The organism is Streptomyces sp. NPDC047917, assembly GCF_043204345.1.
Classification (GTDB): domain Bacteria; phylum Actinomycetota; class Actinomycetes; order Streptomycetales; family Streptomycetaceae; genus Streptomyces; species Streptomyces sanglieri.
Window position 1 is genome coordinate 411,750 of the sequence record NZ_JBIDCA010000005.1, and the last position, 57,458, is coordinate 469,207.

Annotated in this window: 49 protein-coding genes and 1 riboswitch (2 of these 50 cut by a window edge); of the genes, 25 read left to right on the forward strand and 24 right to left on the reverse strand. The window is 71.0% G+C overall.

Features of this window, described 5'->3' with window-relative positions; genetic code table 11:
- Both ACGF8B_RS14660 and ACGF8B_RS14665 read right to left on the reverse strand, forming a co-directional pair.
- Positions 1-41: the start of an NYN domain-containing protein gene (locus tag ACGF8B_RS14660; RefSeq protein ID WP_392738017.1), read on the reverse strand. It extends 1,321 nt beyond the left edge of the window; 41 of the gene's 1,362 nt are visible here — the first part of the coding sequence; it begins with the start codon at positions 39-41; its stop codon lies beyond the left edge, outside the window.
- A gap of 36 nt (positions 42-77) precedes the next feature.
- The gene (locus ACGF8B_RS14665) at positions 78-320 is read right to left on the reverse strand and encodes a hypothetical protein (RefSeq protein WP_014156692.1); all 243 of its coding nucleotides are present in this window, start codon (positions 318-320) and stop codon (positions 78-80) included.
- 163 nt (positions 321-483) lie between these two features.
- Between ACGF8B_RS14665 and ACGF8B_RS14670 the strand changes: the two genes are divergently transcribed.
- Positions 484-1,236: a rhomboid family intramembrane serine protease gene (locus tag ACGF8B_RS14670; RefSeq protein ID WP_392738020.1), complete on the forward strand. Its 753-nt coding sequence runs from the start codon at positions 484-486 to the stop codon at positions 1,234-1,236.
- Positions 1,233-1,514, forward strand: coding sequence for an Lrp/AsnC family transcriptional regulator (locus tag ACGF8B_RS14675; RefSeq protein ID WP_124718123.1), 282 nt, complete (start codon positions 1,233-1,235; stop codon positions 1,512-1,514). The genes ACGF8B_RS14670 and ACGF8B_RS14675 overlap by 4 nt, the downstream gene beginning before the upstream one ends.
- Before the next feature lie 101 nt (positions 1,515-1,615).
- Here the strand turns inward: ACGF8B_RS14675 and ACGF8B_RS14680 are convergent, their stop codons facing one another.
- From ACGF8B_RS14680 to ACGF8B_RS14705, 6 genes are all read right to left on the reverse strand, one after another.
- Positions 1,616-2,995, reverse strand: a complete 1,380-nt coding sequence (locus ACGF8B_RS14680) for an aminotransferase class V-fold PLP-dependent enzyme (protein ID WP_392738023.1) — start codon at positions 2,993-2,995, stop codon at positions 1,616-1,618.
- A gap of 177 nt (positions 2,996-3,172) precedes the next feature.
- Positions 3,173-3,290: riboswitch (SAM riboswitch) on the reverse strand.
- A gap of 96 nt (positions 3,291-3,386) precedes the next feature.
- The gene (gene trpD / locus ACGF8B_RS14685; protein ID WP_342283415.1) at positions 3,387-4,451 is read right to left on the reverse strand and encodes an anthranilate phosphoribosyltransferase; all 1,065 of its coding nucleotides are present in this window, start codon (positions 4,449-4,451) and stop codon (positions 3,387-3,389) included.
- A 124-nt stretch (positions 4,452-4,575) separates the two neighbouring features.
- Positions 4,576-6,225, reverse strand: a complete 1,650-nt coding sequence (locus ACGF8B_RS14690; RefSeq protein ID WP_392738026.1) for a cytochrome bc complex cytochrome b subunit — start codon at positions 6,223-6,225, stop codon at positions 4,576-4,578.
- Positions 6,222-7,274: a Rieske 2Fe-2S domain-containing protein gene (locus tag ACGF8B_RS14695; RefSeq protein WP_392738028.1), complete on the reverse strand. Its 1,053-nt coding sequence runs from the start codon at positions 7,272-7,274 to the stop codon at positions 6,222-6,224. The genes ACGF8B_RS14690 and ACGF8B_RS14695 overlap by 4 nt, the downstream gene beginning before the upstream one ends.
- Positions 7,271-8,080 (reverse strand): c-type cytochrome, encoded by an 810-nt coding sequence (locus ACGF8B_RS14700; protein ID WP_392738031.1) that lies wholly within the window; start codon positions 8,078-8,080, stop codon positions 7,271-7,273. The genes ACGF8B_RS14695 and ACGF8B_RS14700 overlap by 4 nt, the downstream gene beginning before the upstream one ends.
- 62 nt (positions 8,081-8,142) lie before the next feature.
- The gene (locus tag ACGF8B_RS14705) at positions 8,143-8,763 is read right to left on the reverse strand and encodes a heme-copper oxidase subunit III (RefSeq protein ID WP_124718117.1); all 621 of its coding nucleotides are present in this window, start codon (positions 8,761-8,763) and stop codon (positions 8,143-8,145) included.
- A gap of 187 nt (positions 8,764-8,950) precedes the next feature.
- On the opposite strand from ACGF8B_RS14705, the gene ACGF8B_RS14710 reads away from it, so the two are divergent.
- Complete coding sequence (locus ACGF8B_RS14710) at positions 8,951-9,352, forward strand: hypothetical protein (protein ID WP_392738033.1); 402 nt, start codon at positions 8,951-8,953, stop codon at positions 9,350-9,352.
- A 58-nt stretch (positions 9,353-9,410) separates the two neighbouring features.
- Here ACGF8B_RS14710 and ACGF8B_RS14715 read toward each other — a convergent pair whose 3' ends face one another.
- From ACGF8B_RS14715 to coxB, 4 genes are all read right to left on the reverse strand, one after another.
- Positions 9,411-10,667, reverse strand: a complete 1,257-nt coding sequence (locus ACGF8B_RS14715; protein WP_392738035.1) for an Ig-like domain-containing protein — start codon at positions 10,665-10,667, stop codon at positions 9,411-9,413.
- A gap of 118 nt (positions 10,668-10,785) precedes the next feature.
- Positions 10,786-11,184 (reverse strand): cytochrome c oxidase subunit 4, encoded by a 399-nt coding sequence (locus ACGF8B_RS14720; protein ID WP_392738038.1) that lies wholly within the window; start codon positions 11,182-11,184, stop codon positions 10,786-10,788.
- Positions 11,181-12,917 carry a cytochrome c oxidase subunit I gene (gene ctaD, locus ACGF8B_RS14725; RefSeq protein ID WP_392738041.1) on the reverse strand — a complete coding sequence of 579 codons (1,737 nt, stop codon included), beginning with the start codon at positions 12,915-12,917 and terminating at the stop codon, positions 11,181-11,183. Before ctaD ends, ACGF8B_RS14720 begins: the two co-directional genes overlap by 4 nt.
- Positions 12,914-13,876, reverse strand: a complete 963-nt coding sequence (gene coxB, locus ACGF8B_RS14730) for a cytochrome c oxidase subunit II (protein ID WP_392738044.1) — start codon at positions 13,874-13,876, stop codon at positions 12,914-12,916. The genes ctaD and coxB overlap by 4 nt, the downstream gene beginning before the upstream one ends.
- Positions 13,877-14,146: 270 nt before the next feature.
- Between coxB and ACGF8B_RS14735 the strand changes: the two genes are divergently transcribed.
- Complete coding sequence (locus ACGF8B_RS14735; RefSeq protein ID WP_392738047.1) at positions 14,147-15,529, forward strand: cysteine desulfurase/sulfurtransferase TusA family protein; 1,383 nt, start codon at positions 14,147-14,149, stop codon at positions 15,527-15,529.
- On the opposite strand, the gene ACGF8B_RS14740 is transcribed toward ACGF8B_RS14735, so the two are convergent.
- Positions 15,530-16,504, reverse strand: a complete 975-nt coding sequence (locus ACGF8B_RS14740) for a carbohydrate kinase family protein (protein WP_392738050.1) — start codon at positions 16,502-16,504, stop codon at positions 15,530-15,532.
- Positions 16,505-16,664: 160 nt separating this feature from the next.
- Between ACGF8B_RS14740 and ACGF8B_RS14745 the strand changes: the two genes are divergently transcribed.
- Positions 16,665-16,862, forward strand: coding sequence for a hypothetical protein (locus ACGF8B_RS14745; protein ID WP_342283405.1), 198 nt, complete (start codon positions 16,665-16,667; stop codon positions 16,860-16,862).
- A 215-nt stretch (positions 16,863-17,077) separates the two neighbouring features.
- Complete coding sequence (locus tag ACGF8B_RS14750; RefSeq protein ID WP_392738052.1) at positions 17,078-18,568, forward strand: hypothetical protein; 1,491 nt, start codon at positions 17,078-17,080, stop codon at positions 18,566-18,568.
- Between the two features lie 113 nt (positions 18,569-18,681).
- On the opposite strand, the gene ACGF8B_RS14755 is transcribed toward ACGF8B_RS14750, so the two are convergent.
- The gene (locus ACGF8B_RS14755) at positions 18,682-19,038 is read right to left on the reverse strand and encodes an iron-sulfur cluster assembly accessory protein (RefSeq protein WP_030933606.1); all 357 of its coding nucleotides are present in this window, start codon (positions 19,036-19,038) and stop codon (positions 18,682-18,684) included.
- 246 nt (positions 19,039-19,284) lie between these two features.
- Between ACGF8B_RS14755 and nadA the strand changes: the two genes are divergently transcribed.
- The 3 genes from nadA (at position 19,285) to ACGF8B_RS14770 (ending at position 27,264) form a co-directional block, all read left to right on the forward strand.
- On the forward strand, positions 19,285-20,481 hold the full coding sequence (gene nadA, locus ACGF8B_RS14760; protein ID WP_392738055.1) for a quinolinate synthase NadA: 1,197 nt from the start codon (positions 19,285-19,287) through the stop codon (positions 20,479-20,481).
- Between the two features lie 236 nt (positions 20,482-20,717).
- Positions 20,718-22,127, forward strand: coding sequence for a hypothetical protein (locus ACGF8B_RS14765; RefSeq protein WP_392738058.1), 1,410 nt, complete (start codon positions 20,718-20,720; stop codon positions 22,125-22,127).
- Positions 22,117-27,264 (forward strand): tetratricopeptide repeat protein, encoded by a 5,148-nt coding sequence (locus ACGF8B_RS14770; RefSeq protein WP_392738060.1) that lies wholly within the window; start codon positions 22,117-22,119, stop codon positions 27,262-27,264. The genes ACGF8B_RS14765 and ACGF8B_RS14770 overlap by 11 nt, the downstream gene beginning before the upstream one ends.
- Before the next feature lie 73 nt (positions 27,265-27,337).
- Here ACGF8B_RS14770 and ACGF8B_RS14775 read toward each other — a convergent pair whose 3' ends face one another.
- From ACGF8B_RS14775 to ACGF8B_RS14795, 5 genes are all read right to left on the reverse strand, one after another.
- Positions 27,338-30,493: an efflux RND transporter permease subunit gene (locus tag ACGF8B_RS14775; protein WP_392738062.1), complete on the reverse strand. Its 3,156-nt coding sequence runs from the start codon at positions 30,491-30,493 to the stop codon at positions 27,338-27,340.
- Positions 30,494-30,657: 164 nt separating this feature from the next.
- Positions 30,658-31,353: a response regulator gene (locus ACGF8B_RS14780; RefSeq protein ID WP_392738065.1), complete on the reverse strand. Its 696-nt coding sequence runs from the start codon at positions 31,351-31,353 to the stop codon at positions 30,658-30,660.
- Entirely contained in the window at positions 31,350-32,609 is a 1,260-nt protein-coding gene (locus ACGF8B_RS14785; RefSeq protein WP_392738068.1) for a sensor histidine kinase, read from the reverse strand. The genes ACGF8B_RS14780 and ACGF8B_RS14785 overlap by 4 nt, the downstream gene beginning before the upstream one ends.
- A 140-nt stretch (positions 32,610-32,749) precedes the next feature.
- Positions 32,750-33,028: a hypothetical protein gene (locus tag ACGF8B_RS14790; protein WP_392738071.1), complete on the reverse strand. Its 279-nt coding sequence runs from the start codon at positions 33,026-33,028 to the stop codon at positions 32,750-32,752.
- A 9-nt stretch (positions 33,029-33,037) separates the two neighbouring features.
- On the reverse strand, positions 33,038-33,817 hold the full coding sequence (locus ACGF8B_RS14795) for a PspA/IM30 family protein (protein WP_392738074.1): 780 nt from the start codon (positions 33,815-33,817) through the stop codon (positions 33,038-33,040).
- Positions 33,818-34,114: 297 nt separating this feature from the next.
- Between ACGF8B_RS14795 and ACGF8B_RS14800 the strand changes: the two genes are divergently transcribed.
- The 3 genes from ACGF8B_RS14800 (at position 34,115) to ACGF8B_RS14810 (ending at position 36,736) form a co-directional block, all read left to right on the forward strand.
- Positions 34,115-34,714, forward strand: coding sequence for a DUF3043 domain-containing protein (locus tag ACGF8B_RS14800; RefSeq protein ID WP_360541036.1), 600 nt, complete (start codon positions 34,115-34,117; stop codon positions 34,712-34,714).
- A gap of 89 nt (positions 34,715-34,803) precedes the next feature.
- Positions 34,804-35,562: a bifunctional 2-polyprenyl-6-hydroxyphenol methylase/3-demethylubiquinol 3-O-methyltransferase UbiG gene (locus tag ACGF8B_RS14805; RefSeq protein WP_259930670.1), complete on the forward strand. Its 759-nt coding sequence runs from the start codon at positions 34,804-34,806 to the stop codon at positions 35,560-35,562.
- 97 nt (positions 35,563-35,659) lie between these two features.
- Positions 35,660-36,736, forward strand: a complete 1,077-nt coding sequence (locus ACGF8B_RS14810) for a S1C family serine protease (protein WP_392738077.1) — start codon at positions 35,660-35,662, stop codon at positions 36,734-36,736.
- A gap of 61 nt (positions 36,737-36,797) precedes the next feature.
- Here the strand turns inward: ACGF8B_RS14810 and ACGF8B_RS14815 are convergent, their stop codons facing one another.
- Positions 36,798-37,007, reverse strand: coding sequence for a hypothetical protein (locus ACGF8B_RS14815; protein WP_072483289.1), 210 nt, complete (start codon positions 37,005-37,007; stop codon positions 36,798-36,800).
- Positions 37,008-37,146: 139 nt separating this feature from the next.
- On the opposite strand from ACGF8B_RS14815, the gene ACGF8B_RS14820 reads away from it, so the two are divergent.
- The 4 genes from ACGF8B_RS14820 (at position 37,147) to ACGF8B_RS14835 (ending at position 42,397) form a co-directional block, all read left to right on the forward strand.
- Positions 37,147-38,349, forward strand: a complete 1,203-nt coding sequence (locus ACGF8B_RS14820) for a bifunctional adenosylcobinamide kinase/adenosylcobinamide-phosphate guanylyltransferase (RefSeq protein ID WP_392738080.1) — start codon at positions 37,147-37,149, stop codon at positions 38,347-38,349.
- Positions 38,350-38,647: 298 nt separating this feature from the next.
- A complete protein-coding gene (cobT, locus tag ACGF8B_RS14825) occupies positions 38,648-39,754 on the forward strand; it encodes a nicotinate-nucleotide--dimethylbenzimidazole phosphoribosyltransferase (protein WP_392738082.1) in 1,107 nt (368 codons plus the stop codon).
- An 88-nt stretch (positions 39,755-39,842) separates the two neighbouring features.
- On the forward strand, positions 39,843-41,645 hold the full coding sequence (locus ACGF8B_RS14830; protein ID WP_392738084.1) for a phosphatidylglycerol lysyltransferase domain-containing protein: 1,803 nt from the start codon (positions 39,843-39,845) through the stop codon (positions 41,643-41,645).
- Complete coding sequence (locus ACGF8B_RS14835; protein ID WP_392738087.1) at positions 41,642-42,397, forward strand: hypothetical protein; 756 nt, start codon at positions 41,642-41,644, stop codon at positions 42,395-42,397. The genes ACGF8B_RS14830 and ACGF8B_RS14835 overlap by 4 nt, the downstream gene beginning before the upstream one ends.
- On the opposite strand, the gene ACGF8B_RS14840 is transcribed toward ACGF8B_RS14835, so the two are convergent.
- Positions 42,304-43,065 (reverse strand): hypothetical protein, encoded by a 762-nt coding sequence (locus tag ACGF8B_RS14840; protein ID WP_392738359.1) that lies wholly within the window; start codon positions 43,063-43,065, stop codon positions 42,304-42,306. The two genes, ACGF8B_RS14835 and ACGF8B_RS14840, sit on opposite strands and share 94 nt — an antisense overlap.
- Positions 43,066-43,153: 88 nt before the next feature.
- On the opposite strand from ACGF8B_RS14840, the gene cobS reads away from it, so the two are divergent.
- Entirely contained in the window at positions 43,154-43,933 is a 780-nt protein-coding gene (gene cobS / locus ACGF8B_RS14845; protein ID WP_392738090.1) for an adenosylcobinamide-GDP ribazoletransferase, read from the forward strand.
- Positions 43,934-43,994: 61 nt separating this feature from the next.
- Here cobS and ACGF8B_RS14850 read toward each other — a convergent pair whose 3' ends face one another.
- On the reverse strand, positions 43,995-44,834 hold the full coding sequence (locus ACGF8B_RS14850; RefSeq protein ID WP_392738091.1) for an endo alpha-1,4 polygalactosaminidase: 840 nt from the start codon (positions 44,832-44,834) through the stop codon (positions 43,995-43,997).
- A 271-nt stretch (positions 44,835-45,105) separates the two neighbouring features.
- On the opposite strand from ACGF8B_RS14850, the gene ACGF8B_RS14855 reads away from it, so the two are divergent.
- From ACGF8B_RS14855 to ACGF8B_RS14885, 7 genes are all read left to right on the forward strand, one after another.
- Positions 45,106-46,662 carry a leucyl aminopeptidase gene (locus ACGF8B_RS14855; RefSeq protein WP_392738094.1) on the forward strand — a complete coding sequence of 519 codons (1,557 nt, stop codon included), beginning with the start codon at positions 45,106-45,108 and terminating at the stop codon, positions 46,660-46,662.
- A gap of 328 nt (positions 46,663-46,990) precedes the next feature.
- Positions 46,991-48,379 (forward strand): dihydrolipoyl dehydrogenase, encoded by a 1,389-nt coding sequence (gene lpdA / locus ACGF8B_RS14860; protein WP_317867822.1) that lies wholly within the window; start codon positions 46,991-46,993, stop codon positions 48,377-48,379.
- A gap of 61 nt (positions 48,380-48,440) precedes the next feature.
- Positions 48,441-50,228: a 2-oxoglutarate dehydrogenase, E2 component, dihydrolipoamide succinyltransferase gene (gene sucB / locus ACGF8B_RS14865; RefSeq protein ID WP_392738098.1), complete on the forward strand. Its 1,788-nt coding sequence runs from the start codon at positions 48,441-48,443 to the stop codon at positions 50,226-50,228.
- Between the two features lie 147 nt (positions 50,229-50,375).
- Entirely contained in the window at positions 50,376-50,999 is a 624-nt protein-coding gene (locus ACGF8B_RS14870; protein WP_392738101.1) for a GntR family transcriptional regulator, read from the forward strand.
- A 256-nt stretch (positions 51,000-51,255) separates the two neighbouring features.
- Entirely contained in the window at positions 51,256-53,925 is a 2,670-nt protein-coding gene (gene aceE, locus ACGF8B_RS14875) for a pyruvate dehydrogenase (acetyl-transferring), homodimeric type (protein WP_392738104.1), read from the forward strand.
- An 86-nt stretch (positions 53,926-54,011) separates the two neighbouring features.
- Entirely contained in the window at positions 54,012-54,983 is a 972-nt protein-coding gene (locus tag ACGF8B_RS14880; RefSeq protein ID WP_392738107.1) for a helix-turn-helix transcriptional regulator, read from the forward strand.
- 61 nt (positions 54,984-55,044) lie between these two features.
- Complete coding sequence (locus ACGF8B_RS14885) at positions 55,045-55,566, forward strand: DUF4240 domain-containing protein (RefSeq protein WP_392738362.1); 522 nt, start codon at positions 55,045-55,047, stop codon at positions 55,564-55,566.
- Positions 55,567-55,588: 22 nt separating this feature from the next.
- On the opposite strand, the gene ACGF8B_RS14890 is transcribed toward ACGF8B_RS14885, so the two are convergent.
- Positions 55,589-56,359 (reverse strand): SDR family NAD(P)-dependent oxidoreductase, encoded by a 771-nt coding sequence (locus ACGF8B_RS14890; RefSeq protein WP_392738110.1) that lies wholly within the window; start codon positions 56,357-56,359, stop codon positions 55,589-55,591.
- A gap of 157 nt (positions 56,360-56,516) precedes the next feature.
- Between ACGF8B_RS14890 and ACGF8B_RS14895 the strand changes: the two genes are divergently transcribed.
- Complete coding sequence (locus ACGF8B_RS14895; protein ID WP_392738113.1) at positions 56,517-57,152, forward strand: TetR family transcriptional regulator; 636 nt, start codon at positions 56,517-56,519, stop codon at positions 57,150-57,152.
- Positions 57,153-57,211: 59 nt separating this feature from the next.
- Here ACGF8B_RS14895 and ACGF8B_RS14900 read toward each other — a convergent pair whose 3' ends face one another.
- Positions 57,212-57,458 carry the final stretch of a GNAT family N-acetyltransferase gene (locus tag ACGF8B_RS14900; protein ID WP_392738116.1) on the reverse strand. It continues 278 nt past the right edge of the window, so the window shows 247 of its 525 coding nt (coding positions 279-525); its start codon lies off the right edge, out of view; its stop codon occupies positions 57,212-57,214.

Below are 57,458 nucleotides of genomic sequence, written 5' to 3' on the forward strand. Positions count from 1 at the left end.
GCCGCCCCGGCCGACTCGGCGCCGCTAGCGGGCTGCTCCACCATCCGTCACCCCAAATGTCTGTGGGCGCGGCTCCGTCAGGAGTCGGCACCCGGCCTGTCCACCAGTTCGATCTGGTCCACCGCGTTGCACCAACGGCAGCGCACCGACTCGATGGTCTCACTGACCACCTCACGTTCCTCGACGCTGGACTCACCGGCCAGGTCGAGATGGACGTATTCGACGACCTTCGAGGAGCGGGTGACGTCGAAGCGCGTGAGATTTCCGCAGAGCGTGCAGCGCCAGCGAGTCCCGTCGGTCGGCTGGGGAACCGTCGTCATCGTTGCGTCCTCTTTCGTCGAGCCTCGTGCTGCCTTGCTTCAAGGATCTCGCGGTGCGCCGTCGAACTGCGGATGTCCTGCCGTAACCCTACGGCCTCACCGTGTCCCCCCGACACGGCGAGGCGGTCTGTCCCGTTCCCTCCGCTTGCGTCATGCTCTGTTCATGATCGATCGGCGAGCTGTGCCCGGCAGGCTGACCGGCGGGCTGCTACGGACGGTCACCTCCGGCGGCCCACTGGTGACCCATGCCCTGATCGCGGTCTGCTCCCTGGTCTTCGTGATCAGCCCGCTGTCCGGCTTCAACCCGGTCCCCGGCACCGCCGATGCCCTGCTCGCCGCCCAGGCCGGGTACTTCGAACGCTGGGGCGTGATCCCCGGCGAGCTGTGGGACGGCTCCGCGCACGCCCTGCTCACCCCGCTCACCGCCCTGTTCGTGCACGGCAGCTGGCTGCATCTGCTCGGCAACGTGCTCTTCCTGTATGTGTTCGGGGCGATGACCGAGGAGCGCATGGGCCGCATCGGGTTCACCTTCTTCTACGTGATCTCCGGCTACCTCGCACTGGTGGCCTACGCGGCCGCGCACGCCACGTCGGACCAGACCCTGGTGGGGGCCTCGGGGGCGATCTCGGCGGTGCTCGGGGCGTTCCTGTACCTGTTCCCCAGGGCCCGGGTCACCAGCCTGTTCCCGTTCCTCTTCTTCCTGCCGCTGCGCTTCCCCGCCTGGATCGTGCTGGTCTTCTGGTTCGCCCTCCAGTGGCTGGCCGTCCAGGGCGCGGGCAGCGGGGGGCCGGGCGTGGCCTATCTGGCCCATGTGGTGGGCTTCGCCCTCGGCTTTCTCTACGCCTGGGGGCGTTACCGGCGTACGGATAGAGTGAAGGGACCAGCCACGGCCACCGAGGGAGAAAGCCAGCCGTGATCACCGCGATCGTGCTCATCAAAACCAGCGTGGACCGGATTCCCGAGATCGCCGAGGCCATCGCCGCGCTGGACAGTGTCAGCGAGGTCTTCTCGGTCACCGGTACGTACGACCTGATCGCCATGGTCCGGGTGCCCAAGCACGACGATCTCGCCGATGTCATCCCCGGCCGGATCAGCAAGATCCCCGGCGTCGAGGCCACCGACACCCATGTGGCGTTCCGTACCTACTCCCAGCACGACCTGGAGGCCGCCTTCGCCATCGGCCTCGACGCGTAGGCACGCACCTCACCACCCCCGCGGCACTTCGGCGGGGGACGGGCCGCAAGGCTGCCCGTCCCCCGCCGAAGTGCTGTGTGCCTCCGGGCCGCCCGCCGGCCTCAGAGCTGCGTCGCCGCACCCCGGTCCGGGACGCAGCGGCCGTCCTCGGTGCGGTACTTCCACCGGGCGCCCTGGCCGACCAGTTCCCTGACCGCGCGGAGGAACCGCTCGATGTGCTCGTCCGGCGTACCGGCGCCGAAGCTCACCCGGATCGCGTTCAGTGAGAGCTCCCCCGGCTCGGCCTCCGGCGCACCGCACTCGCCGGCCTCCTGCGGGTCGCTGCCCAGCAGGGTGCGGACCAGCGGGTGGGCGCAGAACAGTCCGTCGCGGACGCCGATGCCGTACTCGGCGGAGAGCGCGGCGGCGAAGTGCGAGCTGTTCCAGCCCTCCACCACGAACGAGATGACGCCGACCCGCGGGGCGTCGTCGCCGAACAGCGAGAGCACCTTCACCTCGGGGACCTCGGCCAGGCCGGCGCGGACCGCGGCGACGAGGTGCTGCTCCCGGGCGACCAGGTTGCCGAAGCCCGCCTCGGTGAGCGCCTTGCAGGCGGCGGCGATGGAGTACACGCCGATGACGTTGGGGGAACCGGCCTCGTGACGGGCGGCGGTGGAGTGCCACTCGACGTCCACCCCGCCATCGGTGCGACGGGCGACCTTGCGCGAGGCGCCACCGCCCGCGAGGTAGGGCTCGGCCTCCTGGAGCCAGTCGGCCCGGCCGGCCAGTACGCCCGAGCCGAAGGGCGCGTACAGCTTGTGCCCGGAGAAGGCGACCCAGTCCACGTCCAGCTCGGCGATGTCGACGGGGTGGTGCGGGGCGAGCTGGGCGGCGTCCAGCACGATCCGGGCGCCGTGCGCGTGCGCGGCGGCGGCCAGCTCCTTCACCGGCCACAGCTCGCCGGTGACGTTGGAGGCACCGGTGACACAGACCAGCGCGGGGCCGTAGGGGTCGCGCTCCGCGAGCGCCCGCTCCAGCGTCTCGACGGCCTGGGCCGGGGTGCGCGGGGCGTTCAGGTAGGTCACCCGGGCGTCGCGCCACGGCAGCAGCGAGGCGTGGTGCTCGGTCTCGTAGACGAAGACCTGGCAGCCGGCCGGGACCACCGCGGCCAGCAGGTTCAGCGAGTCGGTCGTCGAGCGGGTGAAGATCACCTGGTCACCGGCGCGGCAGCCGAGGAACTCCGCGACGGTGGCGCGGCTGTTCTCGAAGAGGTCCGTGGAGAGCTGCGAGAGGTACCCGGCGCCGCGGTGGACGCTGCCGTAGTACGGGGCGTACGCGGCGACGTCGTCCCAGACCCGCTGGAGGGCGGGGGCGCTGGCGGCGTAGTCGAGCGCGGCGTAGCCGACCTCACCGCCCGTGACCAGCGGAACCGTCACATCCTGGCCCAGAACCGGCAGAGGTGCACAAAGCGACTGGTCGGCGACAGCGGTGAAGACAGACATGGCGAACTCCCGTAAGAGGCAGGCGAATCGCATGCGCCGGCGGATACGCGGCAGCGCAGCGGAGAAAGTGAAAAAAAGGGGTGCGGAAGAGGGCCGACGGCCCTATCGCATTCGCATGCTCACAAGAGGCTCCCTGGGGACCAGGACCCCGGGGGTTGGCATTCACAGATGCCGAGGGGCCCGCGCTTGCCGCAGACCTCGCTGCCTACGGCCTGGTCTTCACCCGGGGCACCCCGCCACGGACGGAGGGTTGCCGGACAGCGGGCCGGGGCCGTAGTCGCTGTCACTCATGACCTGCCCAGCATCCTGCCATATGTACGAAGACGCGCAAGGCGCAGTCCAGGATCCGGACTGCGCCCTGCGCCACATCTGCGCCCGTTTCAGAGCAGGCTCAGGCGTTGCTGGCCGCCACCCAGCGCTCCAGCGCCCGCGCCGCCGCACCGGAGTCGATGGACTCGGCGGCCTTCGCGATCCCGGCCGCGAGCTGCTCGTTCAGCGTGCCGTCCGTCGGGTCGAGAGCCGTCAGCGCCGCTGCCGAGTTGAGCAGCACGGCGTCCCGGGCCGGCCCCCGCTCGCCGGCCAGCACCCGCCGGGCCACATCTGCGTTGTACGAGGCGTCCGCGCCGCGCAGGGCCTGGACGGGCACCAGCTCCAGGCCGACGTCGCGCGGGTCGAACGTCTCCTCGCGCACCGCTCCGTCCCGGACCACCCAGACCCGCGAGGTCGCGGTCGTGGTCAGCTCGTCCAGGCCGTCGTCGCCCCGGAAGACCAGCGCCGAATTGCCGCGCTCGGCAAGGACACCGGCGACGATGGGCGCCATCCTCAGGTCGGCGACACCGACGGCCTGGGAGCGCACCTGGGCCGGGTTGGTGAGCGGTCCGAGGATGTTGAACGTGGTCGGCGTGCCGAGCTCCTTGCGGGCCCTGGCGACGTACCGCAGGGCGGGGTGGAACTTCACCGCGAAGCAGAAGGTGATGCCCGCCTCCTCGGCGACCTCGGCGACCCGCTGCGCGCTGAGGTCCAGGTTGACACCCAGCTTCTCCAGCACGTCGGAGGAACCGCTCGCGGACGAGGAGGCGCGGTTGCCGTGCTTGACGACCTTGGCGCCGGTACCGGCGATGACGACCGCCGACATGGTGGAGATGTTCACCGTCTTGGCGAGGTCGCCGCCGGTGCCGACGATGTCGACCGTGCGGCCGGGCACGTGGATCGTGTTGGCGTGCTCGTACATCGCCCGTACCAGGCCGGAGACCTCGTCGATCGTCTCGCCCTTGGCGCGCAGGGCGACCGCGAATCCGGCGATCTGCACATCGCTCGCCTCACCGCGCATGATGCGGTCCATCGCCCACGCGGTGTCGTCGGCGGTGAGGTCCTCGCCGCGCAGCAGGGGGTTCAGCACGCCGGGCCAGGTACGGTCCGCCACGCTGTCGCCGCCGATCGGGGTCACAACGTTCATGGTCCGCTCCTGGGGTCCACAGCCGGTAAAAGGGATCACCCCCACCCTATCCAGCGCCGGGGACGGCAAAGAGCCCCGTCCATCGAATGGACGGGGCTCCTGCTGTGGCGATCAGTTCAGGCGATCAGTGGTGACCGTGGCCGCTGGTGATCTCCTTGTACTCCTCGACGGTGGGCTTGGCGATCTGGTTGTCCTCGCCGTAGTAGCCCTTGCTGAGCCGGGCCCGCAGCTTCTTCAGGGGCGACACCTTGCGCTCGACACCGTTCTCGTCGACCGTCGGGCCGAGCTCGACCGGCTCGTACTGCTCGTGCGCGGTGAGCGTGTGCAGCTGCTCGGGGCCGAGCGGCTCGTGGATCTCGACGAACTCACCGTGCGGCAGGCGCTTGATGATGCCGGACTCGCGTCCGTGCAGCACCTTCTCCTTGTCGCGGCGCTGGAGGCCGAGGCAGATCCGCCGGGTGGCGATGAACGCGAGGACCGGGCCGACGAAGATGAAGATCCGTACGAACCAGGAGATGGCGTTCAGCGACAGGTGGAAGTGCGTGGCCCACAGGTCGTTGCCACCGCCGATGAAGACGATGACGTACTCGGTGATCCAGGCGACGCCGAAGGCCGTCCGGGTCGGGGCGTTGCGCGGGCGGTCCAGGATGTGGTGCTCGCGCTTGTCCCCGGTGATCCAGGACTCGATGAACGGGTAGACCGCGATGATCGCGAGCACCAGTCCGAAGGCCATCAGCGGGATGAACACGCCCAGGACCAGCGTGTGACCCCAGAGGTTGATCTCCCAGCCGGGCATCACTCGGATCAGACCCTCGGCGAAGCCCATGTACCAGTCGGGCTGGGCGCCGGTGGACACCTGGTCCGGACGGTACGGACCGATGTTCCAGATCGGGTTGATCGTGGCGATGGCCGCGATGATGGCGATGATGCCGAAGACCAGGAAGAAGAACCCGCCTGCCTTCGCCATGTACACCGGCAGCAGCGGCATGCCGACGACATTCTTGTTCGTCCGGCCGGGACCCGCGAACTGCGTGTGCTTGTGGTAGAAGACCAGGATCAGGTGCGCCACCAGCAGACCGAGCATGATGCCCGGCAGCAGCAGGATGTGGATCGAGTAGAACCGGGCGACGAAGTCGTGACCGGGGAACTCTCCGCCGAACAGGAACATCGAGATGTACGTGCCGACGATCGGCATCGACAGGATCGCGCCCTGGGTGAACCGGACACCCGTACCGGACAGCAGGTCGTCCGGGAGCGAGTAGCCGGTGAAGCCGGTGAACATGCCCAGCACGAACAGCAGGAAGCCGAACAGCCAGTTGATCTCACGCGGCTTGCGGAACGCGCCCGTGAAGAAGACGCGCATCATGTGCACGAACATGCCGGCCAGGAAGATCAGCGCGGCCCAGTGGTGGATCTGGCGGACCAGGAGACCACCGCGGACGTCGAAGCTGATGTCCAGTGTCGAGGCGTACGCCTGCGACATCTTGATGCCCTGCATCGGCTCGTACGAGCCGTGGTACACGACCTCGTTCATGCTCGGGTGGAAGAACAGCGTCAGATACACACCCGTGAGGATGATGATGATGAAGCTGTAGAGGGCGATCTCACCGAGCATGAAGGACCAGTGGTCCGGGAAGATCTTGCGCATGTTGGACTTGGCCAGGGAGTAGATCCCGAGCCGGCCGTCCGCCCAGTCGGCCACCCGCTCACCGGCGGGCGCCTTGCGATTGCCCGGTGCTGCCGCACCGGGCGTGTTCGTGGTCGCAGTACTCATCCGCGCTCCCAGAATGCAGGACCGACGGGCTCTTCGAAGTCACCGAGCGCCTCGAGGTTGCCCTCGCTGTTCACGCCGATCCGCAGCTGCGGGAGGGCGTGACCGGCCGGACCGAAGATGACGCGGGCGCCGTCGGAGAGGTCGAAGGTGGACTGGTGGCACGGGCAGAGCACGTGGTGCGTCTGCTGCTCGTACAGGCTGATCGGACAGCCGACGTGGGTGCAGATCTTGGAGAAGGCCACGATTCCCTCGTGGGCCCACTCGCGCTCGCGCTTGTCCTTGATGTTGTCCGGCTCGATGCGGATGATCATCAGCGCGGCCTTGGCGATCTGGTTCTGGAAGTCCTCCGCCTCCTCCGTCAGCCCTTCGGGCATGGCGAAGGTCAGCGAACCGACGGCGACGTCCTCGGGACGCAGCGGCTCCATCGTGTTCATGTTGATGAGCTGCTTGCCCTTGGCCCACAGGGTGTTGCGGAGCTTCTTCTCCGGCAGCGGACCGAGGTCGCGCAGCAGCACGACACCGGAGAGCGGCACCAGGGCCAGCGCGCCGAACATGGTGTTGCGGATCAGCTTGCGCCGTCCGAAGCCGGACTCCTCGGCACCGGCCGCGAAGTCCGCCATGACCTTCGCCTTGACCTCCGGCGTCGCCTCGATGGCGTGCCGGTCGTCGGCGACCTCCACGTCGGACATCAGCGTGCGCGCCCAGTGGACGGCGCCGGCGCCGATCGCGAAGAGGGCGACGCCCAGAGTCAGACCCAGGGAGAAGTTGAGCGCGCTCACATGGCCGAAGGGCCAGATGTACACGATCTTGTCGACCGGGAAGATGACGTAGGAGGCGATGAAGCCGACCGTCGCCAGCATGGACAGCGTGAACATGAACGCGACGGCGCGCTCGGAGCGCTTCGCGGCACGTTCGTCGATGTCCTGGATGCGCGGCTTGTGGGCCGGCAGCCCCGGGTCGGCGAACGGGTCGTCGGCGACCTCTACCGCGCCGTGCGCGGTGCCCTGCTCAGCGGGCAGGTTCTCGTCTGGAATCTCTTGGCTACTCATGACTTCTTGGCCTTAGCGGTGTGGGCCGCGACCCAAATGGCAACTGCGATCAGTGCGCCGAGCCCGAAGATCCAGGCGAACAGACCCTCACTGACCGGCCCCAGGCCGCCCAGCTTCAGCCCGCCCGGGTTCTCCGCCTGGGCGCTGTTCACGGTCTGGATGTACGCGATGATGTCCCGCTTCTGCTGCGCGGGCATCGTCGTGTCCGGGAAGGACGGCATGCTCTGCGGGCCGGTCTGCATGGCCTCGTAGACGTGCTTCGGGTCCACGCCCTCAAGGCTGGGCGCGTACTTGCCGTTCGTCAGCGCGCCGCCCTCACCGGTGAAGTTGTGGCACTGCGCGCAGTTGGTACGGAACAGGTCGCCACCCTTGGCGATGTCCGCACCCTCGGGGTTGACGTCGTTCTTGGTCGGGACGACCGGGCCGGCGCCGAGCGACGCGACGTACGCCGCGAGCTGGTCGATCTGGGCCTGGTTGTAGATGACCTTCTTCTTCGGTACCTGGGCGCCGGGCTGCTGCGCCGGCATACGGCCCGTACCGACCTGGAAGTCAACGGCGGCGGAGCCCACGCCGACCAGGCTCGGCCCGTCGGTGGTGCCCTGACCGCCGGTTCCGTGGCAGCTGGCGCAACCGACGGAGTACAGCTTCTTGCCCTCATCGATGGCGAGGGACTGGGCGGTTTCGTCGGCCTGCGCCTTACTCGCGGGCGCAAACGCGGCGTACAGCCCCCCAGTGGCCGCCAGCGCGAGGAGTAGTACGACGACCGCCGCCAACGGATGGCGTCGTCGTGCGGAGAGCTTTTTCACGGATTACCCCGGTGTCAGGATCTTCTGCGTCGATGCTGGATGTGGTTCGGGTTCGAACCCGGTTACTTGATCATGTAGATCGTGGCGAAGAGGCCGATCCACACGACATCGACGAAGTGCCAGTAATAGGACACGACGATGGCGGCGGTCGCCTGTTCGTGGGTGAACCTCTTGGCTGCGTATGTCCTGCCCAGAACGAGCAGGAAGGCGATGAGACCGCCTGTCACATGCAGCCCGTGGAAGCCGGTGGTCAGGTAGAACACCGAGCCGTACGGGTCGGAGGACAGCGAGAGGCCGTCCTTCTTCACCAGCTCGGTGTACTCGAAGACCTGGCCTCCGATGAAGATCGCACCCATCACGAAAGTGATCACGAACCACGCACGGAGCTTCTTCACATCGCCCCGCTCCGCGGCGAAGACGCCGAGCTGGCAGGTGAGTGAGGAGAGCACCAGGATCGTGGTGTTCGTCGCCGAGAACGGGAAGTTCAGGGCCGAAGCCATTTCCTTCCAGTGCTCCGGTCCGGTCACCGATCGCAGGGTGAAGTACATCGCGAAGAGGGCCGCGAAGAACATCAGCTCGGAACTCAACCAGATGATGGTTCCGACGCTGGTGAGGTTCGGTCGATTGACCGACGGGTGCGCGTGCCCGGTTTCTACTGTCGTTGCTGTCGCCACGACCGACATTATGTCGGTCGCTTATCCCGCCCTCACCCCGGGGGGTGCCGTTCGGTGTGTCAGCCGGGTGTGTCCTCCCCGAACGGCCCATGGATCGGCGGTCCGAAGCGGTGCTGACAGGCCGTCGGGCGGAGTACGATCCGCGCATCGGTTCATGCCCGGAAAGCCCCGAAGACACAGATGTCACGGAGGAACAATGCAGCCGACCGCCACGGTCCTGGTCTACAGCGACGACGCCAACACCCGTGAGCAGGTGAGGCTGGCAGCCGGGCGCAGGCCTGCGGCCGACGTGCCACCGGTGGAATTCCTCGAATGCGCCACCCTGCCGGCCGTCCTGGAGGCGCTGGACCGCGGCGGCGTCGACGTCTGTGTGCTGGACGGCGAGACGGCGCCCGCGGGCGGCATGGGCGTCTGCCGGCAGATCAAGGACGAGGTCTTCCGGTGCCCGCCGGTGCTGCTGCTGATGGGGCGCCCGCAGGACGCCTGGCTGGCCACCTGGAGCCGTGCGGACGCCGCGGTGACCCTGCCGGTCGAACCGGTCGAGTTCGCGGACGCCCTGGCCGCCCTGCTGCGCAGCAGGGCCTGCGTGGACGCCTGAGGCCCGCCGCGGCCCCGTCCGCGGCCCCTCCGAGGGGCAGCGCACCTCCCCGGCCCGGTCAGACCACGGGGCGCAGTCGCGCCGCCTGGATCGTCTCCGTACGGTCCGGGGCGGTGTTCTTCTGCAGGGCGCTGCCCTTCAGCCATTTGGCCCAGGACAGGTTCCAGTCCCCGAAGCCGTTGTCGAACGGCGTCATCGTCTCGCCCTGGCTGCCCACGACCGTGACGATGTCGCCCGGACGCACGGTGTTGTAGAACCACTCGGCCTGGCTGGTGCTCATGCCGGTGCAGCCGTGGCTGACGTTCGCGTACCCCTGCGAGCCGGTGGACCAGGGAGCCGCGTGCACGTACTCGCCGCTCCAGGTGACCCGCGTCGCGTAGTAGACCTGTAGGTCGTACGAGTCGGACGAGCCCTCCGCGATACCGATCGTCTCCCCGCGCATACGTACGCGGTATTCCTTGCCCAGCACGACCTTGACCCCGTTTCGGGTGGAGAAGCCGGGCTTGCCGGTGGTGACCGGAATGGTGTTGATCACCTTCCCGTCGCGCTTGACCGTCATCGAGTGCGCCGCGGCGTTCGTGACGGCCTCGATGCGGTCGCCCGTGGTGAGCCGCAGCGGCTTGGTGGGGGCTCCGTAGAGGGCGTCGGTGACCTTGACGCCGGCCAGGCCGCTGGTGACGTCGATGGTCGCCCTGGCGGGCCAGTAGTCCTTGGGGCGGTAGTGCAGGGTCTTGTCGTCGACCCAGTACCAGGAGCCGGTCACGGCGGGCGTCGAGCGGACCCGCAGGGCGCGCTCGACGTTGGCCCTGGAGGCCTTGTCCTTGACCGGAGCGCTGAGTTCCGCCGTGATGGGCTGTCCGACGCCGTAGGTGCCCGCCTGAGGCCCGAAGGCGACCTTCAGGAACTTCTTGGCGGATGTGGTCCCGAAGGAGAGCGTACGGCTGCCGGGAGCGCCGTCGTCGTCCTCCACGCCGACGCTGACGGTGTACCGGGTGCCGGCGGCGAGCGGGAGCGTGGAGTGCCACCGCTTCCCGTCCGCGTCGAGTTCACCCGCGAGGTGGCGGCCGGTCGTGTCGACGGCCGACACGTCCGTGATCCGGCCGTCGTCGCCGTTGACGGTGACCTCCAGCGGTTTGCCGGGGTCGACCTTCTCGTCGCCGTCCGACGCGTTGGCGGAGACCTCGTCCGCCGCGTCGTACGGCTTCTCCGCGAGCGGGTGGCCACCGGACCCACCACAGGCGGTCACACCTGCGACCAGGGACACGACCAGCAGAGTGCAGCTCACTACGGGGCGGATGCGCGGCGTGTGGTTCATGGACCCACGCTATGAAGATTCATCCGTTTCAGCGCGCGGTGTGACTGCGAACGGGGGACCCGCACTCCTCTCGGTGGAGAAGTACGGGCCCCCCGTCAGGTGGAGCGGTGACGCGGTGTCACTGGGTGCGGTTCTCACCGCGGTAGTACTCGAAGACCCAGCCGAACAGACCGATCAGGATGATCGGGGCCGAGAAGTAGAGCAGCCACCAGCCGAAAACGATTCCCATGAAGGCGAGGGCACCGCCGACCGCCAGCGAGAGCGGCTGCCAGCTGTGCGGGGAGAAGAACCCCACCTCGCCGGCCTCGTCCGCGACATCGGCTTCCTTGTTGTCCTGCGCCATGGCGTCGACCCGCCGGGCCGTGAAGGCCAGGTAGAAGCCGATCATGACGCTCAGCCCGAAGCCGAGGACGAGCGCGGTGGTACCGGCCGGCTCCTTCGACCACACGCCGTACGTGACGGCCATGGCGAGGATGAAAACACTGAGCCAGATGAACATCTTGCCCTGGATCTTCACTTGCCGGCCTCCTTGCCACCAGCGAGGGCCTTGTCATCCTCGGAGTGGTGCTCCAGCTGTTCGAGCGCCGAGATCTCCGGGTGATGCAGGTCGAACGCCGGGGATTCGGAACGGATCCGCGGCAGGGTGAGGAAGTTGTGCCGCGGCGGCGGGCAGGAGGTCGCCCACTCCAGCGAACGGCCGTAGCCCCACGGGTCGTCGACCTCGACCTTCTTGCCGTACTTGGCGGTCTTCCACACGTTGTAGAAGAACGGCAGCATCGACAGGCCGAGCAGGAACGAGGAGATCGTCGAGATCGTGTTCAGCGCGGTGAAGCCGTCGGCCGCGAGGTAGTCCGCGTAACGACGCGGCATGCCCTCGGCGCCCAGCCAGTGCTGCACCAGGAACGTGCCGTGGAAGCCCACGAACAGCGTCCAGAACGTGATCTTGCCGAGCCGCTCGTCCAGCATCTTGCCGGTGAACTTCGGCCACCAGAAGTGGAATCCGGAGAACATCGCGAAGACCACGGTGCCGAAGACGACGTAGTGGAAGTGCGCGACGACGAAGTACGAGTCCGAGACGTGGAAGTCCATCGGGGGCGAGGCCAGGATCACGCCGGTCAGACCACCGAAGGTGAAGGTGATCAGGAAGCCGACGGCCCAGAGCATCGGTGTCTCGAAGGACAACGATCCCTTCCACATCGTGCCGATCCAGTTGAAGAACTTCACACCGGTCGGTACCGCGATGAGGAATGTCATGAACGAGAAGAACGGCAACAGCACGCCGCCCGTGACGTACATGTGGTGCGCCCACACCGTCACGGAAAGACCCGCGATGGCGATCGTCGCGCTGATCAGGCCGATGTAGCCGAACATCGGCTTCCGGCTGAACACCGGGATCACTTCGGAGACAATTCCGAAGAATGGCAGGGCAATGATGTACACCTCTGGATGGCCGAAGAACCAGAAGAGGTGTTGCCAGAGCAATGCGCCGCCATTGGCCGCGTCGAAGACATGCGCACCGAATTTACGGTCCGCCTCCAGCGCGAAGAGCGCGGCGGCCAGCACCGGGAAGGCCAGCAGGACCAGCACACCGGTCAGCAGGACGTTCCAGACGAAGATCGGCATGCGGAACATCGTCATGCCGGGCGCGCGCATGCAGATGATCGTGGTGATGAAGTTGACCGAACCGAGGATCGTGCCGAATCCGGAGAAGGCCAGACCCATGATCCACATGTCGGCGCCGACACCCGGCGACCGGACCGCGTCCGAGAGCGGGGAGTAGGCGAACCAGCCGAAGTCCGCCGCACCCTGCGGGGTGAGGAAGCCGGCCACCGCGATGAGCGAACCGAAGAGGTACAGCCAGTACGCGAACATGTTCAGCCGCGGGAACGCCACATCGGGCGCGCCGATCTGCAGCGGCATGATCCAGTTCGCGAATCCGGCGAACAGCGGCGTCGCGAACATCAGCAGCATGATCGTGCCGTGCATCGTGAACGCCTGGTTGAACTGCTCGTTCGACATGATCTGCGTGCCGGGACGGGCCAGCTCGGCGCGCATGAAGAGCGCCATCAGACCGCCGATGCAGAAGAACGCGAACGATGTGACCAGGTACATCGTGCCGATCGTCTTGTGGTCAGTGGTGGTCAGCCACTTGATGACGACGTTTCCCGGCTGCTTGCGCCGGACCGGCAGCTCGTCCTCGTACGAGTCGTCTGCTGCCGCGGCACCCTGAGGTTCGTTGAGGATGCTCACAGTTTGTTCGTCTCCGCATTCCTGGCCGGGTCAGTCTGCTCGATGCCGGCCGGCACGTAGCCCTTCTGGCCCTTCTTCGCCAGCTCCTCCAGGTGCGCCTGGTAGCGCTCCGGGGAGACGACCTTGACGTTGAAGAGCATCCGGGAGTGGTCGACGCCGCAGAGCTCGGCGCACTTGCCCATGAAGGTGCCCTCCTGGTTGGGAGTCACCTCGAAGGCGTTGGTGTGGCCCGGGAAGACGTCCTGCTTCATGAGGAACGGCACCACCCAGAAGGAGTGGATGACGTCACGCGAAGTCAGAACGAAACGGACCTTCTCGCCCTTCGGCAGCCACAGGGTCGGACCCGGATTGCCGTTCTGCGGGTTCCGTGTTCCCGGGACGCCGAAGTCGTAGACCCCTTCCGCGCCCTTGGGGAAGTCCTTCTGGAACCGGTTGGGGATGGCGTTGAGCTCCTTGGGGATCTCGCTGCCCGTGGCGGCGGAGCCGTCCACGTTCTCGATGTAGTTGAAGCCCCAGCTCCACTGGTAGCCGACCACGTTGATGGTGTGGGCCGGCTTCGGGGAGAGCGAGAGGAGCTTCGATTCATCGCGCGCGGTGAAGTAGAACAACACCGAGACGATGATCAGAGGGACCACGGTGTACAGCGCCTCGATGGGCATGTTGTACCTGGTCTGCGGAGGAACCTCGACCTTGGTGCGGCTGCGCCGGTGGAAGATGACGCTCCACAGGATCAGGCCCCAGACCAGCACGCCCGTGGCGAGCGCTGCCGCCCACGAGCCCTGCCAGAGGGAAAGGATCCGTGGTGCCTCTTCTGTTACCGGCGTGGGCATACCAAGGCGGGGGAAGTCCTTGTATGTGCAACCGGTTGCGGTCGCCAGGATCAGGCCCGCAGTCAGCACCTGCGGCAGCTTCCGCCGCATCGGGCGCCGCGACGAGCGGTCGGAGCCGTTGGGACTCACGTAGCGCCTTCCCGAGAGTCTCGCCCGCGCGGTCGGCGCGGCCGTCTTTCTGGTCGGTCGCCGCCCTGACGCGGGCAGGGGTTTGGATGTTTATGCGGACCAAACCCTACTGGACGCTATTTGGGGTCGCGCGGGGAGGGTGCCCAACGCGCCGTCCGACTCCCCGAAGGGGTGGAACACGGGCCTCCGACCGCCATCTGACGCCCCCTCTCCTGGCCCCGCGGGAGGCCCGTCCCCGGCCCGGCGACCACCTCGGGCTAGCGTGGCCGCGTGCCCTACTTCGACACCGCTTCCGCCGCCCCCCTGCACCCCGTCGCACGCCAGGCGCTGCTTGCCGCACTGGACGAGGGCTGGGCCGATCCGGCCCGGCTGTACCGGGAGGGACGGCGGGCCCGGCTGCTCCTGGACGCCGCCAGGGAGGCCGCCGCCGAGGCCGTCGGGTGCCGCCCGGACGAGCTCACATTCACTCCTTCGGGGACCCTGGCGGTTCACTCGGGAATTTCCGGGGCGCTCGCTGGACGTCGGCGTGTCGGCCGCCATCTGGTGGTCTCCTCGGTCGAACACTCGTCGGTGCTCCATTCGGCCGCCTCCCATGAGGCCCGGGGCGGGGCGGTCTCCGAGGTCCCGGTGGACCGGTCGGGGGCGGTGAGCGCGGCGGCGTACGCGGCGGTGCTGCGCGAGGACACCGCGCTGGCCTGTCTGCAGTCCGCCAACCACGAGGTCGGCACCGAGCAGCCGGTGGCCGGGGTCGCGGAGGCGTGCCGGGCGGCGGGGGTGCCGCTGCTGGTGGACGCCGCGCAGTCGCTGGGCCGGGAGCCGGTGCCGGAGGGCTGGTCGCTGCTGACGGGCAGCGCCCACAAGTGGGGCGGGCCGTCCGGCGTCGGGCTGCTGGTGGTGCGCAAGGGGGTGCGGTTCGCCGTCCAAGGTCCGGCCGACGAGCGGGAGTCGGGGCGGGCCGCGGGGTTCGAGAACCTTCCGGCGATCGTCGCGGCGGCGGCGTCGCTGCGGGCGGTGCGGGCCGAGGCCGCGGCCGAGTCCGTGCGGCTGCGGGCCCTGGTGGACCGGATCAGGGCCGCGGTGCCGGAGCTGGTGCCCGATGTGGAGGTGGTCGGCGATCCGGTGCGGCGGCTGCCGCACCTGGTGACCTTCTCCTGTCTCTATGTCGACGGGGAGACACTGCTGCACGAGCTGGACCGGGAGGGTTTCTCTGTTTCATCCGGTTCGTCCTGCACCAGCAGCACGCTGACACCCAGCCATGTGCTCAGGGCCATGGGAGTGCTTTCTGAGGGGAACGTACGGGTGTCACTGCCGAACGGCACCTCCGGCCAGGACGTCGACCGCTTCCTGGAGGTGCTGCCCCGGGTGGTGGCGGAGGTACGGGAGCGGCTGGGCGCGCCCGTCGGGCCGCCCCGGGGGGCCGCCCCGACCGGGTCGCTGGTGGTCGACGCGCTCGGGAAGCGGTGCCCGATCCCGGTGATCCGGCTCGCGAAGGTGATCGGGGACGTGCCGGTGGGCGGGACGGTGACCGTGCTCTCCGACGACGAGGCGGCGCGGCTGGACATCCCGGCGTGGTGCGCGATGCGCGAGCAGGAGTACGTGGGTGAGGAGCCGGCGGACCGCGGCTCGGCCTATGTGGTCCGCCGGCTGTCCTGACTACGCGAGGTGGGTGCGCACCTCGGCGGCGGCGTCATGGCCGTAGGCCTTGGTGAAGCGGTCCATGAAGTGGGTGCGGCGCAGCGTGTACTCCTGGGTGCCGACCGTCTCGATGACCAGGGTGGCCAGCATGCAGCCGACCTGGGCGGCGCGCTCCAGGCCGACGCCCCAGGCGAGGCCGGAGAGGAAACCGGCCCGGAAGGCGTCGCCGACACCGGTCGGGTCGGCCTTGGTCTCCTCCTCCGGGCAGCCGACCTCGATCGGGTCCTGGCCGGCCCGCTCGATGCGGACGCCGCGGGCGCCGAGGGTGGTGACCCGGTGGCCGACCTTGGCCAGGATCTCCTCGTCGGTCCAGCCGGTCTTGGACTCGATGAGCCCCTTCTCGTACTCGTTGGAGAAGAGGTACGTGGCGCCGTCGAGGAGGATCCGGATCTCGTCGCCGTCCATCCGGGCGATCTGCTGCGAGAAGTCGGCGGCGAACGGGATGCCCCGGGAGCGGCACTCCTCCGTGTGGCGGAGCATCCCCTCGGGGTCGTCGGCGCCGATCGAGACCAGGTCGAGGCCGCCTACCCGGTCGGCGACGGCCTTCAGCTCGATGAGCCGGGCCTCGCTCATCGCGCCGGTGTAGAAGGAACCGATCTGGTTGTGGTCGGCATCCGTCGTACAGACGAAGCGGGCGGTGTGCAGGACCTCGGAGATCCGGACCGATCCGGTGTCGACGCCGTGGCGGTCGAGCCAGGCGCGGTACTCGTCGAAGTCGGAGCCGGCGGCGCCGACCAGGATCGGCTCCGTGCCCAGCAGGCCCATGCCGAAGCAGATGTTGGCGGCGACACCGCCCCGGCGCACGTCGAGGTTGTCGACCAGGAAGGAGAGCGAGACCGTGTGCAGCTGATCCGCGACCAGCTGGTCGGCGAAACGGCCGGGGAAGGTCATGAGGTGATCGGTGGCGATGGAGCCGGTGACTGCGATTCGCACGGGGAGACTGCTCCTGCGGAGATCGGGGGGAACGGGTGACTGTGTTCCCGGGGCGGCGTGACAGTTCACGCTACCGGTTCCCCGGACCCGCCATGAAGGGGGAAAAACTACCCGATAGTAGGGCTTTCTTCCTGGGGCCCGGGGTGCCTACGGTGCGGATATGTCGAACCACATCGCCACGCGCGAGTCCGAAATCAGCCTGGCCGAGCTGCGCGGTGACTGCGCGCGGATGGCTCCGCACTGGGTGGCCCGTCCGAAGTCCGCCCCCGCTCCGGTGGCGCCGTCCCGGATTCACGGGGTCACCGTGCCCGCCGCCTCCGCCCGGCTGGTCGACGCCATGTCCGACTACGGCGACTGAGAGGCGGACGGGACACCCTCCTGCCCTGGACACCCTCCTGCCCGGACGGCGCCCGGAGGCCGCCGAGACGTCCGCGCCGATCGCACCCGACACGCCCTGAGCCCCGCGAGGGAACCGCGCGCGCCGCTGCTCCGTCCCACCGTTGTCCCCGTCCGGGGACGGACGACAGGCCGGGCGACGGCACGTGACGGCCAGGCAGGCGAAGGAGCGATCCGGTGAGCACCGAGCGACCCGACAACGACGTGACCGGCCCCCGGCGGCGTTCGCCGCTCGCCGTGGCTTCGGTGGCGGCAGCCGTACTGCTGGCCGGCGGCGGTGGCGCGTACTGGGCCGCGACCGCGGCCGACGGCGACGGCAGGTCCGGCAGCGGCGCGGACGACGGCGGGCGGCGCACCCCTCCCCCGCTGGCCCTGGGGCAGCACTCGGGCGCTCCCACGGCGCCGGAGGCACCCCCGCAGGGCATCGCGCCGGGCGAGCCCGATCCGAGCGGCGGCCGGGTGGTCTACCGTGCGTCCGGCAAGCTGCCCGACGGGCCGCGCACGGCCGCGGTGCGGCAGTCGGTGGGGACCGTCTCGGCGGCCGAGGTGGCCCGGCTGGCGAAGGCGCTGAAGCTGGCGGGCACGCCGCAGGCCGAGGGCACATACTGGAAGGTGGGGTCCGACGGGGACGGCTCGGGCCCGGTGCTGCGGGTGAACAAGCAGGCCCCGGGCACCTGGAGCTTCACCCGGTACGGCTCCGGCGGTACGGACGACTGCCGGAAGGGAGCCGTCTGTTCGGGCAAGAACCCGGCGCCGGGCGGCAGCGGCTCCCCGGTGGGCGAGAGCGCCGCCAGGGCCGCAGCGGCACCGGTCCTGAAGGCGGCGGGGCAGCCCGACGCCACGCTGGATTCCGGCCAGCTCATGGGTGCGGTGCGGGTGGTGAACGCCGACCCGAAGGTGGACGGCCTGCCCACGTACGGCTGGTCGACCGGGATCCAGGTGGGCCCGGACGGCGAAGTCGTCGGCGGCAGCGGACAGTTGAAGGGCCTGGAGAAGGGCGACAGCTATCCGGTGATCGGCGCGGCCGAGGCGCTGAAGCAGCTGAACGGCCCCGCGACCCGCAAGGCGGCACGCGCGGACATCGGCGGCTGCGCCACTCCCGTACCGCTGGACGAGGGCCTGGAGTCGCCGAAGGCCCGCTGCGGGGCGCGGACCGGGGCCGAGCGGCCGACGACGACCGTGACGGTCGACAAGGCGGCGTTCGGCCTGGCGGTGCAGTACGTGGCGGGCAAGCAGACGCTCGTACCGTCCTGGCTCTTCTCGGTGCAGCAGGCCGCCGGCGGCCGGGGCACCACGGTGACACAGGTCGCCGTGGCGCCCTCGTACCTGACGAGGAGCGCCCCGGCGACGACCGCCCCCACGCCGCCCCCGACGCCCCCGACGCCCCCGGGCAACGCGGAGAAGGCCCAGCGGCAGCTGCTGTCGTACAGCGCGGACGGGCGGACCCTGTCGGTGACGTTCTGGGGCGGGGTGTGCAGCACGTACACCGCGAGCGCGGCCGAGAGCCAGGACCGGGTGACCGTGAAGGTGACGGAGGCGAAGCAGCCCGGGAAGAAGGTCTGCATCATGATCGCCAAGGAGCTGACCCGGACGGTGACGCTCGACGCGCCGCTCGGCGACCGGACCGTGGTCGACGCGGTGTCGGGCGGCGACGTGCCCCGCGACTGAGCATCGGCCCCGGGTACGGCCCGGACACGACGACGGCGGCGGCCCCGGAATCCGGGGCCGCCGCCGTCGTGCCGTTCCGCGTCGCGCTCAGGCGTGCGCGCCGCCTTCAGGACTCAGCTGAAGGAGTCGCCGCAGGCGCAGGAGCCGGTGGCGTTGGGGTTGTCGATCGTGAAGCCCTGCTTCTCGATGGTGTCGACGAAGTCGATGGAGGCGCCACCCAGGTACGGAGCACTCATCCGGTCGGTGACGACCTTGACGCCGTCGAAGTCCTTCACGACGTCGCCGTCGAGCGAACGCTCGTCGAAGAAGAGCTGGTAGCGCAGGCCCGAGCAGCCGCCGGGCTGGACGGCGACGCGCAGCGCCAGGTCGTCACGGCCTTCCTGCTCCAGCAGGCCCTTGACCTTGGCTGCGGCGGCGTCGGACAGGAGGATGCCGTCGCTCACGGTGGTGGTCTCGTCCGATACGGACATCTGCTTCTCTCCCGGGTTGTACGGAGACTGCTTGCCGACGTTGCAACCGTCGGGACCGCGGATTCATTCCGGGCCGAGCGCTTGCCTGTTCCATTCATGCTCGCACACCGGTCGGCCGGGGGGATGCGTCACATCGACACTATGGCCGTCGTCAAAGTGACGTGAACCGGATATGATAGATAGCGTCAATTAGACGAAAAGGCTTCGCGGAAGCTCTTCGCAGAGGCTTTCAGCAGAGAAGAAAGGGTGCGTGACGTGACCACGGCCCACCCCGTCCAGGATCTCGACGTCCAGCCGACGCCCCTCGCCCTGCTCCTGCTCGGCCGTGAGGCCGACCCGAGGAGCGAGCGTGGCGTCGAGTGCCCCGGCGACCTGCCCTCCCCGTCCGACCCGGACCTGGTGGAGCGCGCCCGCGCGGCCAAGGAGAAGCTCGGGGACAAGGTGTTCGTCCTCGGCCACCACTACCAGCGCGACGAGGTCATCCAGTTCGCGGACGTCACCGGCGACTCGTTCAAGCTCGCCCGTGACGCGGCCGCCCGCCCGGAGGCCGAGTACATCGTCTTCTGCGGCGTGCACTTCATGGCCGAGTCGGCGGACATCCTGACCACCGACGACCAGAAGGTCGTACTGCCGGACCTGGCCGCGGGCTGTTCCATGGCCGACATGGCCACCGCCGAGCAGGTCGCCGAGTGCTGGGACGTGCTGACCGAGGCCGGGGTAGCCGATCAGGTCGTGCCGGTCTCGTACATGAACTCCTCCGCCGACATCAAGGCGTTCACCGGCCGGCACGGCGGCACGATCTGTACCTCGTCCAACGCGAAGCGGGCGCTGGAGTGGGCCTTCGAGCAGGGCGAGAAGATCCTCTTCCTGCCCGACCAGCACCTGGGCCGGAACACCGCGGTCCGGGACCTGGGGATGTCACTGGAGGACTGCGTCCTCTACAACCCGCACAAGCCGAACGGCGGCCTGACCGCCGAGGAGCTGCGGAACGCGAAGATGATCCTGTGGCGCGGGCACTGCTCGGTGCACGGCCGCTTCTCGGTGGAGTCCGTCGACGACGTCCGCGCGCGGATACCGGGCGTCAATGTGCTGGTGCACCCGGAGTGTAAGCACGAGGTCGTGGCGGCGGCGGACCAGGTCGGCTCGACGGAGTACATCATCAAGGCCCTGGAGGCGGCCCCGGCCGGCTCGAAGTGGGCGATCGGCACTGAGCTGAACCTGGTGCGCCGGCTGGCGAACCGGTTCGCGGCCGAGGACAAGGAGATCGTCTTCCTCGACAAGACGGTCTGCTTCTGCTCGACGATGAACCGGATCGACCTGCCGCACCTGGTCTGGGCGCTGGAGTCGCTGGCCGAGGGCAAGCTGATCAACCGGATCGAGGTCGACCCGGAGACGGAGAAGTACGCCAAGCTCGCGCTGGAGCGGATGCTGGCGCTGCCGTAGCCCCAGGTCTTTCGTTCGGATCACGCCGGGCTCGCGTGCCCCGGTGCCTGATCCGGCCCGACTCAAACGCAAGACCCTGGCCGCGAAAGGCCCCGGGGCGCTTCGGGCGCTTCTCCGGGGCCTTTCGCACAGGTGGCGGCAGCGGGCCGATTTCCCCCGTACGGCCCTCACGGTGGCCGTAGCGTAATTACGCTGCTACTCAACGCAGCGCACATTTCATGGGGGTACGGCACCACATGGCTTCTCGCAGCTCGGTGGACGACCTGGTGGTCGTCGTCCCGGGAATTCTCGGCAGTCGGCTGGCGGACGCGGACGGGCACGAGGTCTGGGGCCTGTCGGGCCGGGCCCTCCTGCACGGGATCCGTACGTTCGGCCGGTCCGTCAAGGGCCTCGCGCTCCCCCCGGACCTGGGCGACGAGCACCCGGGCGACGGTGTGCGCCCGCTCGGTCCGATGCGCGACCTGCACGGGCTCCTGGGCATCGGGACGCTCGTGGACGGCTACGACGGCTTCCTGGAGTGGCTGGAGGACAACTTCACGCTCCGGCGGCGGGGCGAGAAGGACGAGGCGGACTCCCCCGCCAATCTGACCGGCTTCGCCTACGACTGGCGGCTGTCCTGCCGCTACAACGCGGACCGGCTGGCCGAGCGGGTCGACGAGGAGCTCGGCCGCTGGCGGGCCTCGGCGCCGGAGCGGGCCGAGGCCCGAGTCGTCTTCATCTGCCACTCGATGGGCGGCCTGGTCGCCCGCCACTACGTGGAGCGGTGCGGCGGCGCGGAGGTGACACGCCGCGTGATCACGCTCGGAACGCCGTACCGGGGCTCTCTGGACGCCCTGCTCTCTCTGGTCAACGGGGTGGGCCCGGCCGGTATCGGGCTCACCTCGTTCGCCCGCGGCCTTCCCTCCCTCCACCAGCTCGTCCCCGACTACGCCGCGCTGATCACCGAGCCGGGCGGGCCGCTGCGCCACGCCCGTGAGGTGACCGGCCTGCCCGGGACCGACGCGGCCCTGATCGAGGACGCCGCGCGTTTCCACGAGGCGCTGCGGGAATCCGGGGCGGGAACGGCGTACGGAGTGGAGTACGTACCGATCAGCGGGGTGCTCCAGCCGACCCCGACCACCGCCGAGGTCCGGGGCGAGAGGCTGACCGGTCTGCTCACGATCGACGGGGCCGACGAGGGCGGCGACGGCCGCGTGCCCAGGCTCTCCAGCGCCCACGTGGGGGCGGCGGGACGGCCCGCGCTCACGCCCTGGGAGAAGCACGGCTCGCTCCAGAACAACACGGCACTGCGCCAGAACCTCTACAACTGGCTCACCCCGGACCTGCCGGTCCACCGGGGCACGGAGACCGCGGGCGTCCCGCTGGTGGTGGACGCCCCGGACGTGATCGCCGAGGGCGAGGTGTACGAGCTGCGGGCCACGGTCCCCCAGGACGTACGGGGTCACGACCGGGTGGCCGTCTTCGCGGCGGCCGAGGGCGGTCGGGCGCGGACGCTGAGCAACCTGGGCGGCGGCCGTTACGTGGCCCGGCTCGCCGGGCTGCCGGCCGGGCCGCACCGGGTGCGGGTGAGTACGGGGAGCACGGGCCATGTCGTGATGACCGCGCTGGTGCTGGTACTGGAGGGCGGGGCGGGCGATGGTGTGTGAGACGGGCGGGGCGGGCGTGACGGGCGGGGCGGGCGTCGAAGCACGTGAGCCGGCGGGCGTCGACGGACGCGAGCCGGTGGGAACGGCGGACGGCGAAGCACGTGAGCCGGCGGGCGTCGACGGACGCGAGCCGGTGGGAACGGCGCTGTGTGTGGTGTGTGAGGAGTACGCCGACCGGCGGAGCTTTCCCCGGCTGGCCGGTGCGACGGTCCAGATGGCGGAGATCGCCGGGCTGCTGGACGGCCTGGGGGTCGCGACGCATGTGGCGGGCGGTGGGAACCCGTCCTGGACGGCTTTCGACGAGGCCCTCACCACCTGGAGCGAGGGCTGGCGGGAGACGGGGGCGGCGAAGCCCGCGATCATCGTCTGGTCGGGGCACGGCGTGCTGATCGACGACGAACTGCGCCTCGCTCTCTGCGACCTGGATCTCGACGTCGAACAGGCGACGCGTGACGCACGCGCCCTGAGGCGGGGCATTTCGGCCGAGACGCTGGTCAATGAGGCGGTGGCGTCGGGCGCGGACCAGATCCTGGTGATCATCGACACCTGTCACGCGGGGGACGCGGTGGGCCGGGGCATGGAGAAGGCCCTGCGCCGCTGGGAGGGCATGTCCACGCCGCCCGGGCAGGTGAAGTGGCTGGGAATCGTGGCGAGTTGCCGGCGCAACGAGACGTCGGACGGCGGCGGCCCCCTGCTCACCGCGTTGGCGGAGGTACTGAGGGACGGTCCCGCCACCACCGAGTACCGCTCGGCGTGGAGCGCCCGCAACGAGCTGGTCGGCGGCCCGGACCTGCTGGCCGCGCTGACCGAGCGCTGGCGCGGCGAGGGCCAGACGCCGGTACCCGCGACCCTCGGCACCGGACTCCCGGTCTTTCCCAACCCGCGCCATGTGCCCGGGTCCCCCGCCCGGCTGGTGGAGCACCTGGTGCTCGCGGCGCGCGGGGTCGGGTACCGCGAGGAGGGCTGGTTCTTCACGGGACGGAAGGAGGTGCTGGGCCGGATCGTCGCGTGGCTGGCGGCGGACGAGGCCGGGCTCTTCCTGGTGACCGGCCCGGCGGGCTGCGGCAAGTCGGCCGTACTGGGCCGGATCGCGACCCTCACGGACCCCGTGCAGCGGAGGGAGACCGAGAAGTACGGGGGCCTGCGCGAGGACGACCCGGACCCGGGCCTGAACCCCGGCCGCTCCCTCGCCTCCGTACACCTGCGGGGCCTGAGCCCCCTCCAGGCGGTCTCGGAACTGGCCCGGCAGCTCGGGCTGCCCGAGCCCCGCAACACGGACGACTTCCGCGGCGAGCTCCGTGAGCTGTCCCCGCAGCCGGTGCTGGTGCTCGACGGCCTGGACGAAGTACCCGCCGAGCACCTGCGCGCCATGATCGAGGAGCTGGTCTTCCCGCTCAGCCGGACGGGCCCGGTCCTGCTCGGCTCCCGCGACCGCGCGTTCCGCAGCCGCCTGGCGGAGGACGGGCGCGGGGACGAGACGCTGCCGGACGCCCTGACGCGGCTGATCGGCGCGGGTGTCACCACCGCGGACCTGGAGCGGGAACCGCACACCGAGAAGGACATCGGTGAGTACGTGTTCCGCCGGTGCGCGGAGGCCGGTGTCCCGCAGGACCGGGCGCGGGAGACGGGCGACGCGGTCGCCTCGCGGGCCACGGCCGTGGGCGGCGGGTTCCTGTTCGCCCGGCTGGTGGTGGGGTCGCTGCTGGCGGGGGCGGGCGCCGCCCGTGGCGACCGGTGGCCGGCCGGCCTGCCGGACTCCATCGAGGCCGCGTTCGAGGAGGATCTGCGGGCCGGGCCGGTGCGGGTCCGGGAGGACGGCACCGAACTTCCCGGCGCCGCACGCGACTTGCTGACGGCCCTCGCGTGGACGGTCGGGCGCGGCATGCCCGCCGGGGGCGTGTGGGAGGAGGTCGCCGGGGCGCTGGGCGGCGGTGACGTGTCGTACGACGAGAGCGATGTGGACTGGCTGCTGTCCGTCTACGGCCGCTATGTCGTCGAGGACGCGGAAGGCGGACAGGCGGTGTTCCGGCTGTACCACCGCGAGTTCGTGTCGCATCTCGCGGACCGGCCGGGGCCGGGTGGTGCCGAGGCCGGAGAGGTGGTGCCGGCCGCACTCGTCGCGTACGCCGAGCGGCGGACGGCGGACGGCGGCTGGGACTCGGTCGATCCGTACGTGCGGCGGGGGCTGGCGCTGCACGCGGCGCGGGCGGGTGCGGCGGGGATCGCGATGCTGAGGGGACCGGCGGAGCGGGGCGGGGAGGGCGCGGTCCCCGTTCTGGCCCAGGCGTTGATCCTCTTCTCCCAGCGGCTCAGGACGGAAGGGCGTCCCGACGAAGCACTGAGTGCGGCGCGGGAGGCGCTCACCCTGTACAAGGAGCTGGAGCGCACCTTTCCCGGGGTCTTCAGCACGGCGCTGGTACGCACCCTCATCAACGTTGCCAACCGGTACGCCGACATCGGCGACCGCGAGGGGGCGCTGCCACCGGCGCGCGAAGCGGTCGAGCTCCAGCGGAGCCTCGCCGACGCGGGCGGAAGCGCGTGCCTCCCCGATCTGGCTCTCGCCCTCGGCACTCTCGGCCGGCGTGTCCACGACATCGGCGACCGCGAGGGGGCGCTCGCGCTCACCCTGGACTCAGTCGGCATCTACCGGCAGCTCGTCGAACGGACTCCGGCGGCGTTCCGTCCCGGCCTCGCCGCCACGCTGACCAACCTGGCGGCGAATCTCTCGACCGTCGGGGAGCGCCGGGCCGCCGTACCTCTCGCGCAGGAGGCCGTGGAGATCTACACCGAGCTCGCCGCGGCGCACCCCGACGAGTTCCTGGCCCCTCTCGCCTCCGCGCTGACCAACCTGGCCAGCAGTCTCAAGTCCGTCGGGAACCACGTGGGCGCGCTTCCTCACGCGGTGGCAGCGGTCCGGGTCGACCGGAAGGTGGCCGCGCGCCACCCCACCGGTCTCCGGTCCGCCCTGGCCGGCTCCCTGACCAATCTGTCCGTGCACCGGGAGGACGTCGGTGATCTCGCGGGGTGCCTCGCGCCCGCGCGGGAGGCCGTGGAGATCTGCCGGGAACTCGTCGCGCGTCATCCGGTCGCCTTCCAGCCGCAGTTGGCGGGCGCTCTGCACAACCTGGCGGACCGGATCTCCGCCACCGGGGACCACGAGGGCGCGCTCGCTCCGGCGCGGGATGCCGCGCGCATGTACGCCGGGCTCGCTTTGCAGCACCCCGACGTCTTCCAGCCGGATCTCGCCCGGTCCCTGACCTCACTGGCCAACAAGACGGCCGCCGCGGGAGACCGCGCTTCGGCGGTGCTGCTCGCGCGGGAGGCCGTACGCATCCAGCGCGAGCTGGCCGCGGAACGGCCGACAGCGTCCCTCCCGGGCCTGGCCGCGATGCTCAACAACCTCGCCATGCACCTCGTCGCCGCGGGTGAGCCCGCGACGGCTCTGCCCAACGCCGAGGAAGCGACCGCACTCTACGGGCGTCTGGCCGCCGAGGACCCGGACGCCTTCCTCGCAGAGTTCGCGACGGCCCTCACCAACCTCGGCAACCACCGGGCAACCCTGGGCGACGTTTCGGGGGCGCTCACGGCGGGCCGGGAGTCGGTCGCCATCCGCCGCGCACTCGCCGCCCAGCACCCCGCCGTCTTCCGGCCGGAGCTGGCCACGTCACTCACCAATCTCGCCGCCCACCTGAACAGGGCCAAGGACCCGACGGCGGGGCTGCGGGCCTCGGAGGAAGCTGTCGCCCTCTTCCGTGAACTCGCCGCACGCGAGCCTGCCCTCCGCTCCCCTCTCGCGGGCTCACTCGGCACTCTGGCCCAGAACCTCGCCGACACCGGCAGCCGGAAGGAGGCCCTGGTGCCGGCCGGCGAGGGGGTCCGGATCCTGCGTGGGCTCGTCGACGAACTCAGCGGTGCCCACCTGCCCGATCTGGCTCTCTCCCTGCAGAACCTCAGCAAGCACCTGGGGGCCGGCCAGGACGCCGAAGGGGCGGTGGGCGCGGCGCGGGAAGCGGCCGCCGCCTACCGGACCCTGGCACTGGAGAACCCCGGTGCCTTCGAGAAGTCCCTGGTCTCCGCACTCGCCAACCTGGCCGGGGCACTCGCCCTCACCGACGACCACGCGTCGGCGGTCCGGGAATTCGACGAGGCCGTGGCGGAGTTCGGCGCCCACCCCGCAACCGCCCGGCGCCTCGGTGCCGAGCGGAGCATCTTCCTGCTGGGCTGTCCCGGTGCCCGGGCCTCGGCCGGCGTACGGGAACTGGTGTCCTTTCTCCACCGGGACGCCACGCCGGACGGCGGCGCGGACCCCGTGACCGTACGGGCCCGGCGGGCGCTGCGCGCGTACGGCGATCCCGACGCGGTCCGCACCGCGTGGGAGGAGGAGACCCTCGCCCCCGCACCCGCCTGGCTCGCCCTGTCGGCCAGGACGCTGGACCTCGTCGGTTCCTGGATGTTCGCGCCCGACTGGCCCGGGTCACGCGACGTCTGGTCCCGGAACGCCGAAGTGCTCGGCAGCGGGGAGGCGGCGACGGCACTGGAGGAGCTGGCGTTCCTGGACCCCCGCACCGCACAGCAGCACGCCGCGCTCCGCGAGGCCGTCCTCGCCCACGGCGTGACCGCCGCGTACGATCCGCTGATCCTCGCGGAACAGGTGGCGGAGTGGGTGGACTGCGCCGACTGGGCGGAGTCACGGGCCTTCCTCCGGGACCATCCCGGGATCCTCCGGGCCCGGCCGCCGGAGGACACCCCGCTCGCGCACGTCGCCGTCCTCGATGTCGCCCGTACCGAAGGGCTGGACGCCGCGTACCGCCTCGTCGAGGACCGCGACGCGCTCCAGGCGTACGTGGAAAGGGCGTTGGCGGCGGGGGACGGCAACGCGCTGCTGCACGCCGCGGCCGTCGAGGGGCAGGTCTTCGACGACGGCCTGTCCTCCCTCACCCACGCCCAGGCGGGCCTGGTGCTCGCCGGATCCGTCGAGGGCGTCGAACCGGAGGAGCTGGCCACGCTCCTGCCCCGCGCGCCCGAGGCGACCCGGGCCAGGCTGCTGCGGGAGATCGTCGCGCTGAGCGTCCGGCACGCCCACCCGCACGGCGAGACGTGGCTCCGGATGGTCCAGGCCCTCAACGGGGCCGCCTGACGACCCCGGAAAGGGAGAGGGCCCTGCCCCACGCGGCTGCGTGGAGCAGGGCCCTCCCGTCGTGCCGGGCGTATCAGGCCTTCGCGGGCTCCGGTTCCTCGGAGGCGGTCGCCTCCGCGGGGGCCGGGGCGGGCACGCCCGCCTTCTTCGCGCGCTTGGCCTCCTTCTTCTTCGCGCGGCGCTCCTTGCGGAGCTCCACCATCGCGTAGAGCGTCGGCACCAGCAGGAGCGTCAGCAGGGTCGAGGTGACCAGGCCGCCGATCACGACCACGGCGAGCGGCTGCGAGATGAAGCCGCCCTCACCGGTGACGCCGAGTGCCATCGGGAGCAGGGCGAAGATGGTCGCGAGTGCGGTCATCAGGATCGGGCGGAGCCGGTGGCGGCCGCCCTCCATGACCGCTTCGACGACACCCATGCCCTGGGTCCGGTACTGGTTGATCAGGTCGATCAGCACGATCGCGTTGGTGACCACGATGCCGATCAGCATCAGCATGCCGATCATCGCCGGTACGCCCATCGGGGTGCCGGTGATCACGAGCAGGCCGATGGCGCCGGTCGCCGCGAACGGGATGGAGACCAGCAGGATCAGCGGCTGGATGAGGGACTTGAAGGTCGCCACCAGCAGCATGAAGACGATCGCGATCGCGGCCAGCATGGCCAGGCCGAGCTTCAGGAACGCGTCGTTCTGGTCCTCGGAGACGCCGCCGATGGTGGCGGTGGCACCGTCCGGGAGCTTCAGCTCGTCGATCTTCTTCTGGAGCGCGGTGCCGACCGCACCGGTGTTGTCACCGATGGGCTTGGCGGTGATCGTCGCGGCGCGCTGGCCGTCGATCCGGGTCATCGAGACCGGGCCGGGGACCAGCTCGACATCGGCGATCTGACCGAGCTTCACCGGGCCGAGCGGGAGGTCCTTCAGCTCGGCCATCGTGGTGGCCGGGTGGGCGGAGCTGATGACGACGTCGCGCTCGGTGTCGTCCATGATCGCCTTGCCGGACGGGGTGCCGCGCACCGCTCCGGCGACGGCCGCGCCGAGCGTGGCCTGGTTGAAGCCGGCCTCGGCGGCCTTGGGCGTGGCCTTGACCGAGATCCGCGGGACGCTCTGCGCGAGGTCGCTCTGGACGTCGGTGACGTCCTTCAGCCCGGCCACCCCGGCCCGGACCTGCTCGGACGCCTTCCTCAGCACGTCCGCGTCGGAGGCCTTGACCACGACGCTGAGGTCCTGGCTGCCGAAGCCGTCGCCCGCGGCGATGGTGGTGTCACCGATGCCGTCGAGCTTGCCGAGCGCGGTGTCGATGCGCTTCTGCGTGGCGTCGAAGTCGCCCGAGTCCTTCAGGGTGACCTGGTAGGAGGCCTGGTTGGCACCGGTGCCGCCGCCGAAGGCCGCCATGAAGCCGGACGAGCCGACGGTGACCTGGTAGTCCTTGACGCCCTCGTCCTCGGTGAGGACCTTCTCGACCTTCCTGGCCGCCTTGTCGGCGGCCGCCAGGCTGGTGCCGGGGGCCAGCTCCTGCTTGATGGAGAGGACTTCCTGCTCGCCCTGGTCGAAGAAGTTGGTCTTCAGCAGCGGGGCCATGCCGAAGGTGGCGAGGAACACCACGATCGCGATGACGATGCTGGTGATGCGACGCCGGGTGGCGAAGCGCAGCACCGGGATGTACAGCTTCTGGAGCCGGCTGCGGGCCTCCTTCTCCTCGGCCTCGCGGCGCGCCCGGTCCGGGTCCTCCGTGGCGCCCTTCGGGGCGCGCAGGAACCAGTACGACAGGACGGGGACGACGGTCAGCGAGACCAGCAGGGATGCCAGCAGGGCCGCGGTGACGGTCAGTGAGAAGGAGCCGAAGAGCTCGCCGACCATGCCGCCGACGAGACCGATCGGCAGGAAGACGGCGACCGTGGTGAGGGTCGAGGAGGTGACCGCGCCGGCCACTTCCTTCACCGCGGTGATGATCGCCGACTGGCGCTCCTCGCCGTAGCCGAGGTGACGCTTGATGTTCTCCAGGACCACGATCGAGTCGTCGACGACACGGCCGATCGCGATGGTCAGCGCGCCCAGCGTGAGCATGTTGAGCGAGAGGTCACGGGTCCAGAGCACGATCAGCGCGAGGACCACGGAGAGCGGGATGGAGACCGCGGTGACCAGGGTCGAGCGCAGCGAGGCGAGGAAGACCAGGATCACGATGACGGCGAAGAGCAGACCCAGCGCGCCCTCGGTGGTCAGACCGGAGATCGCCTTGGAGACGGCGGGGCCCTGGTCGGAGACCACGGTCAGTTCGGCACCGGCTCCGAGGTCCTTGCGGAGGTCGGGGAGCTTGTCCTTGACCGCGTCCGAGATGGCGACGGCGCTGCCGTCCTTGTCCATCGTGGCCATCACGGCGAGGCTCGGCTTGCCGTTCGTACGGGTGATGGAGACCGCGGTGGACGGCTCCTGCTTCACCTTGGCGACGTCACCGACGCGGACCGGCTCGCCGGGCTTGCCCGTGGCCGGGTCCTGACCGGTGACCCGCAGGTCCTCGATCTGCTTCAGGGAGGTGAAGGCACCGCCGACCTGGACGGTGCGGCTCTTGCCCGACTCGGAGAAGGAACCGGCGGGGACGGTCGCCCCGCCCGCCTGGAGCGCCTGGGAGAGCGTCATGGCGTTCAGACCGGCGGCGGCGAGCTTCTTGTCGTCGGGGGTGACGGAGACCTGAAGGTCCTGCACACCGTCGACGGAGACCTGGCCGACGCCGCTGATGTCCTCCAGGGCGGGGACGACCGTGCGGTCCAGCTGGTCGGCGAGCGCCTGCTGGTCCTTGTCGGAGGTGACGGCGAGGACGACGGCCGGGATGTCGTCCGTCGAACCGGCGATGACCTGCGGGTCGACGTCGTCGGGAAGCTGGGCGCGGGCGCGGTTCACCGCCTGCTGGATGTCGGCGACGAGCTGCTTGGTGCCCTCGCTGCCGAAGTCGAAGGACGCCATGATGACGGCGCTGCCCTCGCTGGCGGTCGAGGTGATCCCGGTGACGCCGTCGACGGCCTTGACCGAGTTCTCCAGCGGCTCGACGACCTGCTTCTCGACCACATCGGGGGACGCACCCTGGTAGGGGGCGATGACCGACACCATCGGAAGTTCGATGGTGGGCAGCAGCTGCTGCTTGAGCTGCGGGATCGCTATCGCCCCGAATACGAGCGCGACGATCGAGATCAAACCGATCAGGGCCCGTTGCGCGAGGCTGAATCTGGACAGCCAGGACATGGGTGGGTCTCTCTTCTGTGGCTTACGCGGCAGGTGGGCGGGCGGCTGAGGGGCAGACCCGGCCCATCTATACGATCGCCTGCCGGCAGGGCCCGGGGCGTCAATCCCAGGTCGCTTTCTTATGCCGCGCATACCGCAGGTGGAGTACGCCGTATCTCCACCCCTCACTCCACCCTGGGGCGCACCAGGCCTGATTCGTAGGCAATTACCACCAATTGGGCCCGGTCCCTGGCGCCCAGCTTCGCCATCGCCCGGTTCACATGGGTCTTGACGGTGAGCGGGCTGACGGCGAGCCGCTCGGCGATCTCGTCGTTGGAGTGGCCGCCGGCGACCAGGACGAGCACCTCGCGTTCCCGGCCGGTGAGCGCGGCGAGCCGGTCGGTGTACTCCGCGGCGCTCGGCCCCTCGCCGTCCGAACTGCCGCCCTGCGCGAGGAAGGTGGCGATCAGCCCCTTGGTCGCGGCGGGCGACAGGAGCGCCTCGCCGCCCGCGGCGATACGGATCGCGTTGAGCAGTTCCTCGGGTTCCGCCCCTTTGCCGAGGAAGCCGGACGCCCCGGCGCGCAGTGACTGCACCACGTACTCGTCGACCTCGAAGGTGGTGAGCATGACGACCCGCACGCCGGCCAGTCCGGGATCGGCGCTGATCATGCGGGTCGCGGTGAGTCCGTCCGTGCCGGGCATCCGGATGTCCATCAGCACCACGTCGGCGCCGGTCGAGCGGGCGAGCTCCACGGCCTGTGCGCCGTCCGCCGCCTCCCCGACCACCTCCATGTCGGCCTCCGAGTCGACCAGCACCCGGAACGCGCTGCGCAGCAGCGCCTGGTCGTCGACGAGCAGCACCTTGATGGGCTCTGTCATGCGGTTTCCCCCGTCCGGCCCACCGCGCCCGGCTCCCCGGACTCTCCTGTGCGGGCCTCGACGGGCAGGATCGCATGGACCCTGAATCCGCCGCCGTAGCGGGGCCCGGCGGTGAGGGTGCCGCCGAGCGCGGTGACACGTTCGCGCATGCCGAGCAGGCCGTGCCCGCCGCCGTCGCCGTGGCAGCCGCCCCCGCCGGAGCCGTTGTCGATCACGGTGACCTCGGCCGTGGCCCCGACCCGTACGACGCTCACCTCGGCCCGGGCCCCGGAGCCCGCGTGCTTGCGGACATTGGTCAGCGCCTCCTGGATGACCCGGTACGCGGCCAGGTCGACGGCCGCGGGCAGCGGGGGCCGCCGGTCGGTGCAGACCACGTCGACGGGAAGCCCGGCCCGGCGGACGGTGTCGACCAGTGCGTCGAGGACGGCGAGGCCGGGTGCGGGTTCGGTCGGCGCCGCCGGGTCGCCGGACTGCCTCAGCAGCCCGACGGTGGCCCGCAGTTCGTCGAGCGCGGAACGGCTGGCCTCGCGGACGTGGGCGAGCGCCTCCTTGGCCTGGTCGGGGCGCTTGTCCATGACGTGGGCGGCCACCCCGGCCTGGACGTTGACCAGGGCGATGTGGTGGGCGACGACGTCGTGGAGATCGCGGGCGATCCGCAGCCGCTCCTCGGCGACCCGCCGCCGGGCCTCCTCCTCGCGGGTGCGCTCGGCCCGGTCGGCCCGTTCCCTGATCGCGTCGACGAAGGCGCGCCTGGAACGGACGGCGTCCCCCGCCGCGCAGGCCATGCCGGTCCAGGCGAAGACTCCGAAGTTCTCCTGGCTGTACCAGGGCGCCGCGCCGAAGAGCATCGCCGAGCCGGTCAGCACGGCCACCGTGAGCAGACCGACCCGCCAGGTGGTGGGCCGGTCGGTGCGGGCGGCGACGGTGCACAGCGCGATGACGGTGGCCATGACCACGGGGGCGGGCGGGTCGGACTTCACCAGCTCGACGACGGTCAGCCCGGCGGTGACCGCGAGCACCACCAGGGGACTGCGCCGCCGCCAGATGAGCGCCACGGCGCCGGCCACCATCAGCAGCACACCGCTGACTGCGGGCGGGCGGGTCCCGAAGGAGGGCCCCTCCCCCGGGCGCGGGTGGATGAACGACCCGCCGACCATCGCCACCAGCACGGCCAGGGCCAGGGCGGCGTCCAGCGCGAGGGGATGGTCGCGCAGCCAGTGCCGGACGCGCAGAACACCGGTTCCGAGGGTGGTCACGTCAAGCTACGTTACGGCGTGTCGCGGGGGAATCCGACCGGATCCCGCGCGAACGGCGTCCGGACACGCCCGTGCCCCGGGTCCGGCGGACCGGACCCGGGGCACGGGTTCACGCGTGTGCTGGAGCGGGGAGAGCGGCGTCAGCCGGGGATCAGCCCGTCGTCGCGGAGCATGGCGCGCACCTCTTCGAGGGTCGCGTCGGCCGAGGGCAGGATCAGCTCGGACGGCTCCAGGGAGTCGTCGGGCAACGCTGTGCCGAGCTCGCGCACCCTGGCCAGGAGCGCGTGGAGAGTGGTCCGGAAACCCGGTCCGTCACCGCTCTCCATCTCGGCGAGCAGTTCGTCGTCGAGCCCGTCGAGCTCGGCGAGATGACTGTCGGCCAGTGCAACCTGGCCCTCCCCCATGATCCGTACGATCATGACGCCGCCTCAACTCTTGTCGAACCTGTGCGGGGACTGCGACGACTGCTGCTGGGCGGAGTCCTGCGGGCCGCCCTCGATCGCCTGCTGGCTGGAGCCGCCGGCCAGCTCGGCCTTCATGCGCTGAAGCTCCAGCTCCACATCCGTACCACCGGAGATCCGGTCCAGCTCGGCGGCGATGTCGTCCTTCGCCGTGCCGGTCGGGTCGTCCAGGGCACCGGAGGCGAGCAGCTCGTCGATCGCGCCGGCCCTGGCCTGCAGCTGCTGGGTCTTGTCCTCGGCCCGCTGGATCGCCAGGCCGACGTCGCCCATCTCCTCCGAGATCCCGGAGAACGCCTCGCCGATCCGGGTCTGCGCCTGGGCGGCGGTGTAGGTGGCCTTGATGGTCTCCTTCTTGGTGCGGAAGGCATCGACCTTGGCCTGCAGCCGCTGCGCCGCGAGGGTGAGCTTCTCCTCCTCGCCCTGCAGCGTGGTGTGCTGCGTCTCCAGGTCGGTGACCTGCTGCTGGAGTGCGGCGCGCCGGGACAGCGCCTCGCGGGCCAGGTCCTCGCGGCCGAGCGCGAGTGCCTTGCGGCCCTGGTCCTCCAGCTTGGACGACTGTCCCTGCAGCTGGTTCAGCTGCAGTTCGAGCCGCTTGCGCGAAGTCGCCACGTCGGCGACCCCGCGACGTACCTTCTGAAGCAGTTCGAGCTGCTTCTGGTACGAGTAATCGAGGGTCTCGCGCGGATCCTCGGCCCGGTCAAGGGCCTTGTTTGCCTTCGCGCGGAAGATCATCCCCATACGCTTCATGACACCGCTCATGGGCTTCGCGCGCCCCCTTCTGACGGACTGAGCTCCAGCACTCCAACAGAACCCACAGTACGGGCCCTGCCTCTATTACCGCACTGTTCGAGCAAGGATGTGCTCCTACCCAAGGACGACTGCACCAGGTCACCACTCCGGCCCAAGGAGTAGGCGGGGGTAAGGGAGACCCGGTCACGTCACCCGTACCGGGCACCCCGGTACACCTGCGAGGACGCAGGCCGTTGCCGGATCGTTCCCGACCGGCCTGGGGTCATGGGAAACGAACCCGTACCCTTGGGCCTTGTGTTCCGTAGCCGTTCGAAGGAAGAGAAGGCGCCCACCGGCAAGGTGACGGCGGACCTCTCCAAGCAGCCCCGCGACCCGCAGGCCCCCAAAGGTCGCCCCACCCCCAAGCGCAGCGATGCCCAGTCGCAGCGCCGTCGCGCCTCCAGTGGCGCGCCGCTCGACCGCAAGGAGGCCATGAAGCGGCAGCGCGAAGCGCGCCGTGTGGACATGGCCAAGCAGCGTGAGGCGCTCGCCAGTGGCGACGAGCGCTATCTGCCGGCTCGCGACAAGGGCCCGGTGCGGCGCTTCGTCCGCGACTACGTGGACTCACGTTTCTGCATCGCGGAGTTCTTCCTGCCGCTCGCCGTGATCATCCTGATTCTCAGCGTGATCCAGGTGCAGAACATCCAGACCATCTCGCTGCTGCTCTGGCTCATCGTGATCGTGCTGATCGTGCTCGACTCGGTCGGTCTGTCGATCCGCCTCAAGAAGCAGCTCAAGGAGCGCTTCCCCGATACGCCCAAGCGTGGCGCGGTCGCCTACGGCCTGATGCGCACGCTTCAGATGCGTCGCCTCCGGCTCCCGAAGCCGCAGGTCAAGCGTGGAGAGCGGCCCTGAACACGCACATCTCCGGCTCGGTCGGCGGTCCGTCCGCCGGCCGGCCGGACGATGTCGTTCCCGTGGCCGGGTTCTCCGGCGCCTCCTCGGTGTGGCTGAAGGGACTCGGCGGGCTGCGCAACACCGTCCGCCAGGAACTGGTGGCCCGGCAGCTCGACGAGCAGATAGCGGCCCGCTTCCCGGTCGGGCAGCGGCTGCGGGTGCTGGACGTCGGCATGGGCCAGGGCACCCAGGCGCTGCGCCTGGCTCGGGCCGGTCATACGGTGACCGGCCTGGAGTCGGACGCCGAGATGCTGCGGGTGGCCAAGGAGGCGCTCGGCAGCGAGCCCGCGGGCATCCGTGAGCGGGTCCGGCTGATCGAGGGCAACGGCCTGGACACCGGGGTGCACTTCCTGCCCGGCAGCTTCGACGTGGTGCTCTGCCACGGCGTGCTGATGTATGTCCGGGATCCGGACGCGATGCTGGCGGGCCTGGCCCGGATGCTCGCCCCGGGCGGACTGCTCTCGCTGCTCGTACGGAACGCGGACGCGCTGGCGATGCGCCCCGGGACCGCCGGGGACTGGGACGGGGCGCTGGCCGCGTTCGACACGGACACGTACACCAACCGGCTCGGCCTCACCGTGCGGGCCGACCGGCTGGACGCCCTGACGGCCACACTCGCCGGGATCGCGGCGCCGCTGCACGCCTGGTACGGGGTGCGCGTCTTCACGGACAACGTGAGCAACGACGTGGAGCTGCCGGCCGCGGCCGAGCTGGAGCAGGTGCTCGCCGCGGAGGACCGGGCCGGGCGGACCGATCCGTACCGCCGGGTGGCCGCGCTGCTGCACCTGTGCGGGGTCCGGGGCTGAGGGGACACGGGCGCGGGTCGCCGGGGCTGCCCGGCGCCGTGCCCCGACCGGCCGAACCCAAGAGGTCGCCAAAAGGGACAAAAGCAACAATCGGAGCATGGATATATTCCACTCCCGCGCCCGCGTCCGCCGGCTGCTGCTGCCCCTGGCCGCAGGGATCTGCGCGATCGCCCTGGTGAGCGGATGCTCGGACGCGGCCTCCGAGTCACCCAGGTCCGACCCCAGCGATCCGGCCTCCGCGACCCGGACCGCGAGCGATCTGCAGAGCGACTACCAGGCCGTGATCAAGGACGTGCTGCCGTCGGTGGTGCAGATCCAGACCGCCGAGGGCCTGGGCTCCGGCATCGTCTACGACACCAAGGGCCACATCGTCACCAATGCCCATGTGGTCGGCAACGACAGGACGTTCAAGGTCACCGTCGCGACCGGCGAGAAGGTGCTGAACGCCGCGCTGGTGGCCTCCTACCCGGAGCAGGATCTGGCCGTCATCAAGCTCGACAGCGTGCCCGACGGGCTGAAGCCCGCGAAGTTCGGCGACTCGGAGAAGGTCGAGGTGGGGCAGATCGTGCTGGCGATGGGCTCGCCGCTCGGACTGTCCTCCAGCGTCACCCAGGGCATCGTCTCGGCGCTCGGCCGGACCGTCAGCGAGAGCCGCGCGGGCGGCGGCACCGGCGCGACGATCGCGAACATGGTGCAGACCTCGGCCGCGATCAACCCGGGCAACAGCGGGGGTGCGCTGGTCAACCTGTCCAGCGAGGTGATCGGCATCCCGACCCTGGCGGCGACCGACCCGGAGCTGGGCGGCAGCGCGGCGCCGGGGATCGGGTTCGCCATCCCGGTGTCGATGGTGAAGACGGTCGCCGACCAGATCATCAAGAGCGGCAGGGTCATCGACTCGGGCCGGGCGGCCCTGGACATCACGGGTCGCACCGTCGTCGACGACAACTACCAGCCGGCCGGCGTGGCCCTGGTCAGCGTGGCGAAGAACGGCGCCGCGGAGAAGGCGGGGCTGCGGGTCGGCGACATCATCGTCAGGTTCGACGACCTGCCGGTCACGACGATCACCTCGCTGTCGGAGGCGCTGGCCTCCGACAGACCCGGCCAGAAGGTCACGGTGACATATCTGCGCGACGGGGCGGAGAGGACGGCGAAGGTCACCCTGGGCGAGATCTGACATCCCTCCTCGCGCGAGGAGACGAGGAGATCCGGAGCGCTCCTCGCGCGAGGCGGTGGGATCAGCCCTGGTCCGCCTGGAGGCTCATGGGGCCGTAGATCTTCGTCGAGTCGTCGAAGAGCGTCACCTGGTCCGCCCCGCCGTCCAGGAGTTCCTTCCAGTACTCACCGATCCAGGACTCCGCGTCGCCCTGGGTGGTGAATTCCTCCGGCTGCAGGGCCGGCTCCGTCTCCGTACCGTCGGACTTCTCGAACCGCCACGTCCACGCCATGTCCGCCTCCTGGGTCGCTTTGCTGCCCCGCAGCCTAGTGCCTGACCGGCGGGTCGGGGCCGGTGCCGGGCCTGCTCCGTATCCGGACGAGAGGCCCCAGGTCGTGCACCGGCCGCACGGACACGGGAGGATCGAAGGCGTGGAACTGACTCTGCTCGGCACCGGAGCCCCCGACGGGCTGCCGCAGCCCGAATGTCCCTGCGCAGCCTGCGCCGTCGCCCGCGGGGCGCGCTCGCGGGCCGCGACCGCGCTGCTGGTCGACGACGCGCTGCTGCTCGATCTCACTCCGGGGGCCGTGTTCGCCGCGGCCCGTGCGGGGCACTCGCTCACCGGGGTGCGACAGGTGCTGCTCACCCATCCGCACGACGGGCCCGCCGTGGAGCTGCCGGCGGGGCTGCCCCCGGCGGGGCGGGTCCCGGACGGGCGGGTGCTGACGCTGATCAGCGGGCACCGGGTGCGTGCGGTGCCGATGGACGCGCCGGGGACCGGGTACGAGGTCACCGGACCGGCGGGCCCCCGGCTGCTGTACATGCCGCCGGGCGCCGCGCCCGCCGGCCTCACCGACCGGGTGGCGGAGCCGTACGACATGGTGGTCGGCGATGTGGTGGGGCGGCCGGACGCGGTGGCGCGGCTGCGGGCGGTGGAGGCGATCGGCCCGGCCACCGAGATCGTGGCCGTCCATCTGGACCATGCCGCGCCGCCCGGGGCCGAGCTGGACCGGCGGCTCGCGGCGGCCGGCGCCCGGGCCGTGCCGGACGGGACGACTCTGGTGGTGGGCGAGTACCACGCGGTTCCGTCGGTTCCCCGGCGCACGCTGGTGACGGGCGGGGCCCGATCGGGGAAGTCGGTGGAGGCCGAGCGGCGCCTGGAGACGCTCCCCGAGGTGGTGTACGTGGCGACCGGCGGCGGCCGGGAGGGCGACGCCGAGTGGGCGGCCCGGGTCGGTCTGCACCGGGAGCGCCGGCCGGCCGCCTGGCGCACCGAGGAGACCTGTGAGCTGGTGGAGCTGCTGGAGTCGGACGGGCCGCCGCTGCTGATCGACTGCCTGTCCCTCTGGCTGACCGACGCGATGGACCGGGTGGACGCCTGGGACGACGAGGCGTGGACCGGGGGCGGCGAGGACGCCCTGCACAAGCGGACCGCCGAGCTGGTCGCGGCGGTCCGCGGAACGCGTCGTACGGTCGTCGCCGTCACCAACGAGACCGGTTCCGGCGTGGTGCCCGCGACGGCCGCCGGGCGGCGCTTCCGGGACGAGCTGGGCCGGCTGAACGCCGCGTTCGCCGACGAGTGCGAGCAGGTGCTGCTGGTGGTGGCCGGACAGGCGCTGGTGCTGCGCGGCTGACCGGGCCGCCCGTGCCCCCGGCCGCGGGGGCCTCGCTCCGACCGGGCGCCGGAAACGCGGCGGGTACTGTTCCGCAGTAACGACCTCACCCGCGATTGTCAGCGGGAGAAGGAGCGGCGCCTGGGGCCTTCGAATCCAAGGCGGAGGAGGGAGTGATGGCGGGGCCATCGCGACTGACGACAACGCCGGAGGCGGAGGTCCCAGGCGCCGCGACGCCGCTGCCCATCGTGGGTGAGGTCGTAGCCCGCCGCCGGGCTCACCGGCCCACTCGACGCATCGACCCGCGAGGCAGACCCCCGTGAATCTGGACGACTTCTCCGACCTGATCGAACGCCCCGACGGCGGCGTACGGCGCGATGCCGAGGAACGACGGGAGCGCCTGAGCGTTCCCGTCGGCTCCCTCGGCCGCCTGGACGAGCTGGGCGAATGGCTCTCGGCCGCTCAGCAGTCCGTACCGGTCAAGACGATCGAGCAGCCGCGTGTGGTGCTCTTCGCCGGTGATCACGGGGTCGCCGGGCTGGATGTGTCCGGGCGTGCGGCCGGCGGCGCGTACGAGCTGGTGCGGGCCACGCTGGAGGGTGCGACGCCGCTCGCGGTGCTGGCCCGGCAGTTCTCCGTACCGGTACGGATCGTCGACGCCGGTCTGGACTGCGATCCGGAGCTGCTGCCCGAGCCGGTGGTACGCCACCGGGTGCGGCGGGGCAGCGGCCGGATCGACATCGAGGACGCGCTGACGGCCGAGGAGGCCGAGCGGGCGGTACGGCTCGGCATGGCGATCGCCGACGAGGAGGCCGACTCGGGCACCGATCTGGTGGTGCTCGGCGATCTGAGCGTGGGCGGGACCACGGCCGCGGCCACCCTGATCGCGGCGCTGTGCGGTACGGACGCCTCGGTGGTCACCGGGCGCGGCGGCGCGGGCATCGACGACCTGGCGTGGATGCGCAAGTGCGCGGCGATCCGGGACGCGCTGCGGCGGGCCCGGCCGGTCCTCGGTGACCAGCTGGAGCTGCTGGCCACGGTGGGCGGTGCGGATCTGGCGGCGACGACCGGGTTCCTGTTGCAGTGCGCCGTGCGCAGGCTGCCGGTGATCCTGGACGGCGTGGTCTCCGCGGCCTGTGCGCTGGTGGGCCAGCGGGCCGCCTTCCGGGCGCCGGACTGGTGGCTGGCGGGTCAGGCGAGCGGTGAGCCGGCCCAGGCCAAGGCGCTGGACCGGTTGGCGCTCAACCCGTTGCTCGACCACGGCGTCATCGTGGGTGAAGGAAGCGGGGCACTGCTCGCACTCCCGCTCGTCCGGGCCGCGGCCGCACTCGCGGCCGAGCTGCCCGAACGCGAACCCGTCGCCGAGGAGAAGGACGGCGCCGGCGAGGAGGCCGGGGCCGGCGCCACGTACGGCGACGCGACCTGATCCTCGCGGACCGGCGCCGCTGCGGCCGTCTGACACCGGCCGCAGCGCAGTCCCTCATGCAGTGCGATGCACCATATGATCGCTTTTCATGGGAGAGGTCCGATTGGCCACCGACGAATCCGGGCGGGACACCGTCCGGTCACCGAGCACCGTCCGGTCACGGCGCAGCGCGGCATTCGCCATCTGGTATCTGCGCGTCGTGTCGTTCATCAACTTCCTGAGCGCCGTCTGGGTCACTCTCGGCAACGATCTGCGCCGCCACAACACGGAGAACTACTTCACCCCCTACCTGCTCACCGCGGGCTTCTCCTCCGGGGTCGTCGCCCTCTTCCTGGCGATCACCATGCGCCGCCGCAAGCGGGCCGCCTGGATCGTGAACATGGTGGTGAGCGGCCTGCTGCTGCTCCTCTTCGCCCTGGTGATCGCGTTCCCCGAGGTCCGGCGGTACCCGCAGAACTGGATCTCGCTGACGCTGACCGCCGCCTTCGTGCTGGCGCTGATCCTCGGCCGGCGCGAGTTCTACGCGAAGGGCGACCGGTCCAACCCGAAACTGGCGGCCGTCGTCGCGATCGGCGGGCTGCTGGTCACGTCACTGCTCGCGGCGGGCCTGGTCACCCTCACCAACACCGCGTCCGACGGCTACCGGGCGTCCTTCCTGGACCGGTGGCGCTACGGGGCGCTGCGGCTGGTCTCGGTCGCCGACAACGACGCCGACTTCCCCGGGATCACCGCCCCCGGCTGGGTCAACGTCACCATCAACGTGCTCTCCACACTGCTGCTGATCGCCGTCGTGTACGCGGCGTTCCGGTCCCGCCGGGCCGTCGACCCGATCACCCCGGAGGACGAGGCCCGGCTCCGGGCGCTGCTGGAGAAGCACGGCGAGCGCGACTCGCTCGGCTACTTCTCGCTGCGCCGGGAGAAGAGCGTCATCTGGTCCCCCACCGGGAAGGCCGCCGTCACCTACCGGGTGGTGGGCGGGGTCTCGCTCGCCTCCGGTGATCCCATCGGCGACCCGGAGGCCTGGCCCGGGGCGATCGATCCGTGGCTGGCCGAGGCCCGCGAGCACGGCTGGATCCCGGCGGTGATGGGGGTGAGCGAGGAGGGCGGCACGATCTACGCACGGCACGGCCTCGACGCCCTGGAGCTGGGCGACGAAGCGATCGTGGAGACCGCCGAGTTCACCCTGGAGGGGCGGGCGATGCGGACCGTCCGCCAGGCGTACAACCGGGTCCGGCGCGCCGGGTACGAGGTGACCGTCCGCCGCCACGCGGACATCCCCGAGGACGACATGGCCGAGCTGGTGCGGCGCGCCGACGACTGGCGCGACGGGGCGACCGAACGCGGCTTCTCGATGGCGCTGGGCAGGCTCGGCGATCCGGCCGACGGCCGGTGCGTGATGCTCGAATGCCGCAACGCCCCCACCGAGGAGGGCGCTCCGGGCGAGCTGCGTGCCGTACTGAGCTTCGTGCCCTGGGGGCCGAACGGACTCTCGCTGGACCTGATGCGCCGTGACCGGGACGCGGAGAACGGGCTGATGGAGTTCATGGTCATCGAACTTCTCCGGCGCGCCCAGGAGATCGGGATCACGCAGGTCTCACTGAACTTCGCGATGTTCCGGTCCGTCTTCGAGCGTGGTTCGCGGCTCGGCGCCGGGCCGGTGCTGAGGCTGTGGCGCTCGATGCTCAGTTTCTTCTCGCGCTGGTGGCAGATCGAGTCGCTGTACCGCGCCAACGCCAAGTACCGGCCGATCTGGGAGCCACGCTTCATGCTGTTCGAGAAGAGCTCGGACCTGCTGCGCATCGGTGTCGCGGCGGGCCGCGCCGAAGGGTTCCTGGAGGCGCCCGGTCTGCCCAAGTGGCTGCACCGCTCGCATCTCGGGGCCGATGGATGAGACCCGTGGGCGCACTGCGCCGGGCGGCTCGCCGGGAATGGGGTTCGCTGACGGCGACCGTACGCGCGGCGCTCGCCGCCGACCGGCTGTGGGCCGTCCCGATGACGATCGCCGCGGTCTGTCTGACGGCGCTGCTCCACGCGCTGCAGCAGCACTCGTGGGGTCTCGGGGTGGTGCACACCCTCGGGGCGGTGCAGGCCGAGGACCCGTTGCCGCTCTCCCTGCTGCGTACGCCGTTGTCGCTGTTCGTGCCGGCGCCGGATCTGCCGGTCTGGGGGGCGCTGGTGCAGATCCTGGTGGTGTTCGGCACCGCCGAGATCTGCCTGGGCCGGTGGCGCACGCTGCTGATCGCGTACGTGGCGACGCTGGCCGGGACGCTGTACGCGCGGGTCGGTGTCGCGCTCGGCCCGGACGGGCTGTTCGGGCTGCCGGCCTCGGACGCCCTGATCGTCGACACCGGGCCGTCCGCGGCGGTGGTCGGCCTCGCCGTCTACCTCTGTTACGTCCACCGGGCCCGCTTCACCGGGGCGCTGGTGATCGCGGCGATGGTGGCCGAGGTGGTCCTGAAGAACAATCTGGCGGGCAAGGAGCACCTGGTGGCGATCGCCGCCGTCCTCCTGATGTGCGTCCGCGCGCCCCGCCGGGACCGGCCCCGGGATCAGGGCTTGCGCCCCGGGAGTGGCACCCGGTCCGGTGCGCCGCCGATCAGATCCTCGAACCTGCGCCGCGGACCCACCCAGCGCACATCGTGATGGTAGGCGCGCAGCACCGACCGGGCGCGGGCCCGGTGCCGGTTGCGGTAGAAGCGCCTGGCCCACATCGAGGTCGGCCGGGCCAGCCGGACCGCGCCGATCAGCGCGACGAACGGGACCAGCGTGCCGACGACCGCGAGCCGCGCCTTGCCCTTGAAGAGGGCGATCAGCACGAAGCAGAAGTTGACGATCAGGGTCAGGACGACGCCGAGCCGGTCCTGCTGCTCGTCGCTGCTCAGCTCGTTCACGCCGAGGGGTGAGAACCCGCCCAGCACCAGCAGCACCAGCGCCGCGGTGAGGACCACCACCTCCACGCTCTGGCGGCCCTCCTCGGTCCAGTACACGTCGTCGAGATGGAGGATCAGGGCGAACTCGTCCAGCACCAGCCCCGCGCCCGCGCCGAAGACCACGGCACAGATTCCCGCGGTGACGCCCTCCCGCCCGCTGGCGACCGCGCCGAAGCCGCCGACGACGCTCAGCACCACCCCGGGGACCACGTGGTGGATGTGCATCCCGCCGGGTGTGATGTTGCGGAACGGGCCCTTCCCCGCCCGGATCATCCGGGTGATGAACCGGGTGATCGCGAAGGTGAGCACGAAGGAGGCCAGGGCGAGGAGCAGCGGCAGCTTCCCCGGCTCGACGATGTTCTGATCGAACCAGTGACCCATGCCACCCACTCCCGATAAGCCGCTCATGCCCTGGTCTGTCGTGTTACGGGCAATCTATCGGCCGGGCGCACCGATTAGCCTGCGCGCCGTGACCTCCCTGAACAGCCACGGCGTCCGTTTCGCCTTCGGCACCCTGACCGTGTTCCCCGTCCGCGTCACCCGCTGGGACCGCGAGGCCGCCCGCGCCGGAATGCTGTGCGCGCCGCTCGCCGGTCTCGTGGTGGGGCTGCTCTCGGCGGCTGCCGGCGGCCTGTTGCTGCTGCTCGGCTCGGCCCCGCTGCTCGCCGCGGTCGCCTCGGCGGCCGTGCCCGCCGCGCTGACCCGGGGTCTGCATCTGGACGGTCTCGCGGACACCGCCGACGGCCTGGGCAGCGGCAAGCCCGCCGACGACGCCCTGCGGATCATGAAGCAGTCGGACATTGGGCCGTTCGGTGTGATCACGCTGCTGTTCGTGCTGCTGGCCCAGGTGGCCGCGCTGGCCGAGCTGTACGGGCGGGGCTGGGCGTACGGCGCGGTGGCGGCGGCCGTCGCCGCGGTCACCGCCCGGCTCGCGCTCACCCTGGCCTCCCGCCGGGGCGTGCCGCCGGCCCGTCCGGAGGGGCTGGGCGCGGCGGTGGCGGGGACGGTCACGGGGCGGGGCGCGGCGGCGGTCGGGGCCGTGGTGGTCGCGGGCTGCGCGGGGGCCGGTGCGCTGCTCGGCGGGTACGGGGCGCCGCGCCACGCGCTGGCCGCGGTGGCCGCGCTCGGGGTCGCCCAGCTCCTGCTGCGGCACTGTGTGCGGCGCTTCGGCGGGGTGACCGGCGATGTGTTCGGCGCGCTGGCGGAGACCGCGGCCACGGCGGCCCTGGTGGTCCTGACGTTCGGTTAGTGCCTCTCGTCCGGACCGGGCCGGGCTCGCGGGCCCCGGCGCCCGACCCGGCCGAAAGGTCCTAGCCGTTCTGCGCGCGGCCCTTCGGGCACTCCTGGCGCCACACCCCGAGTTCGTACTTCTTCAGCAGCGAGCTGAGCCCCAGCCGCCGCGACCCGGCGCAGAACCGGGCGACGGGCAGCTCGTACTCGACGTGGAAGACGGCCTTGCCCGCCTTCACGAACGGGGTGAGCTCCTCGCACTCGTCGTACTGCGCGCACTGCTCGTTGACCGCGAAGTCGAAGTCCGGCTCCAGCTCCGGGATCTGCCCGAGATCGTTCTTCAGGCCGACGGCGAGCCCGTGGCGGTGGGCGAGCCGGGCGATGAGCCGGTTGTAGCGCAACTGGTCGGCGGCGGTCAGCGGGAAGCCGGTGCGGTTGCGGTAGCCGTCCATGTTGTCGGGCTCCACCGCGTCGAACCCCTTCTCGGCGCACATCTCGATCCGCCGCTCCATCAGCGGCTCCAGGATGTCCGTGCGACGGATGTCGAGCCAGTACTCCCCGTCCCAGCCGTTGCCCTTGCCGCGCACCGAGGCGGGGAACTTCCCGGCGTCCGGACGGAAGTCCTCCCAGGCACCGGTGGAGAGGTAGCAGATCACCTTGCGGCCCCGGCGGTGCAGATCCCCGACCGCCGCGGCCCCGTGGTCGAAGCCGTCGATGTCGTACACCGGGACGTCCACCGTCGGATCCAGTCTGCCGGAGAGCTGCCACTGCCAGCGGGTGCCCGCTGCCGGCCGCCAGTGGTCCTCTCCGGCGGGTTCCGGTGCCGCGGTGCAGCCGGCCAGCAGGGCCAGCAGAATCAGTACGGCGACGGGCAGCGCCCGGCTTCCCCGCGTCGTGCCTGCGACCCCATGGGCGCGCATGGTTCTCCCCCCATAGGGCCTTTCACCTCCAACGACCCTACGTCCACCGTCCCTTCCGGCCGCACGGGCCCCGGCCGGGCCGCCCGGGACCGGGGACCGCGGCGCCACAACGAGCCACCGACGGCCCGCCGCCGTGTTCCCGCACCAAGGGCGCGCGTAGGCTCATTACCGGCACATTGCGGCGGCGTCCACGATGCGCCGGGCACGGTCGGCCACCCCCTCGGCCAGCACAGACCGACAACGAACTCAACGGAAGCGAGATTTCACCACCGTGACTGCTCTCACTCTCAGCACTGCCGGTGCGGCGACGCTGCGCGCCGACGCACTCGTCGTCGGCGTCGCCAAGGGCTCCGGGTCCAAGGCTGGGAGTCTGGTCCTCGCACCGGGCTCCGAGGCCGTGGACAAGGCGTTCGACGGAAAGCTCGCCACCGTCCTGCAGGCCCTGGGCGCCGCGGGTGCCGAGGGCGAGGCGACCAAGCTCCCCGCACCCGCCGGTCTCAAGGTCCCGGTCGTCGTCGCGGTCGGGCTCGGCCCGGTCCCGCAGAAGGACGAGGCGTACGACACCGAGGCGCTGCGCCGGGCCGCCGGTTCGGCCGCCCGCGCCCTGACCGGCTCGAAGAAGGCCGGCTTCGCGCTGCCCGTCGCCTCCGCCGAGGACGCCGAGGCGATCGCCGAGGGCGCGCTCCTGGGCGCGTACGCCTTCACCGCGTACCAGGGCGGCGAGGACAAGCTCGCCCCCAAGGGCAAGAAGAACGGCAACGGCGCGAAGCTGCCGCTCGGCGAGGTCGCCCTGCTCGGCACCAAGCCGCGCGACAAGGCGTTCAAGGCGGCCGCCGAGCGCGCCGTCGCGCTGGCCGAGGAGATCAACCGCGCCCGCGACCTGATCAACACCCCGCCGAACGACCTGTACCCCGAGTCCTTCGCCGCCGTGGCCACCGCCGCGGGCAAGGAGCACGGCATCAAGGTGCAGGTCCTCGACGAGAAGGCGCTCGTCAAGGGCGGCTTCGGCGGTCTGCTCGGCGTCGGCCAGGGCTCGACCCACGGCCCGCGTCTGGTGAAGCTCGCCTACACGCACCCGAAGGCGGAGAAGACCCTGGCCCTGGTCGGCAAGGGCATCACCTACGACTCGGGCGGCATCTCGCTGAAGCCGGCCGGCCACAACGAGACGATGAAGTGCGACATGAGCGGCGCCGCCGCCGTGTTCGCCGCCGTCGTCGCGGCCTCCCGCCTCGGCCTCCAGGTCAACGTGACCGGCTGGCTGGCGCTCGCCGAGAACATGCCGTCGGGCAACGCCACCCGCCCCGGTGACGTGCTGCGCATGTACAGCGGCAAGACCGTCGAGGTCCTCAACACGGACGCCGAGGGCCGGCTCGTCCTCGCCGACGCGCTGACCCGCGCCTCCGAGGAGAACCCGGACGCGATCGTCGACGTGGCGACCCTGACCGGCGCGATGGTGCTGGCGCTGGGCAACCGCACCTTCGGCATCATGGCGAACGACGACGCCTTCCGTACCTCCATCCACGAGATCGCCGAGGAGGTCGGCGAGGCCTCCTGGCCGATGCCGCTCCCCGCCGACCTGCGCAAGGGCATGGACTCCCCGACCGCCGACATCGCCAACATGGGCGAGCGGATGGGCGGCGGCCTGGTGGCCGGTCTGTTCCTCCAGGAGTTCGTGGGCGAGGGCATCGCCTGGGCACACCTGGACATCGCCGGTCCGGCCTTCCACGAGGGCGCGCCGTACGGCTACACGCCCAAGGGCGGCACCGGCTCCGCGGTCCGCACGCTGGTCAGGCTGGCCGAGCGCACCGCCGCCGGAGACCTCGGCTGAGGTCTCGACCGTGACGTACGGCCCCGGGCATAGGCCCGGGGCCGTACGTGTTACGCCGATGGCATCGCCGCACGGATCCGGCCGGTTTCGCTCTCGACGAAATCAGCAGGGGTCTACGCGGCGGTAACCCCCTGGGGCGGATGATCGTCCGTCCCAGACCCGGGCCCCGCGTCCCGCCCACCGTCAACAAGTGCGAAGATGGGTTCTCGGCAGGACAGGGCCCCCACCACAGGGCCGAATAACAAAAGCGGCCGAACACCAGCCGACCGGCCGGTCATCCCCCAGCGACGGGGCCCGGCGTACGGCGCACATGCATGGAGGACGTGACGTGGCGAACGACGCCAGCACCGTTTTCGACCTAGTGATCCTCGGCGGTGGTAGCGGCGGTTACGCCGCGGCCCTGCGCGGAGCGCAGCTGGGCCTGGACGTCGCTCTGATCGAGAAGGGCAAGGTCGGCGGCACCTGCCTGCACAACGGCTGTATCCCCACGAAGGCCCTGCTGCACGCCGGTGAGATCGCCGACCAGGCGCGCGAGTCCGAGCAGTTCGGTGTCAAGGCCACCTTCGAGGGCATCGACATCGACGCCGTCCACAAGTACAAGGACGACGTGATCTCTGGCCTGTACAAGGGTCTGCAGGGTCTCATCGCCTCGCGCAAGGTCACCTACATCGAGGGTGAGGGACGGCTTTCCTCCCCCACCTCGGTGGATGTGAACGGCCAGCGCGTCCAGGGCCGCCACGTGCTGCTCGCGACCGGCTCCGTGCCGAAGTCGCTGCCGGGCCTGGAGATCGACGGCAACCGCATCATCTCGTCGGACCACGCGCTCAAGCTGGACCGCGTCCCGAAGTCCGCGATCGTGCTGGGCGGCGGCGTCATCGGCGTCGAGTTCGCCTCGGCGTGGACGTCCTTCGGCACCGACGTGACGATCATCGAGGGCCTGAAGCACCTCGTCCCGGTCGAGGACGAGAACAGCTCGAAGCTTCTTGAGCGCGCCTTCCGCAAGCGCGGCATCAAGTTCAACCTCGGTACGTTCTTCCAGGGCGCCGAGTACACGCAGGACGGCGTCCGCGTGACCCTCGCCGACGGCAAGACCTTCGAGGCGGAGGTGCTGCTGGTCGCCATCGGCCGCGGCCCGGTCTCGCAGGGCCTGGGCTACGAGGAGGCCGGCGTCGCGATGGACCGCGGTTACGTCCTCGTCGACGAGTACATGCAGACCAACGTGCCGACCGTCTCGGCCGTGGGTGACCTGGTCCCGACGCTCCAGCTCGCGCACGTCGGCTTCGCCGAGGGCATCCTGGTGGCGGAGCGGCTGGCCGGTCTGAAGACCGTTCCGATCGACTACGACGGTGTCCCGCGGGTGACGTACTGCCACCCCGAGGTCGCCTCCGTGGGCATCACCGAGGCGAAGGCCAAGGAGCTCTACGGCGCGGACAAGGTCGTCGCTCTGAAGTACAACCTCGCGGGCAACGGCAAGAGCAAGATCCTCAAGACCGCGGGCGAGATCAAGCTCGTCCAGGTCAAGGACGGTGCCGTGGTCGGCGTCCACATGGTCGGTGACCGTATGGGCGAGCAGGTCGGCGAAGCCCAGCTGATCTACAACTGGGAGGCGCTGCCGGCCGAGGTCGCGCAGCTCATCCACGCCCACCCGACCCAGAACGAGGCGATGGGCGAGGCCCACCTGGCCCTGGCCGGCAAGCCTCTGCACTCCCACGACTGATCCAGTCGACCGGGCGCGACGACCGACCACTTCCGCACTTTCGTAAGGAGCAACTGAAACCATGTCGGTTTCCGTAACCCTTCCGGCGCTCGGCGAGAGCGTCACCGAGGGCACTGTCACCCGCTGGCTGAAGGCCGAGGGCGAGCGCGTCGAGGCCGACGAGCCGTTGCTCGAGGTTTCGACCGACAAGGTCGACACCGAGATCCCGGCCCCCGCGGCCGGCATCCTGGCCTCCATCAAGGTCGCCGAGGACGAGACCGTCGAGGTCGGCGCCGAGCTGGCCGTCATCGACGACGGCACGGGCGCGCCCGTGGCCGCCGCGGCTCCGGCCGCCGAGCCCGCGGCCGCCCCGGCCCCGGCCCCGGTCGCCGAGGCCCCCGCCGCGGCTCCGGCTCCCGCCGCCGAGGCCCCGGCCCCCGCCGCCGCCCCGGCCGGTGGCGCCGCCGGCACCGACGTCACCCTTCCGGCGCTCGGCGAGAGCGTCACCGAGGGCACCGTCACCCGCTGGCTGAAGGAGGTCGGCGAGGAGGTCACGGAGGACGAGCCCCTCCTGGAGGTCTCCACGGACAAGGTCGACACCGAGATCCCGGCCCCGGTTTCCGGTGTGCTGCTGGAGATCGTCGTCGCCGAGGACGAGACAGCCGAGGTCGGCGCCAAGCTCGCCGTCATCGGTGCCGCGGGTGCTGCCCCGGCCGCCGCTCCGGCTCCGGCCCCCGCCGCTCCGGCCCCGGCTCCGGCCGCCCCGGCCCCGGCTCCGGCCCCGGCCGCTCCGGCCGCCCCCGCTCCGGCTCCGGCCCCGGTGGCGCCCGCCGCCCCGGTCGCCGCCCCGGCGCCCGTGGCCGCCGCTCCGGTCGCCGCTCCGGCTCCGGTCACCCCGGCCGCCCCGGCCGCGACCTCCGGTGACGACGGCGCGTACGTCACGCCGCTGGTCCGCAAGCTCGCCGCCGAGAACGGCGTCGACCTGGGCGCGGTCAAGGGCACCGGCGTCGGTGGCCGCATCCGCAAGCAGGACGTAGTGGCCGCCGCGGAGGCCGCGAGGGCCGCCGCGGCCGCCCCGGCTCCGGCCGCCGCCGCTGTGGCTGCCGGAGGCCGTGCCGCCTCGAAGGCGCCGAAGCTGGAGGCGTCCCCGCTGCGCGGCCAGACGGTCAAGATGACCCGCATGCGCAAGGTCATCGGCGAGAACATGATGAAGGCGCTGCACTCGCAGGCCCAGCTGACCTCGGTCGTCGAGGTCGACGTCACCAAGCTGATGAAGCTGCGCAACAAGGCGAAGGACGCGTTCGCCGCCCGCGAGGGCGTCAAGCTGTCCCCGATGCCGTTCTACGTCAAGGCGGCGGCCCAGGCGCTGAAGGCCCACCCGGTCGTCAACGCCCGGATCAACGAGGACGAGGGCACCATCACGTACTTCGACTCGGAGAACATCGGCATCGCCGTGGACGCCGAGAAGGGTCTGATGACCCCGGTCATCAAGGGTGCGGGCGACCTGAACATCGCCGGTATCTCGAAGAAGACCGCCGAGCTGGCCGGCAAGGCCCGCGGCGGCGGCCTGACGCCGGACGACATGTCCGGTGCCACCTTCACCATCAGCAACACCGGCTCGCGCGGTGCGCTGTTCGACACCGTCATCGTGCCGCCGAACCAGGCAGCCATCCTGGGCATCGGTGCCACGGTCAAGCGTCCGGCGGTCATCGAGACCGAGGAGGGCACCGTCATCGGTGTCCGCGACATGACGTACCTGTCGCTCTCCTACGACCACCGTCTGGTGGACGGCGCGGACGCCGCCCGCTACCTGACCTCGGTCAAGGCGATCCTGGAGGCCGGTGAGTTCGAGGTCGAGCTCGGCCTCTGAACCCCTCGGCTGTAACCAGCCTCACCAGCTGCGCCCCCGTCCGGAACACTTCCGGACGGGGGCGCAGCCGTATTGTCTAGACACCACCGGTCGCCCCGGCAATCGTGATGGTGCGGACAGCACCGGTTTGCCCCGAAGGAGCCCCTCATGACCCCGCCCGTCGTCCACTCGCTGCGCGAACAGATCCGCGAGCACATCGTGGACGGGATCGTCAGCGGGCGCTGGAAGCCCGGTGAGCGGATCGTGGAGCGCCGGATCGCCACCGAGCTGGAGGTCAGCCAGACGCCCGTGCGCGAGGCCCTGCGGGAGCTGGAGACGCTCCGGCTGATCGAGTCGGCGCCCAACAAGGGCGTACGGGTCCGCAATCTGACCGCCGCCGACCTGGAGGAGAGCTATCCGGTACGGGCCGGTCTGGAGCAGATCGCGGCGGAGCTGGCGGCGCCGGCCCTCGGCGAGGACTGCTCGCGCCTCACGCCGTACGTGACGGCGCTCTACGAGGCGGACCGGCTGGCCGACGGCGAGGCGCAGGCGCGGCACACCGTGGGCTTCCACCGCGAGATGGTGCGGGCCGCCGGGAACTCGGTACTGCTGCACACCTGGGAGGGGCTGGGCATCGAGGTGTTCACCGCCCTGTCGATCCGGTGGCTGGGCACGGTGCAGAAGTCGTACGCGGAGGAGCACGAGGCGCTCGTCGAGGCGTTCCTGCGCAAGGACCCGGACATCGGGGTACTGGCGAAGGCCCATGTGCTCGGCTGCGCGCCGCGCGCCTGAGCGTCGTACACATCTGTCGCGTGGGGTGCTCGCCTGCGCGAGCGAGCGCCCCATTTGCACGTTAAATCCCGTCACTCCGTGCCTCATTCCGAGACACCCCATGCCACTTTCTTCATATCGAGAAGTTTTGCCCTTCACCCTTTGATCGATCATCGATCGGAGACTTAGAGTTCACTTCGCGGGCCCACCGGCCCCATCGCCCTGTCCTGCCAGTCAGGGCCTTCTCCACCCCCCTCCACTCCGGAAGGCGGCGATCATGACCGACCCCGTAGGAAAGCTTCCGAGCGAGCTCGACCAGCTCCCGGACCGTGACCCCGAGGAGACCGCCGAATGGGCGGCCTCCCTGGATGCCGTCACCAAGGCCGCGGGCCCGCACCGGGCCGCGTACCTGATGCGCCGTTCGCTCGAACACGCCGAGGGCGCCGGTCTCGCGCTGCCCAAGCTGCTGGAGACCGATTACGTCAACTCCATCCCGACCGCCGCCGAGCCCGAGTTCGACGGCGATCTGGAGATGGAGTCCAGGATCACCGCCTGGAACCGCTGGAACGCGGCCGCGATGGTCACCCGCGGCGCGCGCTACGGCGTCGGCGGCCACATCGCCACCTTCGCCTCGGCGGCCTGGCTGTACGAGACCGGCTTCAACCACTTCTTCCGCGGCAAGGAGGGGGACGGCTCCGGCGACCAGCTCTACATCCAGGGCCACGCCTCCCCCGGCATCTACGCCCGCGCCTTCCTCGACGGCCGGCTCAGCGAGCAGCAGCTCGACAACTTCCGCCAGGAGGCGGGCGGCGACGGCCTGCCGTCCTACCCGCACCCGCGGCGGCTGCCCTGGCTGTGGGAGTTCCCCACCGTGTCGATGGGTCTCGGCCCGCTCTCGGCGATCTACCAGGCGCGCTTCAACCGCTACCTCGCCAACCGCAGCATCAAGGACACGTCGAACTCGCACGTCTGGGCCTTCCTCGGCGACGGCGAGATGGACGAGCCCGAGTCGACCGCCGCCCTCGCGCTGGCGGCCCGTGAGGGTCTCGACAACCTGACCTTCGTCATCAACTGCAACCTGCAGCGCCTCGACGGCCCGGTCCGCGCCAACTTCCGCGTGGTCCAGGAGCTGGAGGGCGCGTTCCGCGGGGCCGGCTGGAACGTCGTCAAGACGCTCTGGGGCAACGCCTGGGACGAGCTGTTCCGGCTGGACACCACCGGTGCGCTGGTCCGCCGGCTCCGGGAGGTCCCGGACGCGCAGTTCCAGACGTACGCCACCCGCGACGTCGCGTACATCCGCGAGCACTTCTTCGGCGCCGAGCCCGCGCTCGCCGAGCTGGCCAGGCTGCTCACCGACGCGAAGATCGCCGAGTGCTTCTACACCTCGCGCGGCGGCCACGAGGCCCGCAAGGTGTACGCGGCGTACCGGGCGGCCCTGGCGCACAAGGGCGCGCCGACCGTGATCCTCGCCCAGACGGTGAAGGGCTTCACCCTCGGCAAGGGTTTCGAGTCCAAGAACGCCAACCACCAGATGAAGAAGCTCTCGGTGGACGAGTTCAAGGACATGCGCGAGCTGCTCGGGCTCCCGATCCCGGACAGTGCCTTCGCCGACGGCCTGGTGCCCTACGGCCACCCGGGCGCCGACTCCCCCGAGGTCCGTTACCTCCAGGAGCGCCGCGCCGCCCTCGGCGGTCCCGCCCCGGCCCGCCGGGTGCACGCCGCGGCGCTGCCGCAGCCCGAGGAGCGCGCGTTCGCCGCCCTCAAGAAGGGCTCCGGCAAGCAGGAGATGGCCACGACCATGGCCTTCGTGCGCCTGGTCAAGGACCTGATGCGGGACAAGGAGACCGGTCGGCGCTGGGTTCCGATCGTCCCGGACGAGGCCCGTACCTTCGGTATGGAGTCGCTGTTCCCGTCGGCCGGCATCTACTCGCCGCTGGGCCAGACGTACGAGCCGGTCGACCGCGACCAGCTGATGTACTACAAGGAGGCCAAGGACGGCCAGATCCTCAACGAGGGGATCACCGAGGCCGGGGCCATGGCGGACTTCATCGCCGCGTCGACGTCGTACGCGACGCACGGCGAGACGATGATCCCCTTCTACATCTTCTACTCGATGTTCGGCTGGCAGCGGACCGGCGACCAGTTCTGGCAGCTCGCCGACCAGCTCGGCAAGGGCTTCATCGTCGGCGCCACGGCGGGCCGTACGACGCTGACCGGTGAGGGTCTCCAGCACGCGGACGGCCACTCGCAGCTGATCGCCGCCACGAACCCGGCGTCGCTCAACTACGACCCGGCGTTCGCGTACGAGATCGCGGTGATCGTCAAGGAGGGTCTGCGGCGGATGTACGGCCCCGAGGCCGAGAACGTCTTCTACTACCTGACGGTCTACAACGAGCCGAAGCCGCAGCCCGCGATGCCGGAGGGCGTCGAGGAGGGCATCGTCAAGGGTCTGTACCGCTTCAAGGAGGGCACGCCCGCCTCCGACCAGGCCCCGCGGGCCCAGCTGCTGGCCTCCGGCACGGCGATCCACTGGGCCCTCCAGGCCCAGGAGCTGCTGGCCGCGGACTGGGGTGTCACGGCCGACGTCTGGTCCGCCACCTCCTGGGGCGAGCTGCGCCGCGAGGCGCTGGAGTGCGACGAGGCGCTGCTCCGCGGTGAGCAGCGGGTGCCGTACGTGACCCAGGCGCTGGAGGGCGCGCCGGGTCCGGTCGTCGCGGTCAGCGACTGGATGCGTCAGGTCCCGGACCAGATCAGCCAGTGGGTGGAGCAGGACTGGTCCTCGCTCGGCACGGACGGCTTCGGCCTCTCCGACACCCGCGACGCGGCCCGCCGGCACTTCGGTGTCGACGCGCAGTCGATCGTCGTCGCGGCGCTGGCCCAGCTGGCCCGTCGCGGCGAGGTGACCGCGTCCGCGGTCAAGGAGGCCCGGGAGCGGTACGGGCTGTGACGGTCCGGGAGCGGTACGGGCTGTGAGGTGACGGCGGCCGGGCACCTGCCCGGCCGCCGCACGCGTGCTGCGGCCACAATGGCCGGATGCGCGCTGCCCGTCTGATCAGAATGGTGCTGCTCCTGCAGTCCCGCCCCGTCATGACCGCCGCCGAGCTCGCCCGTGAGCTGGAGGTGTCCGAACGGACCGTGACGCGGGACGCGCAGGCGCTCTCCGAGGCGGGTGTCCCGGTGTACGCGGACCGGGGCCGGGCCGGGGGCTACCGGCTCGTCGGCGGCTACCGCACCCATCTGACCGGCCTGGCCCGGACCGAGGCCGAGGCGCTCTTCCTCTCCGGGCTGCCGTCCGCGCTGCGCGAGATGGGCCTGGAGGACGCCGGGTCCGCCGCCCGGCTCAAGGTGTCGGCGGCCCTGCTGCCCTCGCTGCGGGACGCCTCCGCCAGTGCCGCCCGGCGCTTCCACCTGGACGCCCCCGGCTGGTACCAGGAGCCGGTCACGCCCGAGCTGCTGCCGGCCGTCGCCGAGGCCGTCTGGGGCGACCGGGTCGTCGGTGCCCGCTACCGCCGCGGCGGCGCGGGCGACGAGGTGGAGCGGGAGCTGGCACCGTACGGGCTCGTCCTGAAGGCCGGGGTCTGGTACGTCTGCGCCCGGGTGGGGGACGACTTCCGGGTGTACCGGATCGACCGGTTCTCGTCCGTGACGGTGTCCGAGGAACGGTTCGAGCGCGACGAGCTGTTCGATCTGCCGGGTTTCTGGGAGGAGCGGGCCGCCCAGTTCGCCCGGTCGATCCTGCGGGCCGAGGTGACGGTACGGGTGTCGCCGGAGGGAGTACGCCGACTGCCGTACACCATGGACCGTTCGGCGGTCCGGGACGCCCTGGAGGCGGCCGGCCCGCCCGATGCCCAGGGGTGGCTCACGCTCGCCCTGCGGGTCGAGTCGGAGGAGGTCGCCTACAGCCAACTGCTGGGGCTGGGGCCGGAGTCGGAGGTGCTGGAGCCGGCCGCGCTGCGGGAGCGTTTCGCCGCGGCCGCCGAACGTCTGCGCGAGCTCTATCGTTGAGAGCCCGTTCTCCCCGTGTCCGCGTGCGTGGCCCGCCGTCAGGGCCGATGCTTGACCCGTGATGGACGAGACGGAGTTCTGGGAGATCATCGACAGCACCCGCGCGGCCGCCGAGGGCGACCCCGAGGACCAGGCCGACCTGCTGGTCGAGCGGCTGGTGCGGCTCGATCCCGATGCGGTGCTGGACTTCGCCCGGCACTTCGAGGCCCGTTTCAACCGCGCCTACCGCTGGGATCTGTGGGGCGCCGCCGCCGTGCTGCTCGGCGGTGCGAGCGACGACGCCTTCGACTACTTCCGGTGCTGGCTGATCGGCCAGGGCCGGGAGGTCTTCGAGGGGGCTCTGCACGACCCCGACGGCCTGGCCGGTCTTCTCGACGACTTCGACGAGGAGATCGACGGGGACGCCGAGGAACTCGGCTATGCCGCCGACGAGGCGTACGAGCAGCTCACCGGCGTGGTCGCCCCGGACCTCGGCCTGCCGCCCCAGGCCGCCGAGCCCGAGGGGACGCCCATGAGCTTCGAGGACGACGCGGTCCTGGCGGAGCGCTTCCCCTCGCTCTGGGAGCGGTTCGGGCCCGGCTGAGTGGCGCGGGCGCGCCCTCGCCTCAGTAGTGGGTGCCGCCGTCGATCCGGATCTCCGTACCGGTGATGAAGGCCCCGTCCCGGGAGCCGAGCATCGCGACGACGCCCGCGACGGTGTCCGGGCTGGCGAAGCCCGCGCCGAGGGCGGGGGCCAGCTTCACGAAGAGCGACATGTCGGCGTCCGCCGGAAGACCCGGGCCGTTGCCGCTGGTCATGTCGGAGGAGATCGAGCCGGGCGCGACGGCGACGAACCGCAGCCCCTGCTTGCTGTACTCGGCGGCCAGCGCGTGCGTCATCGACTGGATGCCGCCCTTGCTCGCCGCGTACGCCGACATGTAGGGGTGCGCGAAGCTCGCCGAGGTGGAGGAGAAGTTGACGACGGCCGGCTCGTGGCCCGCCAGCAGGGCCGGGATCGCCTCGCGGATCATCAGGAACGTACCCGTGAGGTTGACCGCGAGGATCCTGTTGAAGAACTCCAGCGTCGTCTTGTGGGTGTGCTCGGAGCGCAGGATCCCGGCCGCGTTGACCAGTACGTCGAGCCCCCCGAGGGTCTCCACGGCGGAGGCGACACCGGTCCGGACCGCGGCCTCGTCCGAGATGTCCAGGACGAGGGTGGTGAGGCGCTCGGCGCCGCCGTTCGCCAGGGCCGTCTCGTACGTGGCCTTCAGTCCGGCCTCGTTGACGTCGGCCGCGACGACGAGGCCGCCCTCGGCGAGTACGCGGTGGACGGTGGCCTGTCCGATGCCGGAGCCGCCTCCGGTGACGAGTACGCGGCGGCCTTCGTAGCGGTTCATGTCTGTCTCTCTTCCGATCCCGGTGACTGCTGTCACGAAGCGGCTCGGCGGCGCCCCGATGACGTCCCGATCAATGTCCACCGTACGCCTAGGTGGCACGTTTTGCCACGATGGCATTGAGCGCACACTTCTGTCCTGCCGGGGTAATCTCCTGGGAATGAGCACCGAGCCGAGTCAGCCTTCTCTCACCGAGCGCCGGAAGGCCGCGACCCAGCTGGACATCGCGCGCGCCGCGGCCGCGCTCTTCGCCGAGCACGGGCCCGACGGCACCACGGCGGAGGACATCGCCGGCCGGGCGGGTGTGGCACTGCGCACCTTCTACCGCTACTTCCGCTCCAAGCAGGACGCGGTGGGCCCGCTGCTCTCCGGCGGCGGCGAGCGCTGGCGGGCCCTGCTGGAGGCGGCCGAGCCCGGGGAGCCGCTCGCCGGGGTCCTGGAGCGGGCGGTCACCGAGGCGCTCCGGGTGCCGGGCGCGGACGCCGCAGAGCAGCTCGGCTGGACGCGCGGGCTGCTGCGGGCGGCGGTGCAGGACCCGGCGCTGCGCGCCGTCTGGTACCGGGTCAATCAGGATTCGGAGGAGCGGCTGCTGCCGGTGCTGGCCCGGCTGGCGGGCGGCGGGGCGGACCCGCTGGAGGTCCGGCTCGCCGCGGCCGCCGCCACGGACGCGGTCCGGGTCGCGCTGGAGTCCTGGGCGCAGACGGACGCGCCGACGACCGGGCCCGGCTCACCCGCCGAACTGGCGGTCCGCTGCCTGCACGAACTCATGGGCGGCATGCGGCTGTTCAAGCCGTAGGGCGCGGACCGGCCGGCAATCGGCCCCGCGACGCCCCCGGTTGCCGGTCGGTCCGGGTGTCACGGGGTGAGCGAGCGGCCCATCATCACGTCGTCGACGTAACGCCCGTGCAGGAAGAACTCACCGGGCAGCACTCCCTCGACGACGAACCCCTCCGACTCGTACAGGGCGCGCGCGGGCGCGTTGTGGCCGAGGACCCGCAGCGTCATCCGGTTCGCCCCCTCGCCGCGCGCCGCCTCGAAGGCGGCCCGCAGCAGGGTCCTGGCGACTCCGCGGCCACGCGCCCAGTCGGCCACGGCGAGGCCC

Bases quoted from the DNA above. Each gene is read 5' to 3' on its own strand.
- ACGF8B_RS14665 (WP_014156692.1), bottom strand. From the start codon at position 320: ATGACGACGGTTCCCCAGCCGACCGACGGGACTCGCTGGCGCTGCACG.
- ACGF8B_RS14670 (WP_392738020.1), top strand. From the start codon at position 484: ATGATCGATCGGCGAGCTGTGCCCGGCAGGCTGACCGGCGGGCTGCTA.
- ACGF8B_RS14680 (WP_392738023.1), bottom strand. From the start codon at position 2,995: ATGTCTGTCTTCACCGCTGTCGCCGACCAGTCGCTTTGTGCACCTCTG.
- trpD (WP_342283415.1), bottom strand. From the start codon at position 4,451: ATGAACGTTGTGACCCCGATCGGCGGCGACAGCGTGGCGGACCGTACC.
- ACGF8B_RS14690 (WP_392738026.1), bottom strand. From the start codon at position 6,225: ATGAGTACTGCGACCACGAACACGCCCGGTGCGGCAGCACCGGGCAAT.
- ACGF8B_RS14695 (WP_392738028.1), bottom strand. From the start codon at position 7,274: ATGAGTAGCCAAGAGATTCCAGACGAGAACCTGCCCGCTGAGCAGGGC.
- ACGF8B_RS14705 (WP_124718117.1), bottom strand. From the start codon at position 8,763: ATGTCGGTCGTGGCGACAGCAACGACAGTAGAAACCGGGCACGCGCAC.
- ACGF8B_RS14710 (WP_392738033.1), top strand. From the start codon at position 8,951: ATGCAGCCGACCGCCACGGTCCTGGTCTACAGCGACGACGCCAACACC.
- ACGF8B_RS14715 (WP_392738035.1), bottom strand. From the start codon at position 10,667: ATGAACCACACGCCGCGCATCCGCCCCGTAGTGAGCTGCACTCTGCTG.
- ACGF8B_RS14745 (WP_342283405.1), top strand. From the start codon at position 16,665: ATGTCGAACCACATCGCCACGCGCGAGTCCGAAATCAGCCTGGCCGAG.
- ACGF8B_RS14755 (WP_030933606.1), bottom strand. From the start codon at position 19,038: ATGTCCGTATCGGACGAGACCACCACCGTGAGCGACGGCATCCTCCTG.
- ACGF8B_RS14765 (WP_392738058.1), top strand. From the start codon at position 20,718: ATGGCTTCTCGCAGCTCGGTGGACGACCTGGTGGTCGTCGTCCCGGGA.
- ACGF8B_RS14770 (WP_392738060.1), top strand. From the start codon at position 22,117: ATGGTGTGTGAGACGGGCGGGGCGGGCGTGACGGGCGGGGCGGGCGTC.
- ACGF8B_RS14775 (WP_392738062.1), bottom strand. From the start codon at position 30,493: ATGTCCTGGCTGTCCAGATTCAGCCTCGCGCAACGGGCCCTGATCGGT.
- ACGF8B_RS14780 (WP_392738065.1), bottom strand. From the start codon at position 31,353: ATGACAGAGCCCATCAAGGTGCTGCTCGTCGACGACCAGGCGCTGCTG.
- ACGF8B_RS14790 (WP_392738071.1), bottom strand. From the start codon at position 33,028: ATGATCGTACGGATCATGGGGGAGGGCCAGGTTGCACTGGCCGACAGT.
- ACGF8B_RS14795 (WP_392738074.1), bottom strand. From the start codon at position 33,817: ATGAAGCGTATGGGGATGATCTTCCGCGCGAAGGCAAACAAGGCCCTT.
- ACGF8B_RS14810 (WP_392738077.1), top strand. From the start codon at position 35,660: ATGGATATATTCCACTCCCGCGCCCGCGTCCGCCGGCTGCTGCTGCCC.
- ACGF8B_RS14815 (WP_072483289.1), bottom strand. From the start codon at position 37,007: ATGGCGTGGACGTGGCGGTTCGAGAAGTCCGACGGTACGGAGACGGAG.
- ACGF8B_RS14830 (WP_392738084.1), top strand. From the start codon at position 39,843: ATGGGAGAGGTCCGATTGGCCACCGACGAATCCGGGCGGGACACCGTC.
- ACGF8B_RS14835 (WP_392738087.1), top strand. From the start codon at position 41,642: ATGAGACCCGTGGGCGCACTGCGCCGGGCGGCTCGCCGGGAATGGGGT.
- ACGF8B_RS14840 (WP_392738359.1), bottom strand. From the start codon at position 43,065: ATGGGTCACTGGTTCGATCAGAACATCGTCGAGCCGGGGAAGCTGCCG.
- ACGF8B_RS14850 (WP_392738091.1), bottom strand. From the start codon at position 44,834: ATGCGCGCCCATGGGGTCGCAGGCACGACGCGGGGAAGCCGGGCGCTG.
- sucB (WP_392738098.1), top strand. From the start codon at position 48,441: ATGTCGGTTTCCGTAACCCTTCCGGCGCTCGGCGAGAGCGTCACCGAG.
- ACGF8B_RS14870 (WP_392738101.1), top strand. From the start codon at position 50,376: ATGACCCCGCCCGTCGTCCACTCGCTGCGCGAACAGATCCGCGAGCAC.
- aceE (WP_392738104.1), top strand. From the start codon at position 51,256: ATGACCGACCCCGTAGGAAAGCTTCCGAGCGAGCTCGACCAGCTCCCG.
- ACGF8B_RS14880 (WP_392738107.1), top strand. From the start codon at position 54,012: ATGCGCGCTGCCCGTCTGATCAGAATGGTGCTGCTCCTGCAGTCCCGC.
- ACGF8B_RS14885 (WP_392738362.1), top strand. From the start codon at position 55,045: ATGGACGAGACGGAGTTCTGGGAGATCATCGACAGCACCCGCGCGGCC.
- ACGF8B_RS14890 (WP_392738110.1), bottom strand. From the start codon at position 56,359: ATGAACCGCTACGAAGGCCGCCGCGTACTCGTCACCGGAGGCGGCTCC.
- ACGF8B_RS14895 (WP_392738113.1), top strand. From the start codon at position 56,517: ATGAGCACCGAGCCGAGTCAGCCTTCTCTCACCGAGCGCCGGAAGGCC.